This is a genomic window from Kluyvera chengduensis, assembly GCF_044197065.1.
GTDB lineage: Bacteria > Pseudomonadota > Gammaproteobacteria > Enterobacterales > Enterobacteriaceae > Kluyvera > Kluyvera ascorbata_C.
On the sequence record NZ_JBIQOI010000005.1, the window covers coordinates 170,977 to 227,189 of the forward strand.

Below are 56,213 nucleotides of genomic sequence, written 5' to 3' on the forward strand. Positions count from 1 at the left end.
CGAGCGGTGCGGTGAATGATATTCACTCCAGCCCGTACACCAAAGAAGCGCCATTAACGGCAACGCTTGCGGTGAACCAGAAAATCACCGGCCGTGATTCCGAAAAAGACGTACGTCATATCGAAATCGATCTCGGCGACTCCGGCCTGCGTTATCAGCCGGGCGACGCGCTGGGCGTCTGGTATCAGAACGACCCAGATCTGGTGAAAGAGCTGGTTGAGCTGCTGTGGCTCAAGGGCGATGAGCCGGTCACGGTTGACGGCAAAATCCTGCCGCTGGCCGACGCGCTGCAGTGGCACTTCGAGCTGACGGTCAACACCGCCAATATCGTGGAAAACTACGCCACGCTGACCCGCAGTGAATCTCTGCTGCCGCTGGTGGGCGATAAAGCGCAACTGCAGCAGTACGCGGCGACCACGCCGATTGTCGACATGGTGCGTTTCTCTCCTGCTCAGTTGGATGCCGATGCGCTGGTTGGCCTGCTGCGTCCGTTAACGCCGCGCCTCTACTCCATCGCCTCGTCGCAGGCGGAAGTCGAGAGCGAAGTACACGTGACGCTGGGCGTCGTGCGCTACGAGATTGAAGGCCGCGCCCGCGCCGGCGGTGCCTCCAGCTTCCTCGCCGACCGCGTGGAAGAAGAAGGCGAAGTCCGCGTATTCATCGAACATAACGACAATTTCCGCCTGCCGGCCAACCCGCAGACGCCGGTCATTATGATTGGCCCAGGCACCGGCATCGCGCCGTTCCGCGCCTTTATGCAGCAGCGCGCGGCCCATGGCGCCGAAGGCAAGAACTGGCTGTTCTTCGGTAACCCGCACTTCACCGAGGATTTCCTCTATCAGGTGGAATGGCAGCGTTACGTAAAAGAAGGCGTGCTGAGCCGTATCGATATGGCCTGGTCACGTGACCAAAAAGAAAAAATCTACGTACAAGACAAACTGCGCGAACAGGGCGCGGAACTGTGGCGCTGGATCAATGACGGTGCCCACATTTATGTCTGCGGCGACGCCAATCGCATGGCGAAAGACGTTGAGCAGGCATTGCTGGAAGTGATTGCTGAATTCGGTGCAATGGACATCGAATCGGCGGATGAATTTTTAAGTGAGCTGCGCGTTGAGCGCCGTTATCAGCGAGATGTCTACTAATGAGCGAAAAATACCCAGGGCCTTTAGTGGTCGAAGGCAAACTGACTGACGCCGAGCGCATGAAGCGTGAAAGTAATTTCCTGCGCGGCACCATCGCCGAAGACCTGAACGACGGTCTGACCGGCGGCTTCCACGGCGATAACTTCCTGCTGATCCGTTTCCACGGCATGTACCAGCAGGATGACCGTGATATTCGTGCTGAACGCGCCGAGCAGAAGCTGGAGCCGCGTCACGCGATGCTGCTGCGCTGCCGTCTGCCGGGCGGGGTTATCACTCCAACCCAGTGGAAGGCCATCGACAAATTTGCCGCTGATAACACCATTTACGGCAGCATCCGTCTGACCAACCGTCAGACCTTCCAGTTCCACGGCATTCTGAAGAAGAACGTGAAGCCGGTGCACCAGATGCTGCACTCCGTCGGGCTTGATGCGCTGGCGACCGCCAACGACATGAACCGTAACGTGCTGTGCACCTCTAACCCATATGAGTCAGAGCTGCACGCCGAAGCCTACGAGTGGGCGAAGAAAATTTCTGAACATCTGCTGCCGCGCACCCGCGCTTATGCGGAGATCTGGCTCGATCAGGAAAAAGTGGCGACGACGGACGAAGAGCCGATCCTCGGTTCCACCTATCTGCCGCGTAAGTTTAAAACGACCGTGGTGATCCCGCCGCAGAACGATATCGATCTGCACGCCAACGACATGAACTTCGTGGCAATTGCCGAAAATGGCAAGCTGGTGGGCTTCAACCTGCTGGTCGGTGGCGGTCTGTCCATCGAGCACGGGAATAAGAAAACCTACGCCCGTACGGCGAGCGAATTCGGCTATCTGCCGATTGAACACACGCTGGCAGTGGCGGAAGCGGTGGTGACGACCCAGCGCGACTGGGGTAACCGCACCGACCGTAAAAACGCCAAAACCAAATACACCCTTGAGCGCGTCGGCGTCGACGCCTTTAAGGAAGAGGTTGAGCGCCGCGCGGGGATCAAATTTGAGCCGATCCGTCCATACGAGTTCACCGGTCGTGGCGATCGGATTGGTTGGGTGAAAGGGATCGACAATAACTGGCACCTGACGCTGTTTATCGAAAACGGCCGTATTCTCGATTATCCGGGCCGTCCGCTGAAAACCGGTCTGCTGGAAATTGCGAAGATCCACAAAGGTGATTTCCGTATCACCGCTAACCAAAACCTGATCATTGCTGGCGTACCTGAAAGCCAAAAAGCGAAGATCGAGAAACTGGCGCGCGATCATGGGTTGATGAATGCGGTGAAACCGCAGCGTGAAAACTCCATGGCCTGCGTGTCGTTCCCGACCTGTCCGCTGGCGATGGCGGAAGCCGAACGTTTCCTGCCGTCGTTCACTGACAAAGTGGAAGATATTCTGGAAAAACACGGCATTCCTGAAGAACACATCGTGATGCGCGTGACCGGCTGCCCGAACGGCTGTGGCCGTGCGATGCTGGCCGAGCTGGGGCTGGTGGGTAAAGCGCCGGGTCGCTACAACGTGCATCTGGGCGGTAATCGCATGGGGACGCGTATTCCGCGTATGTATCGCGAAAACATTACGGAAACGGAAATTCTCGCTTCCGTAGACGAACTGGTTGGGCGCTGGGCGAAAGAGCGCGAAGCGGGTGAAGGCTTCGGTGACTTTACGGTGCGTGCGGGCATCATTCGCCCGGTGCTCGATCCAGCGCGTGATTTCTGGGAATAACCTGAATTGCCGGATGGCGGCATAAATGCTTTATCCGGCCTACCGCCTGCGTAGGCCTGATAAGCGAAGCGCCATCAGGCAAGGCATACCGCGAGGAACTTATGTCCAAACTCGATCTAAATGCGCTGAATGAACTGCCAAAAGTCGACCGCGTACTTCAGCTTTCAGAAACCAACGCCCAGCTAGAAAAACTGAGTGCCGAGGAGCGCGTGGCCTGGGCGCTGGAAAATCTGCCCGGCGAATACGTTCTCTCCTCAAGCTTTGGTATTCAGGCTGCGGTAAGCCTGCATCTGGTGAACCAGATTCGCCCGGATATCCCGGTGATCCTAACCGATACCGGCTATCTGTTCCCGGAAACCTACCAGTTTATCGATGAGTTAACGGACAAACTCAAACTTAACCTGCAGGTCTACCGGGCGAAAGAGAGCGCGGCCTGGCAGGAAGCGCGCTACGGCAAGCTGTGGGAGCAGGGCGTTGAAGGCATTGAAAAATACAATGACATCAACAAAGTTGAGCCGATGAACCGGGCGCTTACCGACCTTAACGCGCAAACTTGGTTTGCCGGTCTGCGCCGCGAGCAGTCAGGCAGCCGTGCTACGTTACCAGTGCTGGCGATTCAGCGCGGCGTCTTTAAAGTGCTGCCTATTATCGACTGGGACAACCGTACGGTGTACCAGTACCTGCAAAAACACGGTCTGAAGTACCATCCGCTGTGGGACCAGGGCTATCTGTCTGTGGGCGATACGCACACCACCCGCAAATGGGAACCGGGCATGGCGGAAGAAGAGACGCGCTTCTTTGGGCTTAAGCGCGAGTGCGGGCTGCACGAAGGGTAAGAATATTCTCGCGCAGCGGATTCACCGCTGCGCGTTATCAGCCTTGTCTGGCAATTAGCCCCGCGCTTTCGCCTTCGCCAGCTCACGCATCAGCGGCATCATCACCCGTACCACTTCACGGCTGCGGCGTTCAATACGCCCCGGCAGCGCTTTATCGAGATACTGTTGGTTGTCGATATGGGCGTTGTGCCAGCTGGTGCCGTCAGGGAAGCTCGCGCTTTTTGCTCGCTGCTGGTAGCCATCTTTTTTACCGAGTGACCAGTTCGTTGCCTCAACGGACAGCACCGGAATGCCCGCTTTATCGAAAATCTCAGCGTCGTTACAGCAGCCGGTCCCCTGCGGATACGCCGCATTCAGCCCGGGATTGGTCGCCGCGGAAATCCCGCGACTGTGGGCAATGGCCAGCGCGCGGTCACGGGTTAGTTTACGAACCGACGCTGGGGTTTTGACGCCGCTGTTGAAATAGATTTTATCGCCGACCACCAGGTTATCGAGGTTGATAACCAGCAGGGTGTTTTTCTTCTCGGCGCTGCTCATGCGCTTGAGTAAATTTTCCGCGCCGAGCTTACCTTCTTCTTCACCGCTGGTGGCGATAAAACGAATACCGTACTGCGTCGGAATACCTTTAAAGCGTTCTGCCAGTTCCAGCATCACGCCGAGACCCAGCGCATTGTCGTCAATACCCTGAAGCGTCAGACCGCCGAGGTTTTTCTCCACGTCGCTATCGCTGTGCGGGGCATAGGTGTCCAGATGCGCCATCACAATAATCTGCTGGGGTGATTTCCCTTCATGCGCCGCGATGACCGTGCTGCCGACAACGTTATGCCAGTTTTTACGGTTATCTTTGGTGGTGTAGATATAACGGCTATTAAAGGTACGGATATCGCTCTGATAACCCATCTGCGCAAACTGCTGACGTATATAGTCGGCAGAGAGCATTTCAGCTGGCGTACCGGTAATGCGACCCGGGAAATAAGTGGCGATATAGCGAGCTTGCGTATTAGCGATGGTTCCCATAGGCGCGGTGGCTGCCTGTGCGGGAAGGAGGGTGCAAACGCCGAGCGCCAGGGCTGCCATGCAGTGGCGCAGTGCGGAGAACATAGGAAGTCCTTACAACAGTGCAAAAAAATAGACGCGTCTAGTATGAAACCGTGAGGGGCATTACACAATTTCAAAAAGGCTTAAATGCTGGAAAAAAGAGGGTGTTAAGCACTTTTTGATATTTGCTTTTTCAGTTCGTTATTCCTTTGAGTAACAACTCATTCCTTTTCGTAATTTCATTTGGTCCGAACCTCCCCCTATAGTCCCTCTACTGCTGATTGTTAGCGAGTTGTAGCACGACACCCGCAACCACAAAAAATAAGCATCGACGACACGACACAATCAGGCCCAACACAACAGACGTGCAATGAATCAGGCTTAAGGAACGGTTATGGACCAAAAACGACTTACTCACCTGCGGCAACTGGAGGCGGAAAGCATCCATATTATCCGTGAGGTGGCCGCCGAATTCGCAAATCCGGTGATGATGTATTCCATCGGCAAAGATTCCAGCGTAATGCTGCACCTGGCGCGCAAAGCGTTTTATCCTGGCACGCTGCCGTTCCCGCTGCTGCACGTTGATACCGGCTGGAAATTCCGTGAGATGTATGAATTCCGCGACCGTACTGCGAAAGCCTACGGCTGCGAACTGCTGGTGCATAAAAACCCGGAAGGGGTGGCGATGGGGATTAGCCCGTTCGTTCACGGTAGCGCCAAGCACACGGATATTATGAAAACGGAAGGGCTGAAGCAGGCGCTGAACAAATACGGCTTTGACGCCGCGTTCGGCGGCGCGCGCCGTGACGAAGAGAAATCCCGCGCCAAAGAGCGTATCTACTCTTTCCGCGACCGCTTCCACCGCTGGGACCCGAAAAACCAGCGTCCGGAGCTGTGGCACAACTACAACGGCCAGATTAACAAAGGCGAAAGCATCCGCGTGTTCCCGCTCTCCAACTGGACCGAGCTGGATATCTGGCAGTACATCTACCTGGAAAACATCGAGATTGTTCCACTGTACCTTGCCGCCGAGCGCCCGGTGCTGGAGCGCGACGGTATGCTGATGATGATCGATGACGACCGTATCGATCTGCAGCCGGGTGAAGTGATTAAAAAACGGATGGTGCGTTTCCGTACCCTGGGATGCTGGCCGCTGACCGGCGCGGTAGAGTCCGACGCGCAGACGCTGCCGGAAATTATCGAAGAGATGCTGGTCTCGACCACCAGTGAACGTCAGGGCCGCATGATTGACCGCGACCAGGCCGGCTCCATGGAGCTTAAAAAACGTCAGGGTTATTTCTAAGGAGCCGCCATGAACACCACTATTGCACAACAAATCGCTGATGAAGGCGGCGTTGAAGCGTATCTGCATGCTCAGCAACATAAAAGCCTGCTGCGCTTCCTGACCTGCGGCAGCGTGGATGACGGCAAAAGTACGCTGATTGGCCGACTGCTGCACGACACCCGTCAGATTTATGAAGACCAGCTTTCGTCGCTGCATAACGACAGCAAACGTCACGGTACCCAGGGTGAAAAACTCGACCTGGCGCTGCTGGTGGACGGCCTGCAGGCCGAGCGCGAGCAGGGCATTACCATCGACGTGGCGTACCGCTACTTCTCCACCGAGAAGCGCAAATTTATTATTGCCGACACCCCGGGGCACGAGCAGTACACCCGCAACATGGCAACCGGCGCGTCAACTTGTGACCTGGCGATCCTGCTGATCGACGCCCGTAAAGGCGTGCTCGATCAAACTCGTCGTCACAGCTTTATCTCGACGTTGCTTGGGATCAAACACCTGGTGGTGGCTGTCAACAAAATGGATCTCGTTGATTACAGCGAAGAGACGTTTAACCGCATTCGCGAAGAGTACCTGACCTTCGCAGAACAGCTACCGGGGAACCTGGATATTCGCTTTGTGCCGCTGTCTGCGCTGGAAGGTGATAACGTCGCCAGCAGCAGCGACAACATTGCATGGTACAGCGGCCCGACGCTGCTGGAAGTCCTGGAAACCGTAGAGATCCGCCGTACGGTGGACACGCAGCCAATGCGCTTCCCGGTGCAGTACGTTAACCGTCCGAACCTCGACTTCCGCGGCTTCTCAGGCACCGTGGCTTCGGGCAGCGTGAAGGTCGGACAGCGCGTTAAAGTGCTGCCGTCAGGCGTCGAATCCAGCATTGCCCGCATCGTGACGTTTGACGGCGACCTGCCGGAAGCGTTTGCCGGTGAAGCGGTTACGCTGGTACTGAAAGATGAAATTGATATCAGCCGTGGCGACCTGCTGCTGGATGCGCAGGATGCCCTGCCGTCGGTGCAGCGTGCGGCCGTTGATGTGGTGTGGATGGCCGAGCAGCCGCTGGCGGCAGGGCAGAGTTACGACATCAAAGTCGCTGGCAAGAAAACGCGCGCCCGCGTGGACGGTATTCAGTATCAGGTCGATATCAACAACCTGACCCAGCGTGAAGTGGATGCGCTGCCGCTGAACGGTATTGGTCTTGTGGATCTCACCTTTGATGAGCCATTGGTGCTCGACAAATATCAGGAGAACCCGGTGACCGGCGGCCTTATCTTCATTGACCGCTTAACCAACGTTACCGTTGGCGCGGGGATGGTACGTGAGCCGAATACCGAAGAAGCCGCAGTGGCTTCAGAATTCAGCGCCTTTGAGCTGGAACTGAACGCGCTGGTGCGCAAACACTTCCCACACTGGGGTGCGCGCGATTTGCTGGGAGGCAAATAATGGCTCAGCATGACGAAAACGTCGTCTGGCACGCCCATCCTGTCACCGCGCAGCAGCGCGAACAACTCCACGGTCATCGTGGGGTTGTGCTGTGGTTCACCGGTCTTTCGGGCTCGGGGAAATCCACCGTAGCCGGCGCACTGGAAGAAGCGCTGCATGAGCTTGGCGTCAGCACCTATCTGTTAGATGGTGACAATGTGCGTCATGGCCTGTGCAGCGATTTGGGCTTTACCGACGCAGACCGTAAGGAAAATATTCGCCGAGTGGGTGAAGTGGCGAAGCTGATGGTCGATGCCGGGCTGGTGGTATTGACCGCGTTTATCTCGCCGCACCGTGCAGAGCGTCAGATGGTACGCGAGCGGGTAGGCGATGATCGTTTCTTTGAGGTGTTTGTCGATACGTCGCTGGCGACCTGCGAAGCGCGCGATCCGAAAGGCCTGTACAAAAAAGCGCGTGCCGGTGAGCTGCGTAATTTTACCGGGATTGATTCATCATATGAATCTCCCGAGCAGCCTGCGATCCGCCTTGATGGTGAACAATTAGTAACAAATTTGGTTGCGCAATTATTAGATCTACTCAAGCAGAGCGATATTATCAGATCCTGAAAACGTGCCGGAGTTTGTTGGCTCCGGCCTAACAGGATTATTTATGCGTAATACTCAGAACATCAACGTGGCCCAATCAGAGTCACTCGCCCCAACCTATGATGAAACCACATGGTCTTTGTCAGGGGCTTTTGTCGGCTTTGTCGCATGGTTGATGGCGCTGGGTATTCCCTACCTGCATTACGGCAATAACACGCTGTTCTTCTTTTTATACACCTGGCCATTCTTCCTCGCCCTGATGCCTGTTGCGGTTGTTATTGGTGTTGCCTTTCATTCATTAGTGAAAGGCAAACTAGGCTACACAATTGTTGCAACTCTGGTGACGGTCGCTGCGCTGTGCGGTTTATTATTCATGTGGTTGATGAGTTAATGCTTCTGCATTAGCGCTTATCCGCACTTCAGACCATGACAATACCGTGCCTCTGTGCCGCTGAAATATGATAAATTTCCAGCGATATGCGGTATCACCTGCGGCCGGAGTGGAGAATGACGGCAAGTTATGGGATGATAGGGCCGTTTTTCAGGGGGCAGGATGGGTAAATTAACGCTGCTATTACTGGCTTTGCTGGTCTGGCTACAATATTCGTTGTGGTTTGGAAAAAATGGTCTGCATGACTTCAGCAAGGTCCGTGATGATGTGACCGTACAACAGTCAACCAACGCGAAATTAAAAGCGCGCAACGATCAGCTCTTCGCCGAAATTGACGACCTCAACGGTGGCCAGGAAGCTATCGAGGAACGCGCACGTAACGAACTCAGCATGACCCGTCCGGGCGAAACTTTCTATCGTCTGGTTCCGGATGCGTCTAAACGCAGTCAGGGCGCGGGGCAAGCGCAAACTAATCGATAATCAGTCCCAGGATGACGACATGGCCGTAACTTTTCCGGGCGTATGCGCCGTGGTGCCGGCAGCCGGATTTGGCCGCCGCATGCAAACGGACTGCCCAAAGCAATATCTCTCAATCGGTAACAAAACGATTCTGGAACACTCGGTGGATGCGTTGCTGGCTAACGCCCGCGTCCAGCGGGTGATTATCGCCGTCTCTGCCGGAGACGAACGCTTCCAACAAACCACCCTTGCGCAACACCCACAGATAACCGTCGTTGAAGGCGGCGCCGAACGTGCCGACTCCGTTCTGGCTGGACTGCGGGTGATTGATGACGCCGAATGGGTACTGGTGCACGATGCGGCGCGTCCGTGCTTACATCAGGACGATCTCACACGACTGCTCGGATTAAGTGACACCAGCCGCGTTGGCGGCATTCTGGCAGCGCCGGTGCGCGACACCATGAAGCGTGCGGAGCCCGGTAAAACGGCGATTGCGCACACGGTCGATCGTAACGATTTGTGGCACGCGCTGACCCCGCAATTTTTCCCTCGTGAACTGCTGTTGGCGTGTTTAACTCGCGCGCTGAACGAAGGAGCGTCGATTACCGACGAAGCATCGGCACTAGAATATTGTGGCTATCACCCCGAGTTGATTGCCGGACGTGCTGATAATATTAAGGTTACTCGCCCGGAAGATCTGGCGCTTGCCGAATTTTACCTCACCCGCTTGGGTTGACCAGGAGAAGACATAATGCGCATTGGACACGGATTTGACGTACACGCGTTTGGAGGCGTTGGCCCGATTATCATTGGCGGCGTGCGTATCCCTTACGAAAAAGGTCTGCTGGCGCATTCCGACGGCGACGTGGCGCTGCACGCGCTGACCGATGCCTTGCTGGGCGCAGCGGCGCTAGGCGACATCGGCAAACTGTTCCCCGATACCGACCCCGCTTTTAAAGGCGCGGACAGTCGTGCACTGCTGCGCGAAGCCTGGAAACGCGTGCAGGCCAAGGGTTATACCCTGGGCAACGTCGATGTGACTATTATTGCTCAGGCACCGAAAATGCTGCCGCACATCCCGCAGATGCGTGTGTTTATTGCCGAAGACCTCGGCTGTCATATGGACGACGTAAACGTCAAAGCGACCACCACCGAAAAGCTCGGCTTTACCGGGCGTGGCGAAGGCATTGCCTGCGAAGCGGTCGCGCTGCTGCATAAGGCGAAACCATGATTCAGTTTGATGCACTCACCTACCTGCACGGAAAACCGCAGGGAACCGGGTTGCTGAAGGCCAATCCGGAAGATTTTCTGGTGGTCGAAGATTTAGGTTTTGAGCCGGACGGCGAAGGCGAACATATTCTGGTGCGTATCCTGAAAAATGGTTGCAACACCCGCTTTGTTGCCGACGCGCTGGCAAAATTCCTTAAAATACATGCCCGCGAAGTGAGCTTTGCCGGGCAAAAAGATAAACACGCGGTGACCGAACAGTGGCTGTGCGCGCGCGTGCCGGGCAATGTGATGCCGGACCTCAGCCAATTCCAGTTGGAAGGCTGTCAGGTGCTGGAATACGCGCGACACAAGCGTAAGCTACGTTTAGGCGCGCTGAAGGGTAACCAGTTCACGCTGGTGCTGCGTGAAGTGAAAGACCGCGCGGACGTTGAAGCGCGTCTGCAGGCAATTGTCGAGCGCGGCGTGCCGAACTACTTTGGCGCCCAGCGCTTTGGTATTGGCGGCAGCAACCTGCTTGGCGCGCTGCGCTGGGCCGAGAGCGGTGCGCCGGTGCGCGATCGTAATAAACGCAGTTTTTGGTTGTCGGCGGCCCGCAGCGCGTTGTTTAATCAGATTGTGAGTGAGCGCCTAAAAAAACCGGACTTTAATCAAGTTGTTGACGGTGATGCGCTACAATTAGCGGGGCGTGGCAGCTGGTTTGTTGCCACCGACGACGAGCTTGCGGCACTGCAGGCTCGCGTTGACGCGCGTGAACTGATGATTACCGCCGCGCTGCCAGGCAGCGGCGATTGGGGCACGCAGCGAACCGCGCTGGAGTTTGAACAAACAACGCTGGCTGACGAGACCGCGCTGCAATCATTGCTGCTGCGTGAAAAGGTTGAGGCCGCTCGTCGCGCTCAACTGCTCTATCCGCAGCAGTTCAGCTGGAACTGGTGGGACGACGTCACCGTCGAACTGCGTTTCTGGCTGCCGGCGGGAAGCTTCGCGACCAGCGTGGTAAGGGAACTTATCAATACAACAGGTGATTATGCGAATATTGCTGAGTAACGATGACGGGATCCATGCGCCAGGCATTCAGACGCTGGCCAGAGCCTTACGGGAGTTTGCCGAGGTTCAGGTAGTTGCACCCGATCGTAACCGCAGCGGTGCGTCGAATTCGCTGACGCTTGAGTCCTCGCTTCGTACCTTCACTTTTGATAACGGCGACATCGCCGTCCAGATGGGCACGCCAACGGACTGTGTCTATCTGGGCGTCAATGCGCTAATGCGTCCGCGCCCGGATATCGTGGTTTCTGGCATTAACGCCGGGCCAAATCTGGGCGATGACGTTATCTATTCCGGCACGGTGGCTGCCGCGATGGAAGGCCGTCACTTAGGCTTTCCTGCGCTGGCGGTCTCGTTAAATGGCCATCAGCATTACGACACCGCCGCTGCCGTCACCTGCTCGCTGCTGCGCGCCTTAGCGCGTGAGCCGCTGCGCACCGGGCGTATTCTGAACGTTAACGTTCCAGATTTGCCGCTCGATCAAATCAAAGGTATTCGCGTCACGCGCTGCGGTAGCCGCCATCCGGCGGATAAAGTTATCCCGCAGCAGGACCCGCGCGGCAATACGCTCTACTGGATTGGCCCGCCGGGTGACAAATGTGACGCGGGCCCGGACACCGACTTTGCTGCCGTTGATGCGGGCTACGTATCGGTTACGCCGCTACATGTCGATCTCACTGCCCATAGCGCGAATGAGGTCGTCAACGACTGGCTTGAGCAAGCGAGGATTGAGGCGCAATGGTAGTCAGTAAACGCATCCAGAGCCTGTTGAACCAGCTACGCCAGCTTGGCATTCATGACGAGCGGGTGCTGGACGCCATGGCGCAGGTGCCGCGCGAAAAATTTATTGATGAAGCGTTTGAACACAGCGCGTGGGATAACGTGGCGCTGCCGATAGGACAAGGACAGACCATTTCGCAGCCGTATATGGTGGCGCGAATGACGGAGCTGCTGGAACTGACCCCCGATTCAAGGGTGCTGGAAATCGGCACAGGCTCGGGGTATCAAACGGCAATCCTCGCACATATGGTGCATCACGTCTGTTCCGTTGAGCGTATTAAAAGCCTGCAATGGCACGCGCGTCGTCGCCTGAAGCAGCTTGATTTACACAATGTATCTACCCGTCATGGCGATGGCTGGCAGGGGTGGCAAGCGCGTGCCCCATTTGATGCCATTATTGTCACGGCGGCTCCGCTGGAGATTCCGACTGCACTGATGTCGCAGCTCGACGAAGGCGGTATTCTCGTTTTGCCCGTGGGCGATGATCAGCAGTACCTGAAGCGCGTTCATCGGCGGGGAGACGAATTTATTATCGATACCGTAGAGGCCGTTCGCTTCGTTCCCCTGGTGAAAGGGGAATTGGCCTGAGACCCGGATTATTCTGAGGTTTTTTGGCCTAATTCAGCGTATGGTGAACACGTTTTCCAGTGTTCAGCACGTGCGTTGCGCGGTATTCAGTCACTGGCAGTTAACCTATTCCTGGGGGATAAATGAGCGCGGGAAGCCCTAAATTTACCGTTAATCGTATTGTGGCATTATCACTGGTTTCACTTTGGCTGGCCGGTTGTACATCATCGAATAATGCACCAGCGCCAGTCAGCTCCGTGAACAGTAACGGCTCCAGCAGCACGAGTTCCGGCATGTTAATTACGCCGCCGCCGAAAATGGGCAGCACGGCGCAGTCTACTCCTCAGATTCAACCGGTACAGCCGGTACAAACGCAGCCCGTTCAGACCCAGCCGCGCATTACTCAGCCTGTTGCTGAGCAGCCGGTGCAGATGGAAAACGGTCACATCGTCTACAACCGTAAATACGGCGACATTCCTAAAGGCAGCTACGCAGGCGGCAGCACCTATACGGTGAAGCACGGCGATACGCTGTTCTACATTGCCTGGGTTACCGGCAATGATTTCCGTGACCTTGCCCAGCGCAACAACGTCGCCGCGCCGTACGCGCTGAACGTTGGTCAGGTGCTGCAGGTAGGCAACGCTTCTGGTCAGCCAATCACCGGTAATAACCCGGTTGCGATAGCCAGTTCACAGTCCAGCGGTGGAAATTCCGGATTAGTCTCAAAACCTGCGCAAAATTCAACCGCGGTTGTTGCGTCGACTCCGACAATTACGTATTCTGAGGATTCAGGTGAACAAAGTGCTAACAAAATGTTGCCTAACAACAAGCCTGCGACGAGCACCGTCACAGCGCCTGTAACGGCACCAACTGCGAGCACGACCGTACCGACTGCCAGCAGTACTTCAACCAGTTCGCCAATCTCTTCATGGCGCTGGCCAACTGACGGCAAGATTATCGAAAACTTTAGCGGCACCGACGGTGGCAACAAAGGTATCGATATTGCGGGCAGTAAAGGACAGGCAATCGTCGCAACCGCCGATGGGCGCGTCGTCTATGCCGGTAACGCACTGCGCGGTTACGGTAATCTTATTATCATCAAACACAACGATGATTACCTGAGTGCCTACGCTCATAACGATACAATGCTGGTCCGGGAACAACAGGACGTCAAAGCGGGGCAGAAAATCGCTACCATGGGTAGCACCGGAACCAGTTCAACACGTTTGCATTTTGAAATTCGTTACAAGGGGAAATCCGTCAACCCGCTGCAGTATTTACCGCAGCGATAATTCGGCAAAGTACTTCACATGAACGCTTTCAGGCGACGTCGGCAGCTGCAGAGGCCGCCTGAAAAGTGACATGATAAGGTGCATTGCCTGGGGATCACGGGTAGGAGCCACCTTAATGAGTCAGAATACGCTGAAAGTTCATGATTTAAATGAAGACGCGGAATTTGATGAGAATGGAGTAGAGGTTTTCGATGAGAAAGCCTTGAGTGAAGAGGAACCCAGTGACAACGAACTCGCAGAAGAAGAGCTCTTATCGCAGGGTGCCACTCAACGTGTACTCGATGCGACTCAGCTTTACTTAGGCGAGATCGGCTATTCTCCGTTATTGACCGCTGAAGAAGAAGTCTATTTTGCTCGTCGTGCTCTGCGTGGCGATGTTGCCTCACGCCGTCGGATGATTGAAAGCAACCTCCGTCTGGTCGTGAAAATTGCCCGCCGTTACGGCAATCGTGGTCTGGCGCTGCTGGATCTTATCGAAGAGGGCAATCTGGGGCTGATTCGTGCCGTAGAAAAGTTCGACCCAGAACGTGGGTTCCGTTTTTCAACCTACGCTACCTGGTGGATCCGTCAGACCATTGAACGGGCTATCATGAACCAAACCCGTACCATTCGTCTGCCAATCCATATTGTTAAAGAGCTGAACGTTTATCTGCGTACCGCGCGTGAACTGTCGCACAAACTGGATCACGAACCGAGTGCGGAAGAGATTGCCGAACAGCTGGATAAACCGGTTGATGACGTAAGCCGTATGCTGCGTCTCAATGAACGCATCACCTCAGTTGATACGCCGCTGGGCGGGGATTCTGAAAAAGCGCTGCTGGACATCCTGGCCGATGAAAATGAAAACGGTCCGGAAGACACCACGCAGGACGATGACATGAAGCAAAGCATCGTGAAATGGCTGTTCGAACTGAACGCCAAACAACGAGAAGTGCTGGCGCGTCGTTTTGGTCTGTTGGGGTATGAAGCCGCTACGCTGGAAGATGTCGGTCGCGAAATTGGCCTGACCCGCGAGCGCGTGCGTCAGATTCAGGTTGAAGGTCTGCGTCGTCTGCGTGAAATCCTGCAGACACAGGGGCTGAATATCGAAGCGCTGTTCCGCGAGTAATAGAGTTTTGTTCAAAGAGGTCAGCCGCAAGGCTGGCCTTTTTCTTTGCCTTTGTCCGCACTATTCCATCATCTTACGTATAAGCTGTGTAAACTGCTCGCGCTCCTCGGGCGTTAAACGCTGCAAAAATTCGTTGTCCACGCGGTTTCCCACCGGCTGACTGGCTGCCAGCAATGCCTCACCTTCTTCGGTCAAAAAGACAAATCGACGACGTTTATCGTCGGGGTCCTGCTCGCGTCTGACTAATCCTTTAATCTCCATTCGGCTGAGCATCTCGGCGAGTGTGGCCTTGGTGCTGACCGCTACGCTGGTCAAGGCAACCTGCTCGATACCCGGACTTTCAGCGATAGAGCGCATCACCGCATACTGCGGCTTGGTCAGCTCGGGCAATTCATGCTGCCAGCGTGAAGTATGCTGTTGAAAAAGATGGCGAAGCAGGTGGAACGCTTCGTTTTTGATTTCCATGATGGCTCTCCGGCAGTGTGCGCGTCTTTATGATAGCCGTTCCGGGCAATTTGAACAAAATGAACAAAAAATGCGAGCGTATACGAACAATCTTGTCAGCGTCATGCAACAGGAGTAAGTTTATTCATATTGTTCGTACACGAACGAAAATGAGGTGAGCAATGAGACTGATTATAGGCATGACTGGCGCCACCGGGGCACCGCTAGGTGTTGCACTGCTCCAGGCACTGCGCGATATGCCGGAAGTGGAAACTCACCTGGTCATGTCGAAATGGGCGAAAACTACCATCGAGCTTGAAACGCCGTGGAGCGCGCGCGACGTCGCTGCAATGGCCGACTTCAGTCACAGCCCGGCGGACCAGGCCGCCACCATCTCCTCCGGCTCTTTCCAGACCGACGGCATGATTATTATCCCGTGCAGCATGAAAACGCTGGCCGGTATTCGCGCAGGCTACGCCGATGGACTGGTGGGACGTGCCGCTGACGTGGTGATGAAAGAAGGGCGCAAGCTGGTGCTGGTGCCGCGTGAAATGCCGCTCAGCACCATTCATCTGGAAAACATGCTGGCGCTCTCCCGCATGGGCGTAGCGATGGTTCCACCTATGCCCGCGTTCTACAACCACCCGGAAACGGTCGACGATATCGTTCAGCACGTGGTGACGCGGGTGCTCGATCAGTTTGGCCTCAAATACGATAAAGCGCGCCGCTGGCAGGGGTTACCGGCGACGAAACAATTTTCACAGGAGAATGCATAATGGCTTTTGATGACTTACGCGGTTTTTTGCAGGCGCTGGAAGACCAGGGTCAACTGCTGAAAATCAGTGAAGAGGTAAATGCCGAGCCGGATCTGGCGGCCGCGGCCAATGCGACAGGCCGTATTGGCGACGGTGCGCCAGCCGTATGGTTTGACAATATCCGTGGCTTTACCGATGCTCGCGTGGTGATGAACACCATCGGCTCCTGGCAGAACCATGCGATTTCGATGGGCTTGCCGATGAACACGCCGGTCAAAAAACAGATTGATGAGTTTATTCGCCGCTGGGATAAATTCCCGATTGCTCCGGAACGCCGCGCTAACCCAGCGTGGGCGGAAAACACCGTCGACGGTGACGACATTAACCTGTTCGACATCCTGCCGCTGTTCCGCCTGAACGACGGTGACGGTGGTTTCTACCTTGATAAAGCCTGCGTGGTTTCCCGCGACCCACTGGACCCGGATAACTTCGGCAAGCAGAACGTCGGTATCTACCGTATGGAAGTGAAGGGCAAGCGTAAGCTCGGACTGCAGCCGGTTCCTATGCACGATATCGCGCTGCACCTGCACAAAGCGGAAGAGCGCGGTGAGGACCTGCCGATCGCGATTACCCTCGGTAACGACCCGATTATTACCCTGATGGGCGCGACGCCGCTGAAGTATGACCAGTCTGAATACGAGATGGCCGGTGCGCTGCGCGAAAGCCCGTACCCGATTGCCACCGCGCCGCTAACCGGCTTTGATGTGCCGTGGGGCTCTGAAGTGATCATCGAAGGGGTTATCGAAGGGCGTAAACGCGAAATCGAAGGTCCGTTCGGTGAATTTACCGGCCACTATTCCGGTGGCCGTAATATGACAGTGGTGCGTATCGATAAAGTTTCTTATCGCACCAAGCCGATTTTTGAATCGCTCTATCTCGGAATGCCGTGGACCGAAATTGACTACCTGATGGGCCCGGCCACCTGCGTGCCGCTGTATCAACAGTTGAAAGCTGAATTCCCGGAAGTGCAGGCGGTGAACGCCATGTACACCCACGGCCTGCTGGCGATTATCTCCACCAAAAAACGCTACGGCGGCTTTGCCCGCGCGGTGGGGCTGCGCGCGATGACCACGCCGCACGGTCTGGGCTACGTGAAAATGGTGATTATGGTTGATGAAGACGTCGACCCGTTCAACCTGCCGCAGGTGATGTGGGCGCTGTCGTCGAAGGTTAACCCAGCGGGCGATCTGGTGCAGTTGCCGAATATGTCGGTGCTGGAGCTCGACCCTGGCTCAAGCCCGGCGGGGATCACCGACAAACTGATTATCGACGCTACCACGCCGGTTGCGCCGGACAACCGTGGTCACTACAGCCAGCCGGTACAGGATTTACCTGAAACCAAAGCCTGGGCTGAAAAACTGACCGCTATGCTGGCTAACCGTAAGTAAGGAGGAAAAGATGATTTGTCCACGTTGCGCCGATGAACATATTGAAGTGATGGCGAAATCGCCGGTAAAAGATGTCTGGACCGTATACCAGTGCCAGCACTGCCTGTACACCTGGCGCGATACCGAACCGCTACGCCGCACCAGCCGCGAACATTATCCAGAGGCGTTCCGCATGACGCAGAAAGATATTGATGATGCGCCGATGGTGCCAGCCATTCCGCCGCTGCTGGCGGAAGATAAGCGCTAATGCATTCAACAGCGATGGGGATTCACCTCGTCGCTGTTACTTGTTTTTTATGGGGAACACTGTTCACATTCTGTGATCTGGTCTTAATTCTGCGACACTCAATATTTAAAAATATGTAAATATATACATGATTTTAAAAACAGTATTGACACCTTGTGGTAAATGCGTAGATTAAGATTTAACAGCACAATAAAAGTAAGTGTTTATTCAGAAGTACTGGGGTTAACCATTTTGTAATAAGGCCACGAAGTTTGTAGTTTGGGATGCAGTATGTTTTAAGGCCTCGTAGTCATTGTGCTGGAAAGCAAAATGGTAGAGTATGCGCGACGATGTAAGGCCTTGTTTTAAATTCATTTACTGCGATTATCGTTTCATGGTAAACGCAACGGTAATAAGGCAACGCATCAAAGAGTATATGTCGCGATGGGGAATGTACTTGTTTAAGGCGCCATGCTTAAGTTCGTGATAAGGCTGGCGGTTTGTGTAACAGGATAACTAGAGGGAGGTTTTTAAGTTTTAATGCCCAATATTATCTGTAGTAAACGGGTGCATTTGAAAGCAGTATAAATTGTAGTAACAATTCAGTAAGTTAATTAATGTTAAATCTGAAGTTTGTAGCACCGTAAAAGCCCTTGCCGTACTGGTAAGGGCTTTTTTTTCATTTGACCCATACGTACATTTTAATTTTTCGATAAATTCAACGGCTATGAAGGCGCCACTTCAGCATAAGCGAAGCGGCGCAGATCATTACACCATTCCTTTCAGACGATAAATCCACTCCAGCGCCTGACGTGGGCTCAGCGAGTCCGGGTCCAGACCTTCCAGCGCTTCTACCGCTGGGGAGAGCTCTTCCGGCGCTGACAGCAGCGACATCTGTGTCCCGTCTACCTGCGTCGCCGCCGCGTTTGGCGAGATGCTTTCCAGCTCGCGCAGTTTCTGACGCGCGCGCTTAATCACCTCTTTCGGCACGCCCGCCAACTGCGCTACCGCCAGACCATAGCTCTTGCTAGCCGCGCCGTCCTGCACGCTGTGCATAAAGGCGATGGTATCGCCGTGCTCCAGCGCGTCCAGATGCACGTTCGTCACGCCTTCCATTTTCTCCGGCAGTTGGGTCAGCTCGAAGTAGTGGGTCGCAAATAGCGTTAACGCCTTGATCTTATTAGCCAGATTCTCCGCACAGGCCCATGCCAATGACAAACCATCGTAGGTTGACGTGCCGCGACCAATCTCGTCCATCAGCACCAGGCTGTTTTCGGTGGCGTTATGCAGAATATTGGCGGTTTCGGTCATCTCCACCATAAAGGTTGAGCGGCCGGAAGCCAGGTCATCCGCCGCGCCCACGCGGGTGAAGATGCGGTCGATAGGGCCAATCTCTACGCTCTGCGCCGGGACGTAGCTGCCGATATAAGCTAGCAGCGCAATCAGCGCCGTTTGACGCATATAGGTACTTTTACCACCCATGTTCGGGCCGGTAATGATCAGCATTCGACGCTGTGGCGACAGGGTCAGCGGGTTGGCAATAAACGGCTCGTTCAGCACCTGTTCAACCACCGGATGGCGGCCTTCGATAATCCGGATACCGGGCTTATCGATAAACGTTGGGCAGGTGTAGTTGAGTGCATAGGCACGTTCCGCGAGATTCACCAGCACGTCCAGTTCCGCCAGTGCGCTAGCGCTCTGCTGAAGGTCTGCCAGATGCGGCAGCAGCAGGTCGAACAGCTCGTCATAAAGCTGTTTCTCCAGCGCCAGCGCCTTGCCTTTCGAGGTCAGAACTTTGTCCTCGTACTCTTTCAGCTCAGGGATGATGTAGCGTTCGGCGTTTTTCAGCGTCTGGCGGCGCACGTAGTTGATTGGCGCCAAATGGCTCTGACCGCGGCTAATCTGAATGTAATAACCGTGGACGGCGTTATATCCGACCTTCAGCGTGTCGAGCCCGGTACGCTCGCGTTCGCGAATTTCCAGACGGTCAAGGTAGTCGGTGGCGCCATCGGCCAGCGCGCGCCATTCATCGAGCTCTTCATGATAGCCTGGGGCAATCACGCCGCCATCGCGCACCAGCACCGGCGGCGCATCAATAATCGCCCGCTCCAGCAGTTCGCGCAGTTCGCTGAACTCGCCCATTTTCTCGCGCAGCATCTGCACCGGCGCGCTGTCGACGCTTTCTAGTTGGGCACGCAGTTCCGGTAACTGCTGGAAGGCGTGGCGCATACGGGCGAGGTCGCGCGGGCGCGCGGTGCGCAGCGCCAGGCGAGCAAGAATACGTTCCAGGTCGCCGACCTGACGCAGAACTGGCTGTAAATCGGCGGTGGCATCCTGCAAGGCGCCGATAGTTTGCTGGCGCTCGGTCAGGACTTTGGTATCACGCACCGGCATATGCAGCCAGCGCTTAAGCATACGGCTGCCCATCGGCGTGACGGTGCAGTCGAGCACGGAGGCGAGGGTATTTTCAAGCCCGCCTGCCAGGTTCTGGGTGATCTCCAGGTTACGGCGGGTGGCGGCATCCATAATGATGCTGTCCTGCTGGCGATCCATGGTGATGGAGCGGATGTGCGGTAGCGAGGTACGCTGGGTGTCTTTCACGTATTGCAGCAGACAGCCCGCAGCGCAAAGCCCACGCGGTGCGCCTTCAACACCAAAACCGACCAGGTCACGGGTACCAAACTGCAGATTCAACTGCTGGCGCGCGGTATCAATTTCAAATTCCCACAGCGGGCGACGGCGCAGGCCGCGACGACCTTCAATCAGCGCCATCTCGGCAAAATCTTCGGCATACAGCAGTTCGGCTGGGTTCGTACGTTGCAATTCGGCAGCCATGGTTTCACGGTCGGCCGGTTCGCTAATGCGAAAACGCCCGGAACTGATATCCAGCGTGGCGTAGCCATAGCCTTTGCTGTCCTGCCAGACGGCGGCGAGGAGGTTATCCTGGCGCTCCTGCAACAGCGCTTCATCGCTGATGGTACCCGGCGTCACGATACGCACAACTTTACGCTCGACCGGACCTTTGCTGGTGGCCGGGTCGCCAATCTGTTCGCAAATGGCGACGGACTCGCCTTGATTCACCAGCTTGGCGAGGTAGTTTTCGACCGCGTGGTGCGGAATGCCCGCCATCGGGATAGGTTCACCGGCAGAAGCGCCACGCTTGGTCAGCGAGATGTCGAGCAGCTGCGATGCGCGTTTCGCATCGTCATAAAACATCTCGTAAAAGTCGCCCATGCGGTAAAACAGCAGGATTTCGGGATGCTGCGCTTTCAGCTTAAGATACTGCTGCATCATCGGCGTATGTGCGTCGAAATTGTCGATTGTACTCATCCGTTTGTGATGTCCATTTTCTAAAATTTTACTGAGTGCGTTTTGTGCTCGGACTCATCTGGTGCCGTGGAGCTCATGAAATCCGGCCTGTTTTTTCATGAGTACGTAAGGTGCATGATAACGGAGTCTGGGGGACAGGAAAACAGAAGAGGGGGCATCGTCCTGAAATGGCCACGTCGGCAAATTGATCTCACCGACCTTTTGCGACGGTTGTCATTCTCCTGAAAGCGTTAGCCGCTATAATCCCCGCCTCTTGTGCGGCTCTTCGCACATGACCCCTTCTGAGTTCAGAGGCTAACATCGATGACATGGCACCAATTTAAACACACCTTCCTGATCAAATTCTGGTCCCCGGTTCCTGCGGTAATCGCGGCCGGTATTCTCTCTACTTATTACTTCGGCATCACCGGCACTTTCTGGGCGGTGACGGGCGAGTTCACGCGTTGGGGCGGGCAATTGCTCCAGCTTGCTGGCGTACATACCGAGACCTGGGGCTATTACAAGCTGATTGGGCTCGACGGTACGCCGCTGACCCGTATCGACGGCATGATGATTATCGGCATGTTCGGCGGCTGCTTTGCCGCGGCGCTGTGGGCCAATAACGTGAAGCTGCGTCTGCCGAAAAGCCGCATCCGTATTTTGCAGGCGATTGTCGGCGGCATTATTGCTGGTTTTGGCGCACGTCTGGCGATGGGCTGTAACCTCGCGGCCTTCTTTACGGGCATTCCGCAGTTCTCACTTCACGCCTGGTTCTTCGCGTTGGCGACGGCCATTGGGTCCTGGTTTGGCGCCCGCTTTACGCTGCTGCCTATCTTCCGTATCCCGGTAAAAATGGTCAAAGTCTCGGCGGCATCGCCGCTGACGCAGCGTCCTGACCAGGCGCGTCGACGCTTCCGTCTGGGTATGCTGGTGTTTATTGGCATGGTCGGCTGGGCGCTGCTGACGGCGGCGGGGAGCCCTAAGCTGGGGCTGGCGATGCTGTTCGGCGTGGGCTTTGGTCTGCTGATTGAGCGGGCGCAAATCTGCTTTACCTCGGCGTTTCGCGACTTGTGGATCACCGGGCGTACGCAAATGGCGAAGGCCATTATTTTCGGTATGGCGGTGAGCGCCATCGGTATCTTCAGCTATGTGCAGCTGGGCGTGGCGCCGAAAATTATGTGGGCAGGTCCGAATGCGGTGATTGGCGGGCTACTGTTTGGCTTCGGCATTGTGCTGGCCGGCGGCTGTGAAACTGGCTGGATGTATCGTGCCGTCGAAGGGCAGGTGCACTATTGGTGGGTGGGGCTTGGCAACGTGATTGGCTCAACCATTCTGGCCTACTACTGGGACGATATCTCCCCGTCGCTTGCCACAAGCTGGGACAAAGTGAATCTGTTGACCACCTTTGGCCCGCTCGGTGGTCTGCTGGTTACCTACGGCCTGCTGCTGATTGCGCTGCTGTTAATTCTTGGCTGGGAAAAACGGTTCTTCCGTCGTAACGCTTCCGCCACTATTACTGCGAAGGAGAGTGTATGAAAACGATCGTCCCGGATTACCGTCTGGACATGGTGGGTGAGCCTTGCCCGTACCCGGCGGTGGCGACGCTTGAAGCGCTGCCGCAGTTAAAGAAAGGCGAAATACTGGAAGTGGTGAGCGACTGCCCGCAGTCGATTAATAACATCCCGGTGGATGCGCGCAACCACGGCTATACCGTGCTCGACATCCAGCAGGATGGGCCAACCATCCGCTATTTAATCCAGAAGTAACCTGTCGCCCTCGCCGTCCGGCGAGGGCGCATTGTGTTATCCAAATCTCGGTAGCAGGTTCAGCGTACTGCCAAACCAGCACAGAATCACCATGACCCCAAACAGAATAACCACCGCCGGAATGGCCTTGCCGCCCCAGACGGTAAAGGTTTTCTCCGGGAAGCGTTCGCGCGATTTCAACGCCAGGAATGCGGGCACAATAACCGCCCAGACGGTAGCGCACAGCCCCGCGCCGCCGATGGCGTAGATAAAACCGTTCGGGAAGATTAGGTACAGTGCCGCTGGGGGCAGGAAGGTGAGTAACAGCGTCTTAAAGCGGCCCCACAGAGTGTTGCCCATCTTGAACAGATCCGCCAGGTAATCAAATAGCCCGAGCGTAACGCCGAAGAAGGAGCTGGCGACCGCGAGATTAGAGAAGATAAGCAGGAAGAACTCAATCACACCGTGTTGGTTGGTCCCTAAGAAGGATTTCACCAACGCATCCACGTTCCCGCCTGAGGCAATAATCTCTTTAAAACTGCTGCGATGGATATTGCCCATCGTGCAGTAGAGCCAGAACAGATAGATAACCAGCGCTAGCAGCGAACCATAGACGATACTTTTAATGAGTTTGTCTTTACGTTTGCCGTAGCAGATTATCAGGCTGGGAATGTTGCCGTGAAAACCAAACGACGCCAGGCATACCGGCACCGCCATCAGAATATAGGGGAGGTAGGTGCTGTTCGCTTCCGGCGCAGCGATATCGCGAAGAATGGTATAGTCGACCTGAAAGAAGAAGGAGCCGAAGACCACCACGAAGGCGATAATTTTAATGCCGAGGAAAAAGGAGGTGATACGGCTAGCCGCAAGGGAGCTAACCCACAGCACGCTGGCGACAAACACTGCGCTACAGATACCGACGATTCGCGGATTCACGTGCGTTCCGGCGTTGATGGCGATGGTTTCGCTGATGATCGCTCCGTTGGCTGAGATATAGGCATAGGTCAGAATATACAGAACGAAGGCAACGGTAATGCCGCTAACTACATTCCACTTATTGCCGATTAAATCTTTAGTGATGGTATTAAAACTGGAACCTACGGGATAATTAAGATTGGCCTCTAAGAGTAGTAACCCGGAATGCAGCATTGAAAACCAGGAAATAATTAAAATAAATGCACCCCAGAAAAACCATGCCCCTGCAAGGTCAACCGGTAGTGCAAACATACCGCCACCGATAACGGTGCCAGCAATAACCATAATCCCCCAAAAAGAGGAATGTTTTGTATTCGACGCTTCTTCCATGGCCTTCCCTTATTGATAAAGAATATGTTTCTGCGGTTGTCAGAAATAATCAATGTTGCCAGGTGCCGGAATCTCTAATGGCTATATCAGTGATATAGCCATTAGAGTAGGTGAGAATTAAACTTCTTTCAGTTTTGCGGTGAAGTGTCGTAATACTTTCGGTTCGTAGGTAAAGGTTAAGCCTTTAATATTTGGCGCATTCTCCTTCACGTGTTCAAAGGCTTCAATAATGAAGTCCATATGCGTTTGGGTGTAGGTGGCGCGTGGAATGGTTAAGCGCAGAAGCTCTGCCGGGCAAGGGAGCTGCTTGCCGGTTTTCGGGTCGCGTCCCAGCAGGAAGGAGCCAATCTCAACGGCACGAATACCGGCGACTTTATACAGTTCGCAGGCCAGCGCTTGCGCCGGGAACTGCTCTGCGGGGATGTGCGGTAGCAGCTTACCAGCATCGACAAACGCTGCGTGGCCGCCCGCCTGCTGGCAGGTGACGCCGATGGCTTCAAGCCCGTCGACCAGATACTGAATCTGCTTGATACGGTAAGAGAGCCAGTCCTGGTTCATCCCGTCGGTCAGGCCAACGGCCAGACGCTCCATTGCCCCGCCCTCAAGGCCGCCGTAGGTGGGGAAGCCTTCCTGCACTACACACAGTGTGCGGCATTCGGTGTAGACGTCAAAGAAAGCGTCGTCTTTGATGCACAACAGGCCGCCCATCGGCACCATCGCATCTTTCTTCGCTGACATTGCCAGCATATCGGCGTATTTGTAGGTTTCGTGGGTGATCTCTTCAATGCTCCAGTCGTGGTATCCCGGTTCACGCTGCTGAATAAACCAGGCGTTTTCCGCGAAGCGTGCGGAGTCCATCACCACTGGAATGTCATATTTCTTCGCAATGGCGTACATCGCTTTCAGATTCGCCAGCGATACCGGCTGGCCGCCCGCAGAGTTACAGGTGATGGTAGCCACTATATAAGGGACGTTATTGGGGCCAACTTCTTCAATGCCGTTTTCCAGCCCCTGTAGATCAAAATCGCCTTTAAAATCATTACGTGCGGAGGTATCAAATGCCTCTTTAATATAGACATTGCGTACGGTGCAGCCGTTAATCTGGCTATGGCCTTGGGTGGTATCAAAGAAATAGTTGGAGAAGGCGACCATTTTGCTGCGGTCCAGCCCTTTTTCCTGCTCGCGCTTTTTAATTAATACCGGAATATAGATTTGCTCTGCGCCGCGTCCCTGGTGGGTTGGAATCGTATACTGGTAGCCGAAAATCTCTTTAACGGCGTTGCATAGCGCATAGTAGCTGCGGCTGCCGCTATAGGCTTCATCGCCGCGCAGCATGGCGGCCTGCATATTTTGCGTTACCGCGCCAGTGCCGCTGTCGGTCAGCAGGTCAATAAAGACATCTTCGCTATCGAGCAGGAACGGATTCATGCCTGAGGTGATAATCGCATTTTCACGGTGTTCCCGGGTGGTGCGTTTTACCGGCTCAATAACGCGAATACGGAAAGGCTCTGGAAGATGTTTAAAGTTATTCATGGCGTAATCCTTAATCCTTTTTTAGACATACTCGTCCCGCAGGTTATTCATTTATGATGAAAACCATTTTCTGGGCGCAATACGAATACCTAAACCGGATAACGTTATATAACGGCAAGCTCCGCTCACGGCATATTAAAAATGCGTGCGGTACATCGCTGCTATTAAACAGTTATCTTGAAATAGGTATGTGATATCAGAAACAGAATTCAGGCTTCTGTTTGCAATGATATGGACGCGAGGTCGTGTGAAGGGCTAAGGACGGTGATTGACAATAACGTTGTCAATATTAAACCATTTTGAGGTGTTATACGTTCTATTGTGGAAGTTCATAATGTATGTTCTCCATTAGACACGAATATACATTATTCGATTTGACTTATTTGTCTATTAGCGTTTTATTCAATTGTGAATTTGGTCACGAATGCGTATATCTCATTATCAATAGTGGGTGTTTAGCCTGCACTTAATAAATAAAGCAATAATGACCCACGTGAGTAATAAAGCAGGCGTGAAGCCACGCCCGCTTTATTAAGGTGTCAGATAAATCTGCGGTACCGCCGCTTCCGGATGCTGGAGCATCGCAATTTCTGCGCCATACCAACGGTGAATCACCGACTGCTGAATGACCTCCTGCGGCGTGCCCTGCGCCACCAGTTTTCCCTGATGCAGCAGCAGTATCGAGTCGGCCCACAGCGCGGCGAGATTGAGGTCGTGCAGCACGATACACACGTGCAGCTTGCCGCGTCGGGTCAGCTTTTTCAGCAGCCGCAGTAGGTGCTGCTGGTAGTAAAGATCCAGCGCCGAGGTGGGTTCATCCAGAAACAGCCAGCCCTGCGGGCCATCTTCACCCCATAACTGCGCGAGGCTCCGTGCGAGCTGTACGCGCTGTTGCTCGCCGCCGGAAAGCGCGGGATACAGTCGGCCTGCCAGGTGCGTACAGCCGGTTTCGGCCATCACCCGCGCAATCAGCGCCGGGTCAACCTGCGTTCCCCACGGCGCACGTCCCATCGCAATCACCGTTTCCACCGGCCAGTTGGCGTTAAGCTGCGTGCGCTGCAGCATTACCGCGCGGCGGCGGGAAAGGGCGGAGGCAGACCAGGTGCTAAGCGCTTTTCCTTCGATATGTTGCTCGCCGCTGTCGGCGGATAAAAAGCCGGTCAGCAGCCGCAGTAACGTCGATTTTCCTGCGCCGTTAGGACCAATCAGCGCGGTCACTTCGCCGGGCTGTAGCGCCAGCGAGATATTATCAATCACCCGGCGTTTACCGAGCTTCAGCGATAGCGAGCGCGCAACGTACTGATTATCCACGCATCCCCCTCTCCTGACGGAAAATAAGCCACAAGAACCACGGCGCACCGAGCAGGCTGGTCAGCAGCCCGACCGGCATTTCGGCGGGGGCCGCCACGGTGCGGGCGAGAGTATCGGCAATCAGCAGCAAAATTGCGCCTGCCAGCAGCGAGCCGGGGATAAGCCCCCGGTGATCTGGCCCCAGCCACATGCGCATCAGATGCGGCACGACCAGCCCGATAAAGCCAATGACGCCGCTGATCGCCACCGAGGCGGCCACCAGCACCGCGCTGCACAACAGCAGCAGCCGTTGCAGTACCCGCACGTTAACGCCGAGGTAGTGCGCCTCTTCATCACCCAACTGAAGCAGGTTCAGGCGTGCCGCCGTCCACCAGACCACCAGCGACGCAGGGATAATCAGCGTGGCGGCAACCAGTAGCGTCGGCCACTCGGCTTGCCCCAGGCTGCCCATTCCCCAGAGCGACATCTGACGAAGCTGCGTGTCGTTACTTATCCACGACAGCATGCCCACCAGCGCACCGCACAGGGCGTTAATTGCAATCCCTACCAACAGCAGGCGGGAGAGCGAACCGTCTCCCGCTTTACTCAGTACAAAAATCACCGCCATCACCGCCAGGCTGCCGATAAACGCCGCCAGCATTGGCGCATACAGCGCCACCAGCACCGGCACCGAAATGGGCAGCACCACCCAGAAGGAGACCGCCAGCGCCGCACCGCTGCTGATCCCGAGCAGGCCCGGGTCTGCCAGCGGGTTGCGGAACAGCCCCTGCATCACGCAGCCGGAGAGCGCCAGCGCGCTGCCAACCAGCAGCGCTAGCAGGACGCGGGGCAGGCGGATGGTGAGCCAGATGTGACGAAGCACTTCATCGCCCGACGGCCAGATGCTCGCCAGCGGCAGGCGCATGGCGCCGAGCGTGGTGGCAAACAGCGTCAGGGCAACGAGCAGCAGCACCATCAGCCACAGCTGGCGTGAGGCGGTGACGTTCATCAGTGCAGTTGCTCCGCTTTCTGGCGCAGCTGTTGCAGCGCCTGCGGCGTGCGCGGACCGAAGCCCAGCAGCGCCATATCGTCAATCACCAGCACCTGTTTATTGCGCCCGGCAGGCGTTTGCACCAGCCCCGGCAGCTTCCACAGCGCGGCTTCACCGCCCATGCCCTTCAGGCCGTCAGCGGAGATAACCACCAGATCCGGCCCGCTGGCGATGACCCCTTCCTGCGACATGGTGCGGTAGTGGTCAAACCCCTGCATGGCGTTCTGTAAGCCTGCCAGCTTGATAGCACCGTCTGCCGCCGTTTGCTGACCGGCCACCAGCGCGCCGGAACCGCCGTGGCTGAGAATAAACAGCACGCGCTTGCTCAGCGGCTGCGCCGGGATTTTGGCCATCTCGTCATGCAGCGTTTTGCGCAGCGCATCGCCCTGGGGTTGTTTACCCAACGCGTCGGCAATTGCTTTTACCTTGCTGTCCATTGCTGCGGCATCGTAGCCACCCGGCACGTTAACTACCTTCACCTTGCTGCCTTCTACCTTTTGCAGCACCAGCGAGGGCTGTGCCTGGCTGCTGGCGAGTACTAACGTTGGGCGTAGAGAAAGAATGCCTTCGGTGCTCAGTTGGCGAAGGTAGCCGACATCCGGCAGAGACTGGGTTGCCGCAGGCCAGGTGCTGGTGCTATCGCGTGCCACTAACTGAGACTGCGCGTCCAGCGCGTAGACGATTTCGGTGACGTCGCCGCCAAGCGTGATAATGCGCTCGGCGGCGCTGGAGAACAGCGGCAGCGCGGCTAACAGTATCAGCAGGCGTTTCATACGGTCTGGCCTTCCGCCGTCAGGCTATCCACCTGGTTGCGCCACTGCGTCTGCTCCGGATGACCTTCGCTGCGCTGGCCGTACAGCTGCGCAATCTGGGTGCCGTCTTTGGCAAACAGCTCCACGCTGGTGACGTGACGACCGTCCACGGTCGGTTTGCGGGTTACCCACACTTCGTCGATAGTTTCTTCGCGCAGGTGCAGGGTGAAGGTGCTGTTGAAGATGTTGATCCAGCCGCGCATTGGCGTCAGTTTTTCCAGCGTGCCGGTGAAGATCTGCACGCAGCCGCGGTTGCCGACAAAAATCATAAATTCGTTGCCGTCCTGTTGGATGGTTTCCAGCAGGCGAGGCAGGGCCTCGGTGTCGATACGGCAGGCCAGGTCATCGCTCACCAGGCGAAAAGCCTGCTGGCGTGAGAGGTTGTATTTGCGCAGTAGCACGAAGAACTGATGCACGTCAGTCATCGCGCGCCACTCTTTTTCCAGCGCCGCACCGTCAGCCGTCTCGGCGTAGCGAGCGCTTTCTACCGGACGAAGGGCCAGCGGCGTTGGGTTTGATTGCGTCTGTTCGGCAATCAGCGCCTGCCAGGCCGCGCTGTCCGTAGCGTCGGTGGTGTAAACCTTCAGCACTGCGTCACCGTGCGGGTCAAAGAACTGGATGCTTTCGCGCCCCTGATCGTTGACGTGGAATGCGCTCGCCCACTGGCTCAGGAACAGACGCAGATCCAGCGCGCGCGGGTTCAGCACCAGGCCTGCGTGGCCGTCGAGGTGCTGGTGGGTGAAGGCACCAACCTGCTCGTGAACCGCATATTCGTTGCGGCAGATGCATTTGGTTTCGCCCACGTGTTCAAGTGCGGCGAGAATTGTGCGTGCATTATCCTGCAGGCGAACGGCATCGTGGCCGACGCGTGCTTCGGTCAGTTCCGCCTCGCTAATACCCATCGTGGCAGCGATGTCGCGGGCGTATTTGGCAGTGCCGCTGGCTTTAACGTCCTGATAGCGCTGCCACAGTTCGGTTGGTGAGTTTTGCATAGCTCTCTTCCTTATAATTACCCCGGCCAATGGCCGGGGGCAGGTTTCATTGATGTTGTTATCAGAAATCGACGTTAACGCCCAGCTGCCAGGTACGGCCCGGCATGACCGCCAGCGATTTATCATTGGCGTCCTGATTGGTGGACGTTTCAATGTTGCGGCTGCTCAGGTAGTCCCAGTATTTACGGTCGGTCAGGTTATACACGCCGCCGTTGATGCGGACGTTCTTCGCCACGCGCCAGTAGGCCGTCCAGTCGAGCATGCCGTAGCCAGGCACGCGCATGTATTCGCTGGTGGAATCCGTCAGCGCGCTGCCGGTGTTGGTGTAGCTTTCACGGTTAGTGGCGGTAGCGCGTTTGCCTTTCACGAACGTCGCGGTCAGCGCGGTGCCGTAAACTTTAGATGGGTCGTCCCACGCTACGCCGACGATGGCTTTCATTGGTGCAACGCTATCGAGGTCGACATATTTGTCGCCGTAGTAGCTGGATTTAGACTGCCCTTCGCTGTAGCCGTAGGCCAGGGTGGCGCTCAGGCCATCAACCTGCTCAAACCAGGTGCCGAAGTTGAACTTCGCACTGATCTCACCGCCGTAGATATAGGCTTTATCGCGGTTTTCCGCCTGATAAATGGTGTAGATATTTGACGGTACGTTAGTGAACTGGCCCGGGTTGTTCGCACGGGTGTAACGGGTGTAGGCGATAAAGTTTTTATAGCTGTTATAGAACAGCGCGGTACGCATGGTGATCCCTTCGGTCACCTCACCCTTCATGCCCCACTCGAAGTTGTCGCTGGTCTCGGTTTTCAGATCGGTATTACCGATCAGCGCATACTGACCGCGCCCCGCGTAGCTGGAACCGAGGTTCCATGAACCATACAGCTGGCTGGTATTCGGGAATTCCGCGCCGCGTTTGTATTGCAGGTAGGTCATCATGCGCGGCGTGATGTCGTACTGGAAGGTCAGTGACGGCAGCGCCTGAGTGTCTGAGTTTTTGCCATACAATTTGGAGACCGACGACTCTGTCAGCACCGTGCTGTTGGTGGTCAGGCTGTTGAGATTATCCGGCTTGGTGGACTGGTGCACTACGCGAACGCCCGGGATCACCGCAAAGTTATGGCCGTCGAGATCGAAGTTGATCTGATCCTGCAGGAAGCCAGCTACCGTGTACTCACGGCTGTCCGCTTCCGGCTGCATAATCTCGGTGAAGACGCTCGGAACCGGCGACTGGCTGAACGGACGCTGGGTTTTGGTGGTACTAGCGTTAAAGCCAGCGCTCAGGTCGTGGCGGCCCAGCGTTTTTGCCAATGCCGTCTGCATACCCCAGGTATCGGTGTCGTAGTTCGAATAGACCGTTTCCATGGTATTGGTGAAGCTGTCTGGCATATAGGTCTGGTCGTGCGCTTCGGTGTGCTGGTAGTACACCTTGGTGGACATGCTGTCGATGAAGTCGTTCATCGGCGTCCAGTCATCTTTCAGGCTCAGCCCCCAGCGACGGGTCTGGCTGGTCTGCTGCGCATTACCAATGGTCTTACTGCCGCTGTCGTTCCAGACGTCGTAATGGGTATGGTTGGTTTTATGGTAGTAATCGAGGGTACTGGTCAGTTTATGCTGATCGTTAGGTTGCCAGATCCCGGAAGTCATAAACGCGTCGGAGTGCCAGTTGGCCGGGAAGGCGTCGACGTTTGAACTGTTGGTGGTGGTCTCCTGACCATCGCGACGGCTGTAGACGAAAATCCCGCGCAGGGTTTCATCGCCGCCCGCTGCCGTCAGGCCGTTGTGCCAGCTGCGGTCAGCGGAGTCGTAACCACTGCGATAGCTAAAGGCGCTGGTTTTGCCCGGGTGCAGGTAGTCGTCCGCCGATTTCGGCTGGAAGGAGACGTTGCCGCCGATAGAAGAGTTGGCGGTTTCAGTGTCGGTTGCCCCGGACTGAATATCCACGCTGCCGTACATGTACGGGTCAATGTAGTCGCGGCCAATGCCGAAGGTATTCTGGCCCGCGCGGCTTACGTAGCTACGGCCGGTAGCGTTTGGCTGGGCAATCCCGTCAACGTCGATACCAACGCGGTTGCTCTCGAGCCCGCGAATGTTATAGCCGGTGTAGCCGCCGCGGTCGAAGCCGCTTTTGCCGTTTCCGGAGCCGCCGCTGGAGCCGGTCGCGCCAATCAGAGGTTCATAGCGCATGATGGAACCAAAGTCGTTGGCCCCTTTGTCCTGCAGCTCCTGCGCGCTAATGGCGTGCTGGCTACCCGGTTTCAGAACCGGTGCTGGTGCGGTGACGGTCATTTGCTCGGCGCTGTCTACCGCGGCGGTTTTGTCCTGTGTGTCAGCCGCAACGGCGGAAGTCTGATAAATCGCTGCAAGCAAAGAGGTTACCAGTAGGCTTTTCTTGCACCACGCCTCTGATTGAATGGATTTGTACATAGTTGCCATGCCTTTCATCGTTATTAGTATTGGCTCACTCGCTACTTCCAGAAGTCGGCTTTTCCTTAAGCGCTTCGAACGACTCCGTTTAATGTGATGCGAATAGTAATGATAGGAATTATCATTTGCAATAAAGTTTGCAAATAAATCTCTATGCATGCAACATTTTGATTACAATCAGTCCTTTGACTCATCGCGAGAATACTATGACGCAGAAAGCCGCTATTACGGTCACCTACTGTTCCCAGTGTAACTGGATGCTGCGCGCCAGCTGGATGGCGCAGGAGCTGTTGCACACCTTCAGCACCGACATCGCTTCGGTAACCCTGGTACCCGGCACCGGCGGAATTTTTACCATTACCGTCGGCGAGGCGCTTATCTGGGACCGCAAGCGTGACGACGGTTTCCCGGATGCCGCCGAGCTGAAACGCCGGGTGCGCGACGTCTGCTTCCCGGAAAAACCGCTGGGACATGTGGACAAACACGAGGCATAAAGCGGCTGCGAAAGCCTCATTAAAAGTGTATTATTAATGCATCTTTATTGGTGAGGAACAGGCTATGGCAGGCAAACGCATCGACCGGGAAAAACGGACCATCCGCAGCATGATTGCGCTTTATCAGCAGCGCTGCCCGCAGGCGCAGGACGATGCAGAGCACTATCAGGCGTTGAATGCCTATGCTGATAAACGATTGGATAAGTGCGTGTTTGGTGAGGAAAAACCGGCCTGCAAACAGTGCCCGGTACACTGCTATCAGCCTGCCAAACGCGAAGAGATGAAGCAGATTATGCGCTGGGCAGGCCCGCGTATGCTGTGGCGTCATCCAATCCTGACTATCCGCCATCTGATTGACGACCGTCGCCCGGTACCGGAGCTGCCGGAAAAATATCGCCCGAAAAAATAGCTACATCGTGCGGCAATGACGGCGATATTCCGACGGCGAACGCGCCGTATGCTTACGGAAAATTCGGCAGAAATAGTTGCTGTCCTCAAAGCCGCAGTGATGGGCTATCTCTTTGATTTTCATCTCATACCCGCGCAGTAATTTCTTCGCGAGCTCAAGCCGCACGGCGGTCAGATACTCGTTGAATCCCACCGATCCTGACTTCTGAAACAGGTGCGACAGGTAGTTCGGCGTAATGTGGAACTTCTTCGCCACCGTCTCCCGGCTGAGCGCTTCGGCGGCGTGCTCATCGATATATTCCTGAATCGCCAGAAACAGCTCTTTGCTCTTGCTGACCGTGTCCGCCAGATGGGTGAGCTGATCGATACAGTGGCTCAGCAGCCCGCTCAGCACAATCTGCGCCGTCGGCATCACCGGGCGAATAGCCAGTTCGTTCATCGCCAGCAGTAAATATGACCCCACCCGAGGCCCGAGGCGCGCGACGTGCTGCTTACGGATCTCCACGAATTTTTTGCCGTCGAAGCGCTGTAGGCTGAAGCCCAGCTTCTGCTTGCTGAACAGGATGCTTAGCGTGGTGGCGGGGCCTTGCCACTGCGGGGCGTTCCAGCGGCCACCGGGCAAATATAGCGCTTGTAATGGCCCCAGCGGCGCGCTCAGGCAACCATCGGCAAGCTCGCCTTCCAGCACGATCTCCATCCGGGGAAACGATACGCTCATTGCCAGCTCCGGCGCAGGCTGCGAGGTTTGCGGAAACCGCACGACAAGGTCGCTTTGCCGGGCAAGCAGCTGCTCCAGCACGGGGACGAGGGATTGCTCTGACATGCTCATGTCCTGGTTATTATTCTGGATTTTGAATCTCATCACACTTTATTTTGCTGTACACAAAAATCCAGCGTTGTGTAGCTATCTCATACAGAATGCCGGCCGCTCGTGCAGTAACTTTTCATACATGTTGTGAAATGGTTAACAAAAGAGAGGGCGGTATGGACAAGCAAGCGGCATTCTGGCTGGAGGCGCTGGGCGCGAGTGGCGAACTGTCAGCGACGATGAAACATGAACTGGATACCCAGGGCTACACTATAGTCCACGGCGTGGCGGATGCCGACTGGTTGGCGGCGATGCGCGAACGCATTGACTATCTGGTGGAGAAAGAAGGGGAGAACCTGGCGGTGGAGCACCACCAGGAAGAGACGGCGACCCGCGTGGCGAACCTCGTCAATAAGGGCGTGGTATGGGAGAAGGTGTGGTCGCATCCGCTGATTTTGTCGGCGTGCCGCTATATCTTTGAGGGCGAGTTTAAAATCTCCAGTCTCAACGCCCGCGAAGCGCTGTACAACGGGGGTCATCAGCCGCTGCACGCCGACTGGAAAAAGCCGCGTCCGGACTTCCCGAAGGTGCATCTGGTCAACACCATCTGGGCGATTGACGATCTCTATGCCGCCAACGGCGCACCGCGGATTATTCCGGCAACCCATCTGCGCCCGGAGTTACCGGAAGAGGTACTGGAGGATGTGGGATTGCCGCACCCGGATGAGGTAATTTTTGAGGCGCCGGCAGGCAGCGTGATGATCTACAACGCCCACGCCTGGCACGGCGGCACCACCAACCGTGAAGGCTCGCGCCGCCGCGTTCTGCATGGGTTGTATATCGACCGGGCGGATACCGCGCAGCAGGATCAGCGACGCTGGTTAACGCCGGAAACGGCGAGCCGGTTGACCCCGGCGCAGAAGTGGCTGTTGGATGTGGAATAACGCCACGCATTAGCGTTTTTTGTAGGCCCGATAAGCGTAGCGCCATCGGGCAATTTGTTGCGCGATGCCGGATGGCGGCGTAAACGCCTTATCCGGCCTACCGGTTTTGTGCGGGACTAGCCTCCTACCACCACCCGATACCCCGCCCGTTCCACCATCGCCTGAATCGGCGCAATCTCCTCGGGCTCAGGCGCTTTTATCCCCGCCATCGCCCACTCCCGCTCCAGCAGAGAATACTTCGGCTCGCCGTATTGATGGAACGGCAGCAGATGCACTTCCTCAACCGGTAGCGGCGTCAGAAACGCCAGAATCTGTGCGACGTTCTCGGTGCTGAGGGTGTAACCGGGGATCAGCGGCAGCCGCGGAATCACCTTAATCCCTTCCGCGACCAGCAGGCGAAAATTCTCCAGCACCCGCGTCTGGTTCATGCTCAGCACCTGACGCGCCTGTGCGCAGTCCATGATTTTGAGATCAAACAGTACCTCATCACATGCCCGCGCCAGCGGCAGCAGGCGGCGAGGGGAGGTATCGCCCGCGGTTTCAATAGCGGTGCGAATACCCCACTGCTTAAGGCGCTGCAAAAAGCGGGTGGCGAACTCGGCCTGCATCAGCACTTCGCCGCCGGAGAGCGTTACACCGCCGCCGGACGCGCGGAAAAACACCTCGTCTTTGAGTACTTCTCGTTCGAGGGATTCCAGCGTCACGTCGCGGCCAATATTTTCCCACGCGCCGGACGGACACTCCTCGGCATCCTGCAAACAGGTGGCGCAGTGCAGGCACTTGCTCTCCCGGCGCACGGTCTCGATTCTCGGCGACATCGACTCCGGGTTGGCGCACCACGGGCAGGTGTGCGGGCAGCCTTTGAAGAACACCACGGTACGGATGCCCTGACCATCGTTCAACGAATAGCGCTGGATATTGAAAATGCGCGCCGTGTCGGCGCGCGTCTCAATCACCTCACAGCTGATGCGCGGTGCGGCGGATAATGTCATCCTGAATCTCCTTCGACAGCTCGACAAAGAAGGCGCTGTAGCCCGCTACGCGCACCACTAGCCCGGCGAAATCCTGCGGGCGCTGCTGGGCTTCGCGCAGGGTCTCGGCGTTCACCACGTTGAACTGAATATGCTGGAGCTTGAGCTTGGTAAAGGCGTGCAGGAAATCGGCCAGCTTGTTAAGGCCGCTTTCCCCCTCCAGCGTTGCCGGGGTGAACTTGACGTTCAGCAGCGTGCCGTTGGAGAGCAGGAAGTTATCGAGTTTGCTCACCGATTTCAGCACCGCCGTTGGCCCCTGACCATCCTGGCCGACCATCGGCGACAGTCCGCCGTCCGCCAGTTGCTCTCCGGCAAAACGTCCGTCCGGCGTTGCGCCGACCACCGACCCTAACGGCACGTGGGCGGAGACGGTATAGGAGCCCGGCGTAAACTGGCCGCCGCGCGGGTTGCGGTATTTTTCCACCTCTTTGCAGTAAAAACGCAGCAGATCGGCGCTGATGTTATCGACATCGTCGATATCGTTACCGTATTTCTCAAAGCGGTTCATCAGCCGCGCGCGAACCTTTTCGCCCTCCGGCGTGGCGAAGTTGGCCTTCAGCACCGCCAGCAGTTCGTCGAAGCTCATACGCTGCTGGTCGAACACCATCCCTTTCAGCGCATGCAGCGAATCGCTCAGGTTGGCGATGCCGATGCCCTGCACGCCGGAGAAGTTGTAGCGCGCGCCGCCGTCGGTAATGTCTTTGCCGTTGGCGATGCAGTCTTCAACGAATGAGGAGAGCAGCGGCACCGGCGCCCAGTCGCGGTGGCCGATATCGCAGATATTGCTGCCTTCGACCATCAGCTTTATGTAGTGACGAATTTTATCGCGGATGCTTGCCAGCAGGCCGTCGTAGGTGAGTTGGGAATCGCCTTCGTGCTCAAGCATGACGATTTCCATCACCTTCAGCAGGTTGAACATGGCGATGTCATGTAAACCGTAGGTGCGACCCGGAATCGACAGCTCTACGCAGCCAACCACCGCGTAGTCGCGGGCATCTTCCAGCGACACGCCACGGTTAAGGAACGCCGGTACCACTACCTCATCGTTGAAAATCTGCGGAATGCCGGTACCGAGGCGCACGGTTTCGGCGGTTTTGCGCAGGAACGGGCGGTCGATCAGTTCATTGACCCGCACCCCGAGGTTCGGCTGCGGCAGGCGTACGTTCTGGTAGGCATCCAGGCAGGTAAAGGAGAGGATATTCACCGCGCTGCGGCCGTTCTCGGTCAGGCCGCCGAGCAGGGCGGTGTAGCCGGTTGGAAAACCGGCGAAGTAGCGGGCGCTGCTGGTAGAGCGCAGCAGCACAATGTCGTTGCACTTCACCCACAATGACTCCAGCAATTCCTGCATAAACGCCGGGTCTTCGCCGTGGTTCAGCGACGCTTGCCAGAATGGCAGCATGTACTGGTCAAAGCGGCCAAGCGAGATGGAGCTAGCGTTGGACTCATACTGCAAAATGATGTTCATGTACCAGAACAGCTGGCTGGCCTGCCAGAAGTTTTCCGGCTTCTGTGCGGCGTTATGGCGCGAGATGCTTGCGATGGCTTCCAGCTCCTGACGACGCTGCGGGTCAGGGCAACGGCTCGCCATCTCATCGGCCAGCGCGGCGTAGCGCAGAATGTGGCGCTGCGAGGCTTCCAGCAGAATCAACACTGCCTGGTAAAAGGTGTTATCCGGCTGCTCGCGCAGATGGGCATGCATCTCATTGACCAGCGCATCCAGGCCGTTATTCAGCAGACGCGGGTAGTCGATAATGATATGGCCCTGGCCTTTGTCGGTCTGGTTGACGCTGAAAATTTGTGTGCTGACGGCGGCTTTCACGTCGTCGGTCATCTGCGCGTTGATGAAATCCTTCATCGAGCGCTTTTCCCAGTACGGGAACAGTTCGTCGCGGTACAGGCGCTTGTCGTCGTCGCTGATATTGAAACGGTCCTGCGGACGGGTCGGGAACTGGTCCAGCTCTTTTAGCAGCCAGTACGGGTCCATCTCCGGCGACATAATCCCGGCACGCGGTTTGATGGTGCGGTTGCCGGCAATCAGTTCATCGTCGCGAATGCTGATGGCGACGTTATCGAGAATATGGGCGGTGGCTTTGGCGCGGCGAATAATCACCGGCTCGCCGTCGGTCTGACGGTGGCTTTCGGTGTAGAGGACGGCGCGTTCAAGGGAGATTTCGCGCGGGTTGGCGAAGAGGGCGTCTTTCAGGCGCTGGATACGATTAGTCATTTTGCGGGCTCCTCGGGAGATTAACCTGACGTTTCTTATGGCTTCTACGTTAGGCAAATGCGGGGCGGGGAGACAGAAGAGAATGAGGTGATTTACTGGATTATTGTGATCAAAAGGGAAAAATGCGATCTCAATTTTGTCTGGGTGGTAAACCAGATTGCCGGATGGCGGCTTCGCCTTATCCGGCCTACAGGTCCGTGCCGCTTTTGGGTTTGTAGGCCTGATAAGGCGAAGCCGCCATCAGGCGCGACTAACGCAGCGAAGCAATCCAGTTCATCGCCAGCTCCGGCCACGCGGCGGCGGGCAGGCCTTTGGCGCCGCGAATACCAAATCCATGCTTACCTTCGGCGAACAGATGCAGCTCGGTCGGCACGTGATGCGTGCGCAGGGCGTTGAACATCACCAGTGAGTTGTCGACCGGTACCGACGGGTCATCCACCGCGTGCATCAGGAAGGTTGGCGGTGTTTGCGCGGTAACATTCAGCTCAGGAGAGTAGTGCTTAATCTGCTCAGCGGATGGAGCGTCGCCAATTAAGGCGCTGCGTGAGCCGGGGTGAGCAATGGCTTTATCCATCGAGATAACCGGGTAGCCGAGCACCACGAAATCAGGACGCGCGCTCTGTTTATCAACGTCGTCGAGTGGCGAATAAACCGCCTCGTCGTAGCGCGTCTCAAGGCTTGCGGCAACGTGCCCACCCGCCGAGAAGCCCATCACGCCGATTTTTTGCGGATTGATGTGCCACGTTGCCGCGTTGGCGCGTAAGGTGCGCAGCGCCCGCTGAGCGTCAGCCAATGGCGCATTGGCCCCTTCGGCGTGACCATCGGCGGGCATACGGTAGGTCATCACGAACAGCGTATAGCCTTTGGCGTTAAACGGCGCGGCTAAATCGCTGCCTTCTTTATCCAGCACCACTCGCTGGTAAGAGCCGCCGGGGGTGACCAGCAGCGCCACGCCGTTGGGGTGCTCCGGGGCATAGACGGTCATTTCCGGCGCGCGGATGCCGGTGACGGCGCGATCCGGCAGATTCGGATCTTTGCTACGTTCCACCAGCGCGTAGCGCACTGGGCTATTTTTAGCACCCGGCGCTTCGCCATTGGGCCAGACGGAAAGGACGGGCAGGGCGGCAAAAGCCGTCTGTGCGGAAAATGCCAGGACAAGAGCAGCGGACAAAGGTAAGCGAATCATAGACGTCTCCACGGGGAAAACGCTTATTTATCATCCATTAAATTGTGAGAACGGGAATGCATTCACAAAATGGTGTTTCATAAATAGAGAAACGAGAAGGTGTGAGGTGGGTATTATTCCCGGTGTCGCGTAGCCCAGCCGGGCGCAGCGACGCCGGGGAAAACTTACGCGCGGGTGGCGATAAGGATCGCGGACGCTTTGATCAGCGCAATCGCGCGGCTGCCTTTCGCCAGCTTCATCTCGCTCTGGCTTTCGTTGGTGACCACGGCAACAATCTCAAAACCAGCATCGGTTTTGATATGTACGGTGGCGTTCACCGCGCCTTCGGTGACTTGGGTCACTTCACCGGCAAACTGGTTGCGGGCGGAGAACTTCAGACCGCAGTCTTCGGTTGCCAGCGTGACCCACGGGGCTTTAATCAGGGCAATGGCTTCCTTCCCATTGACCAGGCCCAGCGCTTCTTTACTGCTGTGGGTGACGATAGCCACCAGCTTTGCGCCGCCCGGCAGGGTCAGTTCGATTTCGTCGTTGACCGCGCCGGTTGAGACTGCGCTGATGGTGCCTGTTAATTGGTTACGTGCGGAAACTGCCATACGATACTGCCTCCATTCACTCGTTATTGAATCAGAGGTCAGTATAGCCACAGTTTTTACATTAACGAATCTTTATCAATGCCCAGGCGTTTCATTCTTGAGAGTAATGTGGTGCGCTTAAGCCCCAGACGCTGCGCCGCGCCTTTTGCCCCGGCGACCACGCCGTTAGTCTCTTTCAGTACCCGGACGATAAGCTGATATTCGTCCTCGCCCTCTTTCGGCGCTTCCGCCATCGGCATTGGCTCCGACGGCGCTTCGCTGGCAAAGGCCAGCTCCGGCAGCGAAAGCTGCAACACGCTGCCGCGGGTCAGCAGCACCGCACGCTCAATCACGTTTTCCAGTTCGCGTACGTTACCCGGCCACTCCATCTGGCTTAAGGTGCGCAGCGTTTCCGCCGGAATGCTGTCGATATTGCGCCCCAGACGACGGGCGATTTTAAAGGTGAAGGCTTTCACCAGCAGTGGGATATCTTCCGGACGCTCGCGCAGCGGCGGCAGGTGGATCGGGAAAACGTTCAGGCGATAGTAAAGATCGCTACGGAATTCGCGATCCAGCACCATCTGCTTGAGATCGCGGTTGGTGGCGGCAATCAGACGCACATCGGTCTGGATCAGCTTATTACTGCCCAGACGCTCGAACTCCTGCTCCTGCAACACGCGCAGCAGCTTCGGCTGTAGCTCCAGCGGCATATCGCCCACTTCATCAAGGAACATGGAGCTTTTGTCCGCCAGCTCAAAGCGGCCAATGCGCTGGGCGCTAGCGCCGGTAAACGCGCCGCGCTCGTGGCCGAAAAGGTCGCTTTCCAGCAGACCGGCCGGCATTGCCGCGCAGTTCATCTTCACCATCCGACGGCTGTTTCGGCCGCTCAGATTATGAATAGCGCGGGCAATCAGCTCTTTACCGGTGCCGGTTTCGCCGAGGATCAGCACGGTGCTGTCGCTTGGCGCCACCATCTCAACCTGCTTAAGCACGTTATACATTGCTTCGCTGCGGCCGATTATCTCGCCAAATTCGCCGTCAACGTTGTTCAACTGTTCGGTCAGCGCCAGGTTTTCGTCGACCAGGCGCTCTTTAAGGCGGTGAATTTCCTGATAGGCGAGGGCGTTATCGACGGCAATAGACACGCGTTCGGCAATTTGTTTGAGCAGCTTAAGGTTGGCAGCGCAGAACACTTTTTCATCGCACTGTGCAAGCTTCAGCACGCCGAGCATCTTGTCGCCCGACATCAGCGGCAGCAGGCACAGCGTCTGAATTTTATCGTCCCACATTTCAAACAGCTGGCGCTCGTACGGGGCGAGTTTGTCCTGCTCGTCGAGGTTGAGCTTGAGCATTTCTTTGCTCTTGAACACGCGCTCGGTCAGCGTACCGGACTCGTTCACTTCGCTCTGATCGTGAACCGGATCGTTAACGTCAATGTAGTGCGTTGAGTAGATATTCAGCTTGCCTTTGCGGTTGCCGCGCAGCACCACGCTGATGGCGTCGATATTAAAGTAGTAGTGGATCTCTTTGGCCACCGCGCCGACCAGATCGTCCATGTCGAGACGCGACAGCACGGCGTTGGTGATCGCCACAAGAATGCGGAAGTTATCGCGCTCGCGGCACAAGAGATCGTAGTCGACGTTGTTGGTGACCCGGCTTTGGATCTGCTCAGTCACCACGGCGACAATCTGGGTAAAGGTGTGCAGGCGCTGGTACTCTTTTTCCGTCCACGGCTGGTCATTGTTGCGGATAAATTCACAGCCGCCGAAGATGCGCCCTTCGGCGGCCAGCGGCAGCAGGCAGTAATGGCCAAACGGTGAGTAGAGCCCGCTGTGCGCCAGTTGTGGCCAGGCTTCGTGGAATTCACTGTAGCTACAGTGCAGCGCATCGGGGCGCGAGAGCAGGCGTCTTACCGGCCCATTCGCCAGCACGCTATCGTCTTCATAGGCGATCGGTTTGCCGGCTTCAGGCGTGGCATGGTATCCCGCGCGGTGGTTTCCCGGCTGCAGCAGGATTATCGCCGCGCTGTCCGCCAGCGCAGATTGTTTTGCCAGCTGCGCCAGCGTTTCGCTGAGCGTGGCCAGATCGGGTTGTTGGAGAAGAGTCCGGGTAATATCAAACAGCCCTTGCTGGCCGAGATCGCCCATCGGTGTATACGACATGTAGCTTGCCCATAAAAGCACCGCGCTGGGTGCGATAACTAATAATAATAATAAATTTCAGTTGTAGGCCGGATAAGCGAAGCGCCATCCGGCAGAATTCGCGAAAATTGCCGTATGGCGGCGTAAACGCCTTATCCGGCCTACATTTAACATTAACATCTTAAGTGACGCGTATTTCAGACGTTAACAGATTCGCGGCAGTGGTTCGGCGTGAGGCAGGTCGAGCGTACGTTTCACTCCGTACAGCCCGGCAACGCGAACCCCACGGCGCTCCGTGATTTCGCCAATGATAGCGGCATCGCGGCCCAGTGGATGGGCGCGCAGTGCGGCGAGCACCTCTTCGGCTGCTTCGCGGGTGACGCCAATCATCAGTTTACCTTCATTTGCGAAGTTAAGGGCGTCAAGCCCCAATAATTCGCATACGCCGCGTACGGCATCTTTCAGTGGAATATTCTGTTCATGAATTTCAACGCCGTGGCCGCAGGTAGCGGCAAATTCATGGGCCACCGCGTTCACGCCGCCGCGGGTGGCATCGCGCAGCGCCTTCACGCCAGCAATCGGGCGTAGGCTCTGGATAAGCGGCGTGAGCACCGCGCAGTCGCTTTGCAGTTCGCCATCAAGGCCGAGCTGTTCGCGCAGATTGAGGATGGTCGCGCCATGGTCGCCCAGCGTGCCGCTGACAATCAGCAGGTCGCCTGGGGTGAGCGTTGCCGCGCCCCAGTGGATATCAGCCGGAATAGCGCCCATCCCGGCGGTATTGATAAACAGCTTATCCGCCGCGCCGCGCCCGACTACTTTGGTGTCGCCGGTGACGATGGCGATATCCGCCGCTTTGGCGGTTTCCGCCATGCTGTTGACGACCGCCTCCAGCGTCTCCATCGGCAGCCCTTCTTCGATAATAAAGCCGCAGGAGAGATAGCGCGGTACCGCGCCGCTGACCGCCACATCGTTGGCGGTGCCGCAAATCGCCAGCTTACCGATATTGCCGCCGGGGAAGAACAGCGGGTCAATCACGTAGCTGTCGGTGGAGAACGCCAGGCGGTCGCCGTGGGCGGTCAGCGAGGCCAGCGACAGGCGCGCCTGATCTTCCTGCTCCGCCAGCCAGGGGTTGGCGAAGGCTTTCATAAACAGGCCGTCGATAAGCTGCTGCATCGCCAGACCGCCGCTGCCGTGCGCTAACTGAATACTTTTCATGCTTCTGCCTCCTGACTGCGATATTGATACCAGGCGGCGCAGGCGCCTTCTGACGACACCATCAACGCGCCGAAGGCGCTCTGCGGGTTGCAGGTGGCACCAAACAGCGGGCACTGATGCGGTTTGCAACGGCCGGTGAGCACGTCGCCGCAGCGGGCGCGTGGGTCATCGCAGACGCGCTGCGGCTGCGGTTTGAAGTGCGCTTCCGCGTCAAAGCATTGATAGTCCGGCGTCAGCTGCACGCCGGAGTCGTTAATTAAGCCAAGGCCGCGCCATTCGCTGTCGCCTTTGACCGCAAACACCTCGGCAATGGCGTTTTGCGCAAGCTTGTTGCCGTCATCCGGCACCACGCGGCGGTACTGGTTTTCCACGCAGGGCGCTTCGGCAATTTTCTGCTCCACCAGCATGTTCACGCCTTGCAGCAGGTCAACCGGTTCAAAGCCCGCCACCACCAGCGGACGCTGATAGTCGCTGGCGATAAAGCCGTAGGCGTGAGTGCCAATGACCATGCTGACGTGGCCCGGTGCCAGAAACGCATCGATCCCGTTGTCCGGCTGATCGAGCAGGCTGCGCAGGGTGGGGATAAGCGTAATATGCTGACAGAAAAAGAAGAAGTTGCTGACCTTCTGCGCCTTCGCCTGTTGCAGCGTGATGGCGGTGGTCGGCATAGTGGTCTCAAAGCCTAAGCCGAAGAACACCACTTTACGGTCCGGGTTCTGCTGCGCCAGCTTCAGGGCATCCATCGGCGAATAGACGATACGGATATCCGCGCCGCGCGATTTTGCCTGCATCAGCGAGCCGTTTTTCCCCGGTACGCGCATGGCGTCACCGAAGGTGCAGAAAATCACCTCTTGATGGCTGGCAATTTCAATACAGGTGTCAATGCGTCCCATCGGCAGTACGCACACCGGGCAGCCCGGCCCGTGGATAAATTCAATATTCTCCGGCAGCAGCTGGTCAAGACCGAATTTGAAAATCGCGTGCGTATGGCCGCCGCACACTTCCATGATGCGCAGTGGGCGTTCAGCGGTATAGGCCAGATGCTGCGCCCGGTTTTTCAGGTGGGCAATCAGCTGCATCACCTGCTCGGGCGCGCGGTACTCATCAACAAAGCGCATTATCGTTCCTCGCCAAAGAGCAGCGCGCCAACGTCGGGCTCAACTTCAAACATATTTTCCAGCGCCGCGAGGGTATCGCGTGCCTCTTCTTCGTTGATGATGCTCATGGCAAAGCCCACGTGCACCAGCACCCACTGGCCGATGCGCGACTGGCCGTTTTCGTCCACCGCGCCGACCAGCGTCAGGTCGACGTCGCGCTTAATGCCGCACACGTCCACCTTCGCCTGTACGCCGTCAATGGCAGAAATTTGTCCAGGAATGCCTATGCACATCGCTGCGCCTCCAGCCAGTTCAGCCAGCTATCCATGCCTTCGCCGCTGGTGGCGGAGAGCAGGATGATTTCAATATTCGGATTCACTTCGCGCGCGCAGGCGAGGCACTTCTCAACGTCAAAGTTGAGGTACGGCAGCAGGTCAACTTTGTTGAGCAGCATGACCGACGCGGCGGCAAACATATGCGGGTACTTGAGCGGCTTGTCTTCACCTTCGGTGACCGACAGCACGGCGACTTTGTGGCGTTCGCCCAGATCAAAGCTTGCCGGGCAGACCAGGTTACCGACGTTTTCGATAAACAGAATCCCGTTGCTCTCAAGCGGCAGGCGCGGGGCGGCATCGGCAATCATCTGCGCATCAAGGTGGCAACCCTTACCGGTGTTGACCTGAATCGCCGGGGTGCCGGTGGCGCGAATACGTGCGGCGTCGTTCACCGTCTGCTGGTCGCCTTCGATAACGGCGCAGGAGACGCGGTCTTTCAGGCGCATCAAGGTTTCGGTGAGCAGGGTGGTTTTACCGGAGCCGGGGCTGGAAACCAGATTCAGCACCAGCAGTTCGCGGGCAGCAAAGCGCGCGCGGTTGCGGGCGGCAATCTGGTTGTTTTTATCCAGCACGTCGATTTCGACTTCCAGCATCCGGCGCTGGCTCATGCCCGGCGCGTGGGTGCCCGCTTCGCCGTGGCCGTAGTGCAGGTCGCCGTTGTCGGCGGCCTGTGGTTCAAATTCTCGGGTTCTGACGCCGGTAATGGACAGCGCCGGACGACCTGCCGGGGCGAAAGGCGCACTGCGGAACAGCGAGTGCGGGTTACGTTCATCGCCCTCTATATAGAGGTTGCCATCGGCACAACCACAGGTGGTACACATACTTTACTCCTGATCAATTTCAATTCGCTGAATCTGTAAACCGTCGTCGGCGACGATGCGCAGGTTGTCGCTATGGCACTGCGGACAACGGCGCACGTGAACTGACACGAGCTGAACGTACTGCTGGCAGGATTCACACCAGCATTCCGCTTCCTGTTCCTCGACGTGCAGTGTACAGCCTTCAGCCAGCGTGCCGCGGCACACCAGATCAAAACAAAAGGTCATTGCGCTCGTCTCTACACAAGAAAAAGCGCCGACCTTCATCCAGACGCCAGTGACGCGCTTCGCGCCGTTCTGAATCGCCTGCTGTTCGACAATTTCCAGCGCTCGCTGGCAGAGCGTGATTTCGTGCATAACGCCTCCTGTTTCATAACTCGCCGTGATAATGCAATAACGATGCCAGAGATGAAAAAAGGTCATTAAAGACTGTCGATGACGATGTCGGACTGACGAAATGACATGTCACTATAGCCGTGTCATTTCATTAAAATTCAATTAAATCAACATATTAAAAATATGGCATGAAAAGTGCTTGGGAGGCTTGTTTCTATTAACCGGGTAACCGACATGACTATTTGGGAAATTAGCGAGAAGGCCGACTATATCGCCGATCGTCACCGCCGCCATCAGGATCAATGGCGTGTCTACTGCAACTCTCTGGTTCAAGGGATTACGTTGTCCAAAGCGCGTCTGCACCACGGCATGAATTGCGCGCCAGAGAAAGAGCTGAGCTTCGTGCTGTTCGAACACTTCGTGGTTTCCGTAAGCCTTGCCAGCGGCTTTAACAGCCACACCGTTGAGTATGTTGTTGAAACCCGCGACGGCCTGAATAAACAGTGCGTGGGCAGCGCCGAGATGAGCATGAACGGCTTTATTGACGGCACCGTCAATATCCGCGACCGCGAGCAGGTGCTGGAACACTACCTGGAAAAAATTTCGCCGGTATACGACACCCTGTATGCGGCACTTGAAAGCGACAGCCCGGTCAGTTTCAGCCAGCTGGCACAAGAGCCCCAACGGGCTTCCCACGCTTGATTATTGGTGTGTCGACGGGTGTCGAAATGACACTTGCTCTGCATGATTTCGTCAAAAATGACTGTCACCTGAGGAAGACCTGGTGAATCGTTTTGTAATTGCTGACTCTACCGTTTGTATCGGTTGCCGTACCTGTGAAGCGGCCTGTGCGGAAACGCATCGCCACCACGGCCTGCAATCTATGCCGCGGCTCAGAGTAATGCTCAATGAAAAAGAATCCGCGCCACAGATGTGTCACCACTGTGAAGACGCGCCGTGCGCCGGGGTATGCCCGGTTAATGCGATTACCCGCGTCGATGGTGCCGTACAGCTCAATGAAAGCCTGTGCGTAAGCTGCAAACTGTGCGGCATTGCCTGCCCGTTTGGGGCGATTGAATTTTCCGGTAGCCGTCCGCTGGATATTCCGGCCAACGCCAACTCGCCGAAAGCGCTGCCAGCGCCGCCGGCTCCGGCTCGCGTCAGTACATTGCTGGACTGGGTGCCAGGCGTTCGTGCCATTGCGGTGAAATGCGACCTGTGCCACTTCGACGAAGAAGGCCCGGCCTGCGTGCGTACCTGCCCGACCAAAGCGCTGCATCTGGTGAACAATATGGACATCGCCCGCGTCAGCAAACGCAAACGCGAGCTGACCTTCCATACCGATTTAGGCGATTTGACGCTGTTCCAGTCGCAACAAGGAGAGGCGAAATGAGCGTCATGACGTTGATTAATAGCGCAGTGGCCTGGTTTGCCGCCGCCGCCGTGCTGTCCTTTGTGCTGTCGTTTAATAAATCCCTGAGCGGTTTCGTTGCTGGTATCGGCGGCGCGCTGGGCAGCCTGTGCGCGGGCCTGGCGGGCGTTCAGGTGCTGGTGCACGGTTTCCCGGTGATGGGTAGCCTGTCGCTGCTTCACTACAGCGTGCTGGTCTCTCCGCTGAACGCGGTTTGGCTGATTGCGCTCGGCCTATGCGGCCTGTTTGTCAGCCTCTACAACATTGACTGGCATCGTCATCCGAACGTGAAAAGTAACGGTCTGCTGATCAACATCCTGCTGGCGGCTGCCGTCTGCGCGATGGTGGCGAGCAGCTTCGGTTCGCTGGTGGTGATGGCGGAAATTATGGCGCTGTGCGGCGCGTTCCTTACCGGCTGCGCCTCCTCCGGCAAGCTGTGGTTTGCGCTGGGCCGCCTGGGCACCATCCTGCTGGCGATTGCCTGTCTGCTGCTGTGGCAGCGCTACGGCACGCTGGATCTGGTGCTGCTGAACGAACGTGCGCAGATGCTGCCGATCGGTTCTGACATCTGGGTGCTGTGTGTGATTGGCTTTGGCCTGCTGGCCGGGATCATCCCGCTGCACGGTTGGGTTCCGCAGGCGCACGCCAACGCCAGCGCACCGGCCGCCGCGCTGTTCTCTACCGTGGTAATGAAAGTAGGTCTGCTCGGCATTCTCACCGTGTCGCTGCTGGGTGACGTTCAGCCGCTGTGGTGGGGCATTGCGCTGCTGGTGCTGGGGATGGTAACCGCGTTTGTCGGCGGCCTGTACGCGCTGATGGAACACAACATTCAGCGTCTGCTGGCGTACCACACGCTGGAAAACATCGGCATTATTCTGCTCGGTTTAGGCGTCGGCGTGACCGGCCTGGCATTGCAGGAGCCGGTGATGGTGGCGCTGGGTCTGACCGGGGGTCTGTACCATCTGCTCAACCATAGCCTGTTCAAAACTACGCTGTTCCTCGGCGCGGGCTCCGTCTGGTTCCGTACCGGCCACCGCGATATCGAGAAGCTAGGCGGTATTGGTAAACGCATGCCGATGATCTCGCTGGCGATGCTGGTGGGTCTGATGGCGATGGCCGCGCTGCCGCCGCTGAACGGCTTTGCCGGTGAGTGGGTTATCTACCAGTCCTTCTTCAAGCTGAGCACCAGCGGGGCGTTTATTGGTCGTCTGCTGGGGCCGTTGCTGGCCGTTGGCCTGGCGATTACCGGCGCGCTGGCGGTGATGTGTATGGCGAAAGTCTACGGTGTCACCTTCCTTGGCGCACCGCGCACGAAAGAGGCGGAAAACGCCTGCTGCGCGCCGCTGCTGATGGCGATTAGCACCGTGGTGATGGCGCTGCTGTGTATCGTTGGCGGCGTTGCCGCGCCGTGGCTGCTGCCAATGCTGAGCGCCGCCGTGCCGCTGCCGATGGCTACCGCGCATACCGTGGTGTCCCAGCCGATGATTACCCTGCTGCTGATTGCCTGCCCGCTGCTGCCGTTCATCATTCTGGCGCTGCTCAAAGGCAATCGCCTGCCAAGCCGTTCTCGCGGCGCGGCGTGGGTCTGTGGTTACGACCACGAACAATCCATGGTGATCACCGCGCACGGTTTTGCGATGCCGGTGAAACAGGCCTTTGCTCCGGTGCTGAAACTGCGCAAATGGCTCAACCCGGTCTCTCTGGTTCCGGGCTGGCAGAACGCGGCGGCGCCGCTGCTGCTGCAACGTCTGGCGCTGGTTGAACTGGCGGTGCTGGTCGTGATTGTCATCTCTCGAGGAGCCTGAACATGACGTTCCTATTTGCTGTACTGCAGGCGCTGGTGCTGTTCGCCGTCGCGCCGCTGCTGTCTGGTATCACCCGCGTGCTGCGCGCACGGTTGCATAACCGTCGCGGGCCGGGCGTGATGCAGGAGTATCGCGACATCATCAAACTGCTGGGCCGCCAGAGCATTGGCCCGGACGCTTCCGGCTGGGTGTTCCGCCTGACGCCGTTTGTGATGGTCGGCGTGATGCTGACGATTGCCACCGCGCTGCCGGTGGTGACCGTGGCTTCTCCGATGCCGGGTCTGGGCGATCTGATCACCCTTATCTACCTGTTTGCCGTTGCGCGTTTCTTCTTTGCCATTGCCGGTCTCGACACCGGTAGCCCGTTCACCGCCATCGGCGCAAGCCGTGAAGCGATGCTCGGCGTGCTGGTTGAGCCGATGCTGCTGCTGGGGTTGTGGGTCGCCGCGCTGGTCGCGGGTTCAACCCATATCAGCAATATCACCAACACCCTGTACCACTGGCCGGTCGGCCGCAGCATTCCGCTGGCGCTGGCCTTCTGCGCCTGCGCCTTCGCCACCTTTATCGAAATGGGCAAGCTGCCGTTCGATCTCGCGGAAGCGGAGCAAGAGCTGCAGGAAGGCCCACTGTCTGAATACAGCGGCAGCGGCTTCGGCGTGCTGAAGTGGGGCATCAGCCTGAAACAGCTGGTGGTGCTGCAGATGTTCGTTGGCGTCTTCATCCCGTGGGGGCAGATGACCAGCTTTAGCGTCGGTGGTCTGGTGATGGCCGTGATTGCCGCCATCGTCAAGCTGGTGGTTGGCGTGCTGATTATCGCCCTGTTCGAAAACAGCATGGCGCGTCTGCGTCTGGATATTACCGGTCGCATCACCTGGACCGGGTTCGGTTTAGCCTTTTTAGCCTTCGTCTCCTTGCTGGTGGCGTGATAAGAGAGTTTTGAGCATGTCTGAAGAAAAAGTGGGTCAACACTACCTCGCTGCGCTGCACCAGTCCTTCCCGGGCGTGGTGCTGGACGAAGCCTGGCAGACCAAAGACCAGTTAACGATTACCGTGAAGGTGAACTACCTGCCGGAAGTCGTCGAGTTTCTTTACTACCAGCAGGGCGGCTGGCTGTCGGTGCTGTTCGGCAACGACGAACGTAAACTGAACGGACACTATGCGGTCTACTACGTGCTGTCGATGGAAAAAGGCACCAAGTGCTGGATTACCGTGCGCGTCGAAGTCGACCCTAACACCCTCGAATACCCGTCCGTGACGCCGCGCGTTCCGGCGGCGGTGTGGGGCGAGCGCGAAGTGCGCGATATGTACGGTCTGCGCCCGGTGGGCCTGCCTGACGAACGTCGTCTGGTGCTGCCGGATGATTGGCCGGACGAGCTGTATCCGCTGCGTAAAGACAGCATGGACTACCGTCAGCGCCCGGCACCGACCACCGATGCCGAAACCTACGAGTTCATCAACGAGCTGGGTACTAAGAAAAACAATGTGGTGCCAATTGGCCCACTGCACGTCACCTCTGATGAACCGGGCCACTTCCGTCTGTTCGTTGACGGCGAGAACATTATCGATGCCGACTACCGTCTGTTCTATGTCCACCGCGGCATGGAAAAACTGGCGGAAACCCGCATGGGTTACAACGAAGTGACCTTCCTGTCCGACCGCGTGTGCGGCATCTGCGGCTTTGCCCACAGCACCGCCTACACCACCTCCGTCGAGAACGCGATGGGCATCGTGGTGCCGGAACGCGCGCAGATGATCCGCGCCATTCTGCTGGAAGTTGAGCGTCTGCACTCGCACCTGCTGAACCTCGGCCTGGCGTGCCACTTCACCGGCTTCGACTCCGGCTTTATGCAGTTCTTCCGCGTTCGTGAAGCCTCCATGAAAATGGCGGAAATCCTCACCGGCGCGCGTAAAACCTACGGCCTGAACCTGATTGGCGGCATCCGTCGTGACTTCCTGAAAGACGACATGATCCAGACTCGTCAGTTGGCGCAGCAGATGCGTCGCGATGTGCAGGACCTGGTGGATATTTTGCTGAGCACGCCGAACATGGAACAGCGCACCGTGGGTATCGGCCGCCTGGATCCGGAAATCGCCCGTGACTTCAGTAACGTCGGCCCGATGGTTCGCGCTAGCGGCCACGCCCGTGATACTCGTGCCGATCACCCATTCGTGGGCTACGGTCTGCTGCCGATGGAAGTGCACAGCGAGCAGGGCTGCGACGTTATCTCCCGTCTGAAAGTACGTATCAACGAAGTGTTCACTGCGCTGAACATGATTGATTTCGGCCTCGATAACCTGCCTGGCGGCCCGCTTGCGGTAGAAGGTTTCACCTACATTCCAAACCGCTTCGCGCTGGGCTTCTCGGAAGCGCCTCGCGGTGACGATATTCACTGGAGCATGACCGGCGACAACCAGAAGCTGTACCGCTGGCGCTGCCGCGCGGCGACCTACGCCAACTGGCCAACCCTGCGCTATATGCTGCGCGGCAACACCGTTTCCGATGCGCCGCTGATCATCGGTAGCCTCGACCCTTGCTACTCCTGTACCGACCGTATGACCGTGGTCGACGTGCGTAAGAAGAAGAGCAAGGTCGTGCCGTACAAAGAGCTTGAGCGCTACAGCATCGAGCGTAAGAACTCGCCGCTGAAATAATTGGGGCATTGCGTGGGGGATTCCCCCTCACCCCGACCCTCTCCCCAAAGGGGCGAGGGGGAAGGGCAGACAGTGCAGAACTGTCCCCTCTCCCTTCCAGGGAGAGGGCTAGGGTGAGGGTAAAACCCCGCACGCAAGCCGGGAGCAACTATGTTTACCTTTATTAAAAAAGCTATTAAAACCGGCGTCACGACATCGTCCTATCCGCTGGAACCGATGCCGGTTGATAAAAACTTCCGCGGCAAGCCGGAACACAATCCGCAGCAGTGCATCGGCTGCGCGGCGTGCGTCAACGCCTGCCCGTCGAACGCGCTGACGGTGGAAACCGACCGCGTCAGCAATCAGCTGGCGTGGCAGTTCAACCTCGGTCGCTGCATCTTCTGCGGCCGCTGCGAAGAGGTGTGCCCAACGGCGGCGATCAAGCTGTCGCAGGAGTACGAACTGGCGGTGTGGAAGAAAGAAGATTTCTTGCAGCAGTCGCGTTTTGAGATCTGCAACTGCCGCGTCTGCAACCGTCCGTTTGCGGTGCAAAAAGAGATTGATTACGCCATTGCGCTGCTCAAGCACAACGGTGATAGCCGTGCGGAAAACCACCGCGAAAGCTTTGAGACCTGCCCGGAATGTAAGCGTCAGAAATGTTTGGTGCCTTCCGACCGTATTGACCTGACTCGCCACATGAAAGAGGCCATCTGATGAGCAACTTAATAGGGCCACGCGACGACAACGGCATGCCGGTGCCGATGACGGTAGAAGAATCTATCGCCAGCATGAAGGCGTCGCTGCTGAAAAACATCAAGCGTTCCGCCTACGTCTACCGCGTGGACTGCGGCGGCTGTAACGGCTGTGAGATTGAAATCTTTGCCACGCTTTCACCGCTGTTCGACGCCGAACGTTTTGGTATTAAAGTGGTGCCGTCACCGCGTCATGCCGACATTCTGCTGTTTACCGGTGCGGTAACTCGCGCCATGCGTTCGCCAGCGCTGCGCGCCTGGCAGTCCGCGCCGGACCCGAAAATCTGTATCTCCTACGGCGCCTGTGGTAACAGCGGCGGTATCTTCCACGACCTGTACTGCGTTTGGGGCGGCACCGATAAAATCGTGCCGGTGGACGTGTACATTCCTGGCTGCCCGCCGACGCCTGCGGCAACGCTGTACGGCTTTGCCATGGCGCTGGGTCTGCTGGAGCAGAAAATCCACGCCCGTGCGCCAAGCGAACTGGACGCGCAGCCGGCTGAAATTCTGCATCCGGATATGGTTCAGCCGCTGCGCGTGCAGGTTGACCGCGCCGCGCGCCGTCTGGCGGGCTACCGCTATGGTCGTCAGATTGCCGACGACTATATGCTGCATCTGGGCCAGGGTGACACCCAGGTTCAGCAGTGGCTGGCCACAGAAAACGATCCGCGTCTGACGGAAATCGTCACGCAGCTTAACCACGTAGTAGAAGAGGCACGTATTCGATGAGCGAACAGGTGGTGTTCAGTCAACTGAGCCGTAAATTTATTGATGAGAACGATGCCACGCCTTCCGAGGCGCAGCAGGTTGTCTATTACAGCCTGGCGATTGGCCACCACCTCGGGGTCATCGACTGCCTCGAAGCCGCGCTGACCTGCCCGTGGAATGAGTATCTGGCGTGGATTGCGACGCTTGAAGCGGGCAGTACGGCGCGGCGTAAAATGGAAGGCGTGCCGAAGTACGGCGAGATTGTCATCGACAGCAACCACGTGTCGATGCTGGCGAACGCGTTTGATAAAGCGCGGGCGTTACAAACGCCGCAGCAAAAAGCGTGGAGCCAGGCGATGCTCAATATGCTGCACGCCATTCATCAGGAGAGCGCCATCTATCTGATGGTGCGCCGCCTGCGCGACTGATTTTACGATTGAGGAATGACCATGACTGACGTTTTACTCTGTGTCGGCAATAGCATGATGGGCGACGATGGCGCTGGCCCTCTACTTGCCGAAATGTGTGCAGCCCAGCCGAAAGGGGCGTGGGTCGTGATTGACGGCGGCAGCGCGCCGGAAAACGATATTGTGGCAATCCGCGAGCTGAACCCGGCTCGCCTGCTGATTGTTGATGCCACCGATATGGGGCTGAACCCCGGCGAGATTCGTATTATCGACCCGGACGACATCGCCGAGATGTTTATGATGACCACCCACAATATGCCGCTGAACTACCTGGTGGATCAGCTGAAAGAAGACGTGGGTGAGGTGATTTTCCTCGGCATTCAGCCGGATATCGTGGGCTTTTATTACCCGATGACCCAGGCGATCAAAGACGCGGTTGAGGTGGTTTATCAGCGTCTTGAAGGGTGGCAGGGGAACGGCGGGTTTGCGCAGTTGGAAGCTGACGACGAAGAGTAATTCCCGGCGTCGCTACGCTCGGCCGGGCTACATTCGACTCGTAGCCCGGGCGAGGCGTTTACGCCGACCCCGGGATGGCACCTACGCCAAATCTTCCCCGTTGCTGGCAATCACCTTCTTATACCACCAGAACGACTTCTTACGCGTCCGCGCCAGCGTCCCATTCCCCGCATCATCGCGGTCAACGTAGACAAACCCGTAGCGCTTGCTCATCTCACCGGTTGACGCTGCCACCAGATCAATACAGCCCCAGGTGGTGTAGCCGATAACCGGAATCCCGTCCTCAATCGCTTCCCCCATCGCCCGAATATGCTCGCGCAGATAGCTGATGCGGTAATCGTCGTCAATCTGCCCGTCGGCGTTGACCACGTCTTTCGCGCCAAGGCCGTTTTCCACCAGGAACAGCGGCTTCTGATAGCGGTCGTACATCATGTTCATGGTGATGCGCAGGCCGAGCGGGTCGATGCCCCAGCCCCATTCGCTGGCCTCGATATACGGGTTTTTCAGCGATTTGACGATATTCGCCGCGTTGGTATTGTTGGCATTCATCTCCGCCGATGCGCAGCGCGAGGCGTAGTAGCTGAACGACACAAAATCGACGGTGTGTTTGAGGATCTCGTCGTCGCCCGTTTCTTTCGCAATCGTCACGCCTTTTTCGCGGAACACCCGCGCCGAGTAGGCCGGATAGCGGCCGCGTGCCTGCACATCGATAAAGAACAGGTTCTCGCGGTCTTTCTCCAGCGCCGCCCACACGTCTTCTGGCTTGCAGGAGTAAGGATAGAAGTTACCGCCCGCCAGCATGCAGCCGACCTGGTTTTGCGGGTTCACCTCATGGGCGATTTTCGTTGCCAGCGCGCTGGCTACCAGCTCGTGGTGCGCGGCCTGGTACTTCACCTGATCCTGATTTTCACCGTCTTCAAACACCAGACCCGCACCGGAGAACGGGCTGTGCAGCATGATGTTGATTTCGTTGAAAGTCAGCCAGTATTTCACCAGCCCGTCGAACGCCTCAAAGCAGGTGCGGGCGTAGCGGGCGAAAAAGTCGACCATTTTACGGTTGCGCCATGAGCCATACTCGGTGACCAGGTGCATCGGCACGTCGAAGTGGCACAGGGTGACCAGCGGCTCAATGCCGTACTTCTGGCACTCGCGGAACAGGTCGCGGTAGAAGGCGATACCGGCTTCGTTTGGCGTCAGCTCATCGCCGTTCGGGTAGAGACGGCTCCAGGCAATCGAGGTGCGGAACACGGTAAAGCCCATCTCCGCCATCAGCGCGATATCTTCTTTGTAGCGATGATAAAAATCGATCGCCTGATGGCTTGGGTAGAACTCATCGTCGCGCAGCGTAAAGCGCTTCTCTTGCCCCAGCTTCACCGGCAGGCGGTTTACGCCGTGTGGGATCATATCCACGGTGGTCAGCCCTTTGCTGCCCTCAAGATAAGCCCCTTCGGCCTGGTTGGCGGCAATGGCGCCACCCCAGAGAAAGCCTTGCGGAAATGTCGACATGCGTTACCTCGCTAAAAATTTATGAAATTCGTACCGCCGCCGTACCGGCAGGCGTGGTGGCCTGACGTTTACGCGCCTCGGCGGCAGCCTCTTCGACGGGAATATCTTCAAAACCAAGAATCAGCGTCAGCACAAAGGAGAGCACCACCGCCAGCGCCATCACCCCAAACACCCATACGATAGTCATCGGGTTAGCCGGGTCGAAGAACTGCACGCTGGTGAACAGGCCCGGCGCGGCCATGGAGTGGCTGGCAAGCCCGACGGCACCGGCAATGCCGCCGCAGATAAAGCCGCTTATCAGGCTGGCAATCAGCGGGCGTTTCAGACGAATGGCCACGCCGTACAGCGCCGGTTCAGAAATCCCGGCCAGAATCGCGGAAGCGGCGGCCGCCAGCGCGGTCTGACGCAGCTCTGGGTTTTTGGTTTTCCATGCCACCGCCAGCGACGAACCGCCGAGCGACAGGTTGGCGCCAATTTCCGACGGCATCACCATGCCTTCTTTGCCGGTTTCGGCGATGGTTTGAATGATGGTTGGCGTAAAGACGCGGTGCATCCCGGTCATTACCAGCAGCGGCCACAGCGCGCCCATAATGGCGACCGACAGCCAACCGAG

The 56,213-nt window shown here is 57.0% G+C and carries 56 protein-coding genes (2 of these 56 only partly in view); 32 read left to right on the plus strand and 24 right to left on the minus strand.

Annotated features, from left to right (window positions below; translation table 11 throughout):
- The 3 genes from cysJ to cysH all read left to right on the plus strand — a co-directional run.
- Positions 1 to 1,145, plus strand: the 3' portion of a protein-coding gene (gene cysJ, locus ACH1XZ_RS14940) for an NADPH-dependent assimilatory sulfite reductase flavoprotein subunit (RefSeq protein WP_395596180.1). Its footprint begins 658 nt before the window's first position; 1,145 of the gene's 1,803 nt are visible here — the last part of the coding sequence; its start codon lies off the left edge, out of view; it ends in the stop codon at positions 1,143 to 1,145.
- Positions 1,145 to 2,857, plus strand: a complete 1,713-nt coding sequence (cysI, locus tag ACH1XZ_RS14945; protein ID WP_395596181.1) for an assimilatory sulfite reductase (NADPH) hemoprotein subunit — start codon at positions 1,145 to 1,147, stop codon at positions 2,855 to 2,857. The genes cysJ and cysI overlap by 1 nt, the downstream gene beginning before the upstream one ends.
- A 101-nt stretch (positions 2,858 to 2,958) precedes the next feature.
- Positions 2,959 to 3,693 (plus strand): phosphoadenosine phosphosulfate reductase, encoded by a 735-nt coding sequence (gene cysH / locus ACH1XZ_RS14950; protein ID WP_395596182.1) that lies wholly within the window; start codon positions 2,959 to 2,961, stop codon positions 3,691 to 3,693.
- 54 nt (positions 3,694 to 3,747) lie between these two features.
- On the opposite strand, the gene ACH1XZ_RS14955 is transcribed toward cysH, so the two are convergent.
- Positions 3,748 to 4,794 carry an aminopeptidase gene (locus tag ACH1XZ_RS14955; protein WP_395596183.1) on the minus strand — a complete coding sequence of 349 codons (1,047 nt, stop codon included), beginning with the start codon at positions 4,792 to 4,794 and terminating at the stop codon, positions 3,748 to 3,750.
- A 331-nt stretch (positions 4,795 to 5,125) separates the two neighbouring features.
- Between ACH1XZ_RS14955 and cysD the strand changes: the two genes are divergently transcribed.
- The 12 genes from cysD to rpoS all read left to right on the plus strand — a co-directional run bounded on the left by cysD (position 5,126) and on the right by rpoS (position 14,926).
- Complete coding sequence (gene cysD, locus ACH1XZ_RS14960) at positions 5,126 to 6,034, plus strand: sulfate adenylyltransferase subunit CysD (RefSeq protein ID WP_035892866.1); 909 nt, start codon at positions 5,126 to 5,128, stop codon at positions 6,032 to 6,034.
- Between the two features lie 9 nt (positions 6,035 to 6,043).
- Positions 6,044 to 7,471: a sulfate adenylyltransferase subunit CysN gene (cysN, locus tag ACH1XZ_RS14965; RefSeq protein WP_395596184.1), complete on the plus strand. Its 1,428-nt coding sequence runs from the start codon at positions 6,044 to 6,046 to the stop codon at positions 7,469 to 7,471.
- Entirely contained in the window at positions 7,471 to 8,076 is a 606-nt protein-coding gene (cysC, locus tag ACH1XZ_RS14970) for an adenylyl-sulfate kinase (RefSeq protein ID WP_333496661.1), read from the plus strand. The genes cysN and cysC overlap by 1 nt, the downstream gene beginning before the upstream one ends.
- A 43-nt stretch (positions 8,077 to 8,119) precedes the next feature.
- Entirely contained in the window at positions 8,120 to 8,446 is a 327-nt protein-coding gene (locus ACH1XZ_RS14975; RefSeq protein ID WP_395596185.1) for a DUF3561 family protein, read from the plus strand.
- 162 nt (positions 8,447 to 8,608) lie between these two features.
- Positions 8,609 to 8,926 carry a cell division protein FtsB gene (ftsB, locus tag ACH1XZ_RS14980; protein ID WP_395596186.1) on the plus strand — a complete coding sequence of 106 codons (318 nt, stop codon included), beginning with the start codon at positions 8,609 to 8,611 and terminating at the stop codon, positions 8,924 to 8,926.
- Positions 8,927 to 8,945: 19 nt separating this feature from the next.
- Positions 8,946 to 9,641, plus strand: a complete 696-nt coding sequence (gene ispD, locus ACH1XZ_RS14985) for a 2-C-methyl-D-erythritol 4-phosphate cytidylyltransferase (protein WP_395596187.1) — start codon at positions 8,946 to 8,948, stop codon at positions 9,639 to 9,641.
- A gap of 15 nt (positions 9,642 to 9,656) precedes the next feature.
- Positions 9,657 to 10,136 carry a 2-C-methyl-D-erythritol 2,4-cyclodiphosphate synthase gene (ispF, locus tag ACH1XZ_RS14990; protein WP_035892877.1) on the plus strand — a complete coding sequence of 160 codons (480 nt, stop codon included), beginning with the start codon at positions 9,657 to 9,659 and terminating at the stop codon, positions 10,134 to 10,136.
- Positions 10,133 to 11,182, plus strand: a complete 1,050-nt coding sequence (gene truD, locus ACH1XZ_RS14995) for a tRNA pseudouridine(13) synthase TruD (protein WP_395596188.1) — start codon at positions 10,133 to 10,135, stop codon at positions 11,180 to 11,182. The genes ispF and truD overlap by 4 nt, the downstream gene beginning before the upstream one ends.
- Entirely contained in the window at positions 11,163 to 11,924 is a 762-nt protein-coding gene (gene surE, locus ACH1XZ_RS15000) for a 5'/3'-nucleotidase SurE (protein ID WP_395596189.1), read from the plus strand. Before truD ends, surE begins: the two co-directional genes overlap by 20 nt.
- Complete coding sequence (locus ACH1XZ_RS15005; protein ID WP_395596190.1) at positions 11,918 to 12,547, plus strand: protein-L-isoaspartate(D-aspartate) O-methyltransferase; 630 nt, start codon at positions 11,918 to 11,920, stop codon at positions 12,545 to 12,547. Before surE ends, ACH1XZ_RS15005 begins: the two co-directional genes overlap by 7 nt.
- A 122-nt stretch (positions 12,548 to 12,669) precedes the next feature.
- Complete coding sequence (gene nlpD, locus ACH1XZ_RS15010; RefSeq protein ID WP_395596191.1) at positions 12,670 to 13,818, plus strand: murein hydrolase activator NlpD; 1,149 nt, start codon at positions 12,670 to 12,672, stop codon at positions 13,816 to 13,818.
- Between the two features lie 115 nt (positions 13,819 to 13,933).
- On the plus strand, positions 13,934 to 14,926 hold the full coding sequence (gene rpoS / locus ACH1XZ_RS15015; RefSeq protein WP_035892885.1) for an RNA polymerase sigma factor RpoS: 993 nt from the start codon (positions 13,934 to 13,936) through the stop codon (positions 14,924 to 14,926).
- A 60-nt stretch (positions 14,927 to 14,986) separates the two neighbouring features.
- Here the strand turns inward: rpoS and ACH1XZ_RS15020 are convergent, their stop codons facing one another.
- A complete protein-coding gene (locus ACH1XZ_RS15020; RefSeq protein ID WP_395596192.1) occupies positions 14,987 to 15,391 on the minus strand; it encodes a MarR family winged helix-turn-helix transcriptional regulator in 405 nt (134 codons plus the stop codon).
- A 161-nt stretch (positions 15,392 to 15,552) separates the two neighbouring features.
- Between ACH1XZ_RS15020 and ACH1XZ_RS15025 the strand changes: the two genes are divergently transcribed.
- The 3 genes from ACH1XZ_RS15025 to ACH1XZ_RS15035 are packed head-to-tail and all read left to right on the plus strand — an operon-like array spanning position 15,553 to position 17,820.
- Entirely contained in the window at positions 15,553 to 16,146 is a 594-nt protein-coding gene (locus ACH1XZ_RS15025) for a non-oxidative hydroxyarylic acid decarboxylases subunit B (RefSeq protein WP_395596193.1), read from the plus strand.
- A complete protein-coding gene (locus tag ACH1XZ_RS15030; protein WP_395596194.1) occupies positions 16,146 to 17,573 on the plus strand; it encodes a non-oxidative hydroxyarylic acid decarboxylases subunit C in 1,428 nt (475 codons plus the stop codon). The genes ACH1XZ_RS15025 and ACH1XZ_RS15030 overlap by 1 nt, the downstream gene beginning before the upstream one ends.
- Positions 17,574 to 17,583: 10 nt before the next feature.
- Positions 17,584 to 17,820, plus strand: a complete 237-nt coding sequence (locus ACH1XZ_RS15035; RefSeq protein WP_333496670.1) for a non-oxidative hydroxyarylic acid decarboxylases subunit D — start codon at positions 17,584 to 17,586, stop codon at positions 17,818 to 17,820.
- A 747-nt stretch (positions 17,821 to 18,567) separates the two neighbouring features.
- Here ACH1XZ_RS15035 and mutS read toward each other — a convergent pair.
- Positions 18,568 to 21,129, minus strand: a complete 2,562-nt coding sequence (gene mutS, locus ACH1XZ_RS15040; RefSeq protein WP_395596195.1) for a DNA mismatch repair protein MutS — start codon at positions 21,127 to 21,129, stop codon at positions 18,568 to 18,570.
- A gap of 303 nt (positions 21,130 to 21,432) precedes the next feature.
- On the opposite strand from mutS, the gene yedE reads away from it, so the two are divergent.
- Positions 21,433 to 22,644, plus strand: a complete 1,212-nt coding sequence (yedE, locus tag ACH1XZ_RS15045; RefSeq protein WP_395596196.1) for a selenium metabolism membrane protein YedE/FdhT — start codon at positions 21,433 to 21,435, stop codon at positions 22,642 to 22,644.
- Complete coding sequence (yedF, locus tag ACH1XZ_RS15050) at positions 22,641 to 22,874, plus strand: sulfurtransferase-like selenium metabolism protein YedF (RefSeq protein WP_395596197.1); 234 nt, start codon at positions 22,641 to 22,643, stop codon at positions 22,872 to 22,874. Before yedE ends, yedF begins: the two co-directional genes overlap by 4 nt.
- A 36-nt stretch (positions 22,875 to 22,910) precedes the next feature.
- Here yedF and tnaB read toward each other — a convergent pair whose 3' ends face one another.
- From tnaB to ACH1XZ_RS15090, 8 genes are all read right to left on the minus strand, one after another.
- Positions 22,911 to 24,158, minus strand: a complete 1,248-nt coding sequence (gene tnaB / locus ACH1XZ_RS15055; RefSeq protein ID WP_395596198.1) for a low affinity tryptophan permease TnaB — start codon at positions 24,156 to 24,158, stop codon at positions 22,911 to 22,913.
- 117 nt (positions 24,159 to 24,275) lie between these two features.
- On the minus strand, positions 24,276 to 25,691 hold the full coding sequence (gene tnaA, locus ACH1XZ_RS15060; RefSeq protein ID WP_395596199.1) for a tryptophanase: 1,416 nt from the start codon (positions 25,689 to 25,691) through the stop codon (positions 24,276 to 24,278).
- Positions 25,692 to 25,946: 255 nt separating this feature from the next.
- A complete protein-coding gene (gene tnaC, locus ACH1XZ_RS15065; protein ID WP_072011356.1) occupies positions 25,947 to 26,024 on the minus strand; it encodes a tryptophanase leader peptide in 78 nt (25 codons plus the stop codon).
- Between the two features lie 198 nt (positions 26,025 to 26,222).
- A complete protein-coding gene (locus ACH1XZ_RS15070; RefSeq protein WP_395596200.1) occupies positions 26,223 to 27,002 on the minus strand; it encodes a heme ABC transporter ATP-binding protein in 780 nt (259 codons plus the stop codon).
- Positions 26,995 to 27,990 (minus strand): FecCD family ABC transporter permease, encoded by a 996-nt coding sequence (locus tag ACH1XZ_RS15075; protein ID WP_395596201.1) that lies wholly within the window; start codon positions 27,988 to 27,990, stop codon positions 26,995 to 26,997. The genes ACH1XZ_RS15070 and ACH1XZ_RS15075 overlap by 8 nt, the downstream gene beginning before the upstream one ends.
- Complete coding sequence (locus ACH1XZ_RS15080) at positions 27,990 to 28,805, minus strand: heme/hemin ABC transporter substrate-binding protein (protein WP_395596202.1); 816 nt, start codon at positions 28,803 to 28,805, stop codon at positions 27,990 to 27,992. The genes ACH1XZ_RS15075 and ACH1XZ_RS15080 overlap by 1 nt, the downstream gene beginning before the upstream one ends.
- Positions 28,802 to 29,836, minus strand: a complete 1,035-nt coding sequence (locus tag ACH1XZ_RS15085; RefSeq protein ID WP_395596203.1) for a hemin-degrading factor — start codon at positions 29,834 to 29,836, stop codon at positions 28,802 to 28,804. Before ACH1XZ_RS15085 ends, ACH1XZ_RS15080 begins: the two co-directional genes overlap by 4 nt.
- Positions 29,837 to 29,897: 61 nt before the next feature.
- Positions 29,898 to 32,255, minus strand: a complete 2,358-nt coding sequence (locus ACH1XZ_RS15090; RefSeq protein ID WP_395596204.1) for a TonB-dependent receptor domain-containing protein — start codon at positions 32,253 to 32,255, stop codon at positions 29,898 to 29,900.
- 206 nt (positions 32,256 to 32,461) lie between these two features.
- On the opposite strand from ACH1XZ_RS15090, the gene ACH1XZ_RS15095 reads away from it, so the two are divergent.
- Both ACH1XZ_RS15095 and ACH1XZ_RS15100 read left to right on the plus strand, forming a co-directional pair.
- Complete coding sequence (locus tag ACH1XZ_RS15095) at positions 32,462 to 32,749, plus strand: Rdx family protein (RefSeq protein WP_395596205.1); 288 nt, start codon at positions 32,462 to 32,464, stop codon at positions 32,747 to 32,749.
- Positions 32,750 to 32,813: 64 nt separating this feature from the next.
- Positions 32,814 to 33,158, plus strand: coding sequence for a nitrous oxide-stimulated promoter family protein (locus tag ACH1XZ_RS15100; protein ID WP_333496681.1), 345 nt, complete (start codon positions 32,814 to 32,816; stop codon positions 33,156 to 33,158).
- On the opposite strand, the gene ACH1XZ_RS15105 is transcribed toward ACH1XZ_RS15100, so the two are convergent.
- Positions 33,159 to 33,980, minus strand: coding sequence for a helix-turn-helix transcriptional regulator (locus ACH1XZ_RS15105; RefSeq protein ID WP_395596206.1), 822 nt, complete (start codon positions 33,978 to 33,980; stop codon positions 33,159 to 33,161).
- 161 nt (positions 33,981 to 34,141) lie between these two features.
- On the opposite strand from ACH1XZ_RS15105, the gene ACH1XZ_RS15110 reads away from it, so the two are divergent.
- Entirely contained in the window at positions 34,142 to 34,909 is a 768-nt protein-coding gene (locus tag ACH1XZ_RS15110) for a phytanoyl-CoA dioxygenase family protein (protein ID WP_185668035.1), read from the plus strand.
- Positions 34,910 to 35,025: 116 nt separating this feature from the next.
- On the opposite strand, the gene ACH1XZ_RS15115 is transcribed toward ACH1XZ_RS15110, so the two are convergent.
- The 10 genes from ACH1XZ_RS15115 to hypA form a co-directional block, all read right to left on the minus strand.
- Positions 35,026 to 35,901 (minus strand): [formate-C-acetyltransferase]-activating enzyme, encoded by an 876-nt coding sequence (locus tag ACH1XZ_RS15115; RefSeq protein WP_395596207.1) that lies wholly within the window; start codon positions 35,899 to 35,901, stop codon positions 35,026 to 35,028.
- Positions 35,867 to 38,164 carry a formate C-acetyltransferase gene (locus ACH1XZ_RS15120; RefSeq protein WP_395596208.1) on the minus strand — a complete coding sequence of 766 codons (2,298 nt, stop codon included), beginning with the start codon at positions 38,162 to 38,164 and terminating at the stop codon, positions 35,867 to 35,869. Before ACH1XZ_RS15120 ends, ACH1XZ_RS15115 begins: the two co-directional genes overlap by 35 nt.
- 250 nt (positions 38,165 to 38,414) lie before the next feature.
- On the minus strand, positions 38,415 to 39,350 hold the full coding sequence (locus tag ACH1XZ_RS15125) for an alpha/beta hydrolase (RefSeq protein ID WP_395596209.1): 936 nt from the start codon (positions 39,348 to 39,350) through the stop codon (positions 38,415 to 38,417).
- A gap of 164 nt (positions 39,351 to 39,514) precedes the next feature.
- Complete coding sequence (locus ACH1XZ_RS15130) at positions 39,515 to 39,943, minus strand: TOBE domain-containing protein (RefSeq protein ID WP_123650573.1); 429 nt, start codon at positions 39,941 to 39,943, stop codon at positions 39,515 to 39,517.
- Positions 39,944 to 39,999: 56 nt separating this feature from the next.
- Positions 40,000 to 42,084: a formate hydrogenlyase transcriptional activator FlhA gene (flhA, locus tag ACH1XZ_RS15135; protein WP_395596210.1), complete on the minus strand. Its 2,085-nt coding sequence runs from the start codon at positions 42,082 to 42,084 to the stop codon at positions 40,000 to 40,002.
- Positions 42,085 to 42,267: 183 nt separating this feature from the next.
- The gene (gene hypE, locus ACH1XZ_RS15140) at positions 42,268 to 43,278 is read right to left on the minus strand and encodes a hydrogenase expression/formation protein HypE (protein ID WP_395596211.1); all 1,011 of its coding nucleotides are present in this window, start codon (positions 43,276 to 43,278) and stop codon (positions 42,268 to 42,270) included.
- Positions 43,275 to 44,396: a hydrogenase formation protein HypD gene (hypD, locus tag ACH1XZ_RS15145; RefSeq protein ID WP_395596212.1), complete on the minus strand. Its 1,122-nt coding sequence runs from the start codon at positions 44,394 to 44,396 to the stop codon at positions 43,275 to 43,277. Before hypD ends, hypE begins: the two co-directional genes overlap by 4 nt.
- Positions 44,396 to 44,668 (minus strand): HypC/HybG/HupF family hydrogenase formation chaperone, encoded by a 273-nt coding sequence (locus tag ACH1XZ_RS15150; protein ID WP_035892574.1) that lies wholly within the window; start codon positions 44,666 to 44,668, stop codon positions 44,396 to 44,398. The genes hypD and ACH1XZ_RS15150 overlap by 1 nt, the downstream gene beginning before the upstream one ends.
- Entirely contained in the window at positions 44,659 to 45,531 is an 873-nt protein-coding gene (hypB, locus tag ACH1XZ_RS15155; protein ID WP_395596213.1) for a hydrogenase nickel incorporation protein HypB, read from the minus strand. Before hypB ends, ACH1XZ_RS15150 begins: the two co-directional genes overlap by 10 nt.
- 3 nt (positions 45,532 to 45,534) lie before the next feature.
- A complete protein-coding gene (gene hypA, locus ACH1XZ_RS15160; RefSeq protein WP_185668044.1) occupies positions 45,535 to 45,885 on the minus strand; it encodes a hydrogenase maturation nickel metallochaperone HypA in 351 nt (116 codons plus the stop codon).
- A gap of 213 nt (positions 45,886 to 46,098) precedes the next feature.
- Between hypA and hycA the strand changes: the two genes are divergently transcribed.
- From hycA to hycI, 9 genes are all read left to right on the plus strand, one after another.
- On the plus strand, positions 46,099 to 46,566 hold the full coding sequence (gene hycA, locus ACH1XZ_RS15165; RefSeq protein ID WP_395596214.1) for a formate hydrogenlyase regulator HycA: 468 nt from the start codon (positions 46,099 to 46,101) through the stop codon (positions 46,564 to 46,566).
- 82 nt (positions 46,567 to 46,648) lie between these two features.
- On the plus strand, positions 46,649 to 47,257 hold the full coding sequence (locus ACH1XZ_RS15170) for a 4Fe-4S dicluster domain-containing protein (protein WP_395596215.1): 609 nt from the start codon (positions 46,649 to 46,651) through the stop codon (positions 47,255 to 47,257).
- Positions 47,254 to 49,080 carry a formate hydrogenlyase subunit 3 gene (hycC, locus tag ACH1XZ_RS15175; protein ID WP_395596216.1) on the plus strand — a complete coding sequence of 609 codons (1,827 nt, stop codon included), beginning with the start codon at positions 47,254 to 47,256 and terminating at the stop codon, positions 49,078 to 49,080. Before ACH1XZ_RS15170 ends, hycC begins: the two co-directional genes overlap by 4 nt.
- Positions 49,081 to 49,082: 2 nt before the next feature.
- Positions 49,083 to 50,006 carry a respiratory chain complex I subunit 1 family protein gene (locus ACH1XZ_RS15180; protein WP_395596217.1) on the plus strand — a complete coding sequence of 308 codons (924 nt, stop codon included), beginning with the start codon at positions 49,083 to 49,085 and terminating at the stop codon, positions 50,004 to 50,006.
- A 16-nt stretch (positions 50,007 to 50,022) separates the two neighbouring features.
- Entirely contained in the window at positions 50,023 to 51,732 is a 1,710-nt protein-coding gene (hycE, locus tag ACH1XZ_RS15185; protein WP_395596218.1) for a formate hydrogenlyase subunit HycE, read from the plus strand.
- Positions 51,733 to 51,882: 150 nt separating this feature from the next.
- Positions 51,883 to 52,425, plus strand: a complete 543-nt coding sequence (locus ACH1XZ_RS15190; RefSeq protein ID WP_395596219.1) for a formate hydrogenlyase complex iron-sulfur subunit — start codon at positions 51,883 to 51,885, stop codon at positions 52,423 to 52,425.
- A complete protein-coding gene (locus ACH1XZ_RS15195; protein WP_035892565.1) occupies positions 52,425 to 53,192 on the plus strand; it encodes an NADH-quinone oxidoreductase subunit B family protein in 768 nt (255 codons plus the stop codon). The genes ACH1XZ_RS15190 and ACH1XZ_RS15195 overlap by 1 nt, the downstream gene beginning before the upstream one ends.
- Positions 53,189 to 53,599: a formate hydrogenlyase maturation HycH family protein gene (locus ACH1XZ_RS15200; RefSeq protein WP_395596220.1), complete on the plus strand. Its 411-nt coding sequence runs from the start codon at positions 53,189 to 53,191 to the stop codon at positions 53,597 to 53,599. Before ACH1XZ_RS15195 ends, ACH1XZ_RS15200 begins: the two co-directional genes overlap by 4 nt.
- A 21-nt stretch (positions 53,600 to 53,620) precedes the next feature.
- Positions 53,621 to 54,094: a hydrogenase maturation peptidase HycI gene (gene hycI / locus ACH1XZ_RS15205; RefSeq protein ID WP_395596221.1), complete on the plus strand. Its 474-nt coding sequence runs from the start codon at positions 53,621 to 53,623 to the stop codon at positions 54,092 to 54,094.
- Between the two features lie 81 nt (positions 54,095 to 54,175).
- On the opposite strand, the gene ACH1XZ_RS15210 is transcribed toward hycI, so the two are convergent.
- Both ACH1XZ_RS15210 and ascF read right to left on the minus strand, forming a co-directional pair.
- Positions 54,176 to 55,600: a 6-phospho-beta-glucosidase gene (locus tag ACH1XZ_RS15210; protein WP_395596222.1), complete on the minus strand. Its 1,425-nt coding sequence runs from the start codon at positions 55,598 to 55,600 to the stop codon at positions 54,176 to 54,178.
- 19 nt (positions 55,601 to 55,619) lie between these two features.
- On the minus strand, positions 55,620 to 56,213 hold the end of the coding sequence (gene ascF, locus ACH1XZ_RS15215; RefSeq protein ID WP_395596223.1) for a PTS cellobiose/arbutin/salicin transporter subunit IIBC. Its footprint extends 864 nt past the window's final position; the window shows 594 of its 1,458 coding nt (coding positions 865–1,458); its start codon lies off the right edge, out of view — the gene reads right to left on this strand; the stop codon is at positions 55,620 to 55,622.

Coding starts and splice junctions, on each gene's coding strand:
- ACH1XZ_RS15080 (WP_395596202.1), bottom strand. CDS start 28,805: ATGAAACGCCTGCTGATACTGTTAGCCGCGCTGCCGCTGTTCTCCAGC.
- ACH1XZ_RS15025 (WP_395596193.1), top strand. CDS start 15,553: ATGAGACTGATTATAGGCATGACTGGCGCCACCGGGGCACCGCTAGGT.
- hycI (WP_395596221.1), top strand. CDS start 53,621: ATGACTGACGTTTTACTCTGTGTCGGCAATAGCATGATGGGCGACGAT.
- hycA (WP_395596214.1), top strand. CDS start 46,099: ATGACTATTTGGGAAATTAGCGAGAAGGCCGACTATATCGCCGATCGT.
- flhA (WP_395596210.1), bottom strand. CDS start 42,084: ATGTCGTATACACCGATGGGCGATCTCGGCCAGCAAGGGCTGTTTGAT.
- ACH1XZ_RS15150 (WP_035892574.1), bottom strand. CDS start 44,668: ATGTGCATAGGCATTCCTGGACAAATTTCTGCCATTGACGGCGTACAG.
- ACH1XZ_RS15030 (WP_395596194.1), top strand. CDS start 16,146: ATGGCTTTTGATGACTTACGCGGTTTTTTGCAGGCGCTGGAAGACCAG.
- hypE (WP_395596211.1), bottom strand. CDS start 43,278: ATGAAAAGTATTCAGTTAGCGCACGGCAGCGGCGGTCTGGCGATGCAG.
- cysH (WP_395596182.1), top strand. CDS start 2,959: ATGTCCAAACTCGATCTAAATGCGCTGAATGAACTGCCAAAAGTCGAC.
- ACH1XZ_RS15005 (WP_395596190.1), top strand. CDS start 11,918: ATGGTAGTCAGTAAACGCATCCAGAGCCTGTTGAACCAGCTACGCCAG.
- ACH1XZ_RS15035 (WP_333496670.1), top strand. CDS start 17,584: ATGATTTGTCCACGTTGCGCCGATGAACATATTGAAGTGATGGCGAAA.
- ACH1XZ_RS15090 (WP_395596204.1), bottom strand. CDS start 32,255: ATGTACAAATCCATTCAATCAGAGGCGTGGTGCAAGAAAAGCCTACTG.
- hycC (WP_395596216.1), top strand. CDS start 47,254: ATGAGCGTCATGACGTTGATTAATAGCGCAGTGGCCTGGTTTGCCGCC.
- nlpD (WP_395596191.1), top strand. CDS start 12,670: ATGAGCGCGGGAAGCCCTAAATTTACCGTTAATCGTATTGTGGCATTA.
- hypB (WP_395596213.1), bottom strand. CDS start 45,531: ATGTGTACCACCTGTGGTTGTGCCGATGGCAACCTCTATATAGAGGGC.
- tnaB (WP_395596198.1), bottom strand. CDS start 24,158: ATGGAAGAAGCGTCGAATACAAAACATTCCTCTTTTTGGGGGATTATG.
- hypA (WP_185668044.1), bottom strand. CDS start 45,885: ATGCACGAAATCACGCTCTGCCAGCGAGCGCTGGAAATTGTCGAACAG.
- ACH1XZ_RS15180 (WP_395596217.1), top strand. CDS start 49,083: ATGACGTTCCTATTTGCTGTACTGCAGGCGCTGGTGCTGTTCGCCGTC.
- ftsB (WP_395596186.1), top strand. CDS start 8,609: ATGGGTAAATTAACGCTGCTATTACTGGCTTTGCTGGTCTGGCTACAA.
- cysI (WP_395596181.1), top strand. CDS start 1,145: ATGAGCGAAAAATACCCAGGGCCTTTAGTGGTCGAAGGCAAACTGACT.
- ACH1XZ_RS15195 (WP_035892565.1), top strand. CDS start 52,425: ATGAGCAACTTAATAGGGCCACGCGACGACAACGGCATGCCGGTGCCG.
- ACH1XZ_RS15105 (WP_395596206.1), bottom strand. CDS start 33,980: ATGTCAGAGCAATCCCTCGTCCCCGTGCTGGAGCAGCTGCTTGCCCGG.
- ACH1XZ_RS15020 (WP_395596192.1), bottom strand. CDS start 15,391: ATGGAAATCAAAAACGAAGCGTTCCACCTGCTTCGCCATCTTTTTCAA.
- rpoS (WP_035892885.1), top strand. CDS start 13,934: ATGAGTCAGAATACGCTGAAAGTTCATGATTTAAATGAAGACGCGGAA.
- hycE (WP_395596218.1), top strand. CDS start 50,023: ATGTCTGAAGAAAAAGTGGGTCAACACTACCTCGCTGCGCTGCACCAG.
- ACH1XZ_RS15130 (WP_123650573.1), bottom strand. CDS start 39,943: ATGGCAGTTTCCGCACGTAACCAATTAACAGGCACCATCAGCGCAGTC.
- tnaC (WP_072011356.1), bottom strand. CDS start 26,024: ATGAACTTCCACAATAGAACGTATAACACCTCAAAATGGTTTAATATT.
- ACH1XZ_RS15095 (WP_395596205.1), top strand. CDS start 32,462: ATGACGCAGAAAGCCGCTATTACGGTCACCTACTGTTCCCAGTGTAAC.
- ACH1XZ_RS14975 (WP_395596185.1), top strand. CDS start 8,120: ATGCGTAATACTCAGAACATCAACGTGGCCCAATCAGAGTCACTCGCC.
- ispF (WP_035892877.1), top strand. CDS start 9,657: ATGCGCATTGGACACGGATTTGACGTACACGCGTTTGGAGGCGTTGGC.
- tnaA (WP_395596199.1), bottom strand. CDS start 25,691: ATGAATAACTTTAAACATCTTCCAGAGCCTTTCCGTATTCGCGTTATT.
- cysC (WP_333496661.1), top strand. CDS start 7,471: ATGGCTCAGCATGACGAAAACGTCGTCTGGCACGCCCATCCTGTCACC.
- surE (WP_395596189.1), top strand. CDS start 11,163: ATGCGAATATTGCTGAGTAACGATGACGGGATCCATGCGCCAGGCATT.
- ACH1XZ_RS15120 (WP_395596208.1), bottom strand. CDS start 38,164: ATGACTAATCGTATCCAGCGCCTGAAAGACGCCCTCTTCGCCAACCCG.
- ispD (WP_395596187.1), top strand. CDS start 8,946: ATGGCCGTAACTTTTCCGGGCGTATGCGCCGTGGTGCCGGCAGCCGGA.
- ACH1XZ_RS15210 (WP_395596222.1), bottom strand. CDS start 55,600: ATGTCGACATTTCCGCAAGGCTTTCTCTGGGGTGGCGCCATTGCCGCC.
- truD (WP_395596188.1), top strand. CDS start 10,133: ATGATTCAGTTTGATGCACTCACCTACCTGCACGGAAAACCGCAGGGA.
- yedE (WP_395596196.1), top strand. CDS start 21,433: ATGACATGGCACCAATTTAAACACACCTTCCTGATCAAATTCTGGTCC.
- mutS (WP_395596195.1), bottom strand. CDS start 21,129: ATGAGTACAATCGACAATTTCGACGCACATACGCCGATGATGCAGCAG.
- ACH1XZ_RS15075 (WP_395596201.1), bottom strand. CDS start 27,990: ATGAACGTCACCGCCTCACGCCAGCTGTGGCTGATGGTGCTGCTGCTC.
- ACH1XZ_RS14955 (WP_395596183.1), bottom strand. CDS start 4,794: ATGTTCTCCGCACTGCGCCACTGCATGGCAGCCCTGGCGCTCGGCGTT.
- ACH1XZ_RS15110 (WP_185668035.1), top strand. CDS start 34,142: ATGGACAAGCAAGCGGCATTCTGGCTGGAGGCGCTGGGCGCGAGTGGC.
- cysD (WP_035892866.1), top strand. CDS start 5,126: ATGGACCAAAAACGACTTACTCACCTGCGGCAACTGGAGGCGGAAAGC.
- ACH1XZ_RS15200 (WP_395596220.1), top strand. CDS start 53,189: ATGAGCGAACAGGTGGTGTTCAGTCAACTGAGCCGTAAATTTATTGAT.
- ACH1XZ_RS15100 (WP_333496681.1), top strand. CDS start 32,814: ATGGCAGGCAAACGCATCGACCGGGAAAAACGGACCATCCGCAGCATG.
- ACH1XZ_RS15190 (WP_395596219.1), top strand. CDS start 51,883: ATGTTTACCTTTATTAAAAAAGCTATTAAAACCGGCGTCACGACATCG.
- ACH1XZ_RS15125 (WP_395596209.1), bottom strand. CDS start 39,350: ATGATTCGCTTACCTTTGTCCGCTGCTCTTGTCCTGGCATTTTCCGCA.
- ACH1XZ_RS15085 (WP_395596203.1), bottom strand. CDS start 29,836: ATGCAAAACTCACCAACCGAACTGTGGCAGCGCTATCAGGACGTTAAA.
- yedF (WP_395596197.1), top strand. CDS start 22,641: ATGAAAACGATCGTCCCGGATTACCGTCTGGACATGGTGGGTGAGCCT.
- cysN (WP_395596184.1), top strand. CDS start 6,044: ATGAACACCACTATTGCACAACAAATCGCTGATGAAGGCGGCGTTGAA.
- ACH1XZ_RS15115 (WP_395596207.1), bottom strand. CDS start 35,901: ATGACATTATCCGCCGCACCGCGCATCAGCTGTGAGGTGATTGAGACG.
- hypD (WP_395596212.1), bottom strand. CDS start 44,396: ATGCGCTTTGTTGATGAGTACCGCGCGCCCGAGCAGGTGATGCAGCTG.